The sequence below is a fragment of the Oligella sp. HMSC09E12 genome (assembly GCF_001808505.1).
GTDB classification, from domain to species: domain Bacteria; phylum Pseudomonadota; class Gammaproteobacteria; order Burkholderiales; family Burkholderiaceae_B; genus Oligella; species Oligella urethralis.
The window spans coordinates 1-57,671 of sequence record NZ_KV793559.1 but is presented as its reverse complement, the minus strand read 5'-3'; the positions used below and the strand labels follow the sequence as shown (position 1 = coordinate 57,671).

At 40.4% G+C, this 57,671-nt stretch carries 61 protein-coding genes (1 of these 61 running past the window's edge); 25 read left to right on the top strand and 36 right to left on the bottom strand.

Annotation, left to right across the window (positions count from 1 at the left end):
• Positions 1-763, top strand: the 3' portion of a protein-coding gene (locus tag HMPREF3179_RS03800; RefSeq protein WP_070469783.1) for a tyrosine-type recombinase/integrase. Its footprint begins 464 nt before the window's first position; the window shows 763 of its 1,227 coding nt (coding positions 465-1,227); the start codon falls outside the window, past its left edge; it ends in the stop codon at positions 761-763.
• On the opposite strand, the gene HMPREF3179_RS12650 is transcribed toward HMPREF3179_RS03800, so the two are convergent.
• The 36 genes from HMPREF3179_RS12650 to HMPREF3179_RS03620 all read right to left on the bottom strand — a co-directional run bounded on the left by HMPREF3179_RS12650 (position 681) and on the right by HMPREF3179_RS03620 (position 29,713).
• Positions 681-869 (bottom strand): helix-turn-helix transcriptional regulator, encoded by a 189-nt coding sequence (locus HMPREF3179_RS12650; protein ID WP_161797545.1) that lies wholly within the window; start codon positions 867-869, stop codon positions 681-683. The two genes, HMPREF3179_RS03800 and HMPREF3179_RS12650, sit on opposite strands and share 83 nt — an antisense overlap.
• A gap of 31 nt (positions 870-900) precedes the next feature.
• Positions 901-1,746 carry an FAD-dependent thymidylate synthase gene (locus HMPREF3179_RS03795; protein ID WP_070469782.1) on the bottom strand — a complete coding sequence of 282 codons (846 nt, stop codon included), beginning with the start codon at positions 1,744-1,746 and terminating at the stop codon, positions 901-903.
• 317 nt (positions 1,747-2,063) lie between these two features.
• Entirely contained in the window at positions 2,064-2,561 is a 498-nt protein-coding gene (locus HMPREF3179_RS03790; RefSeq protein WP_070469781.1) for a deaminase, read from the bottom strand.
• Positions 2,551-2,922, bottom strand: coding sequence for a hypothetical protein (locus tag HMPREF3179_RS03785; protein ID WP_070469780.1), 372 nt, complete (start codon positions 2,920-2,922; stop codon positions 2,551-2,553). Before HMPREF3179_RS03785 ends, HMPREF3179_RS03790 begins: the two co-directional genes overlap by 11 nt.
• 11 nt (positions 2,923-2,933) lie before the next feature.
• Positions 2,934-3,380, bottom strand: coding sequence for a hypothetical protein (locus tag HMPREF3179_RS03780; RefSeq protein ID WP_070469779.1), 447 nt, complete (start codon positions 3,378-3,380; stop codon positions 2,934-2,936).
• Positions 3,381-3,605: 225 nt separating this feature from the next.
• Positions 3,606-5,750: an AAA family ATPase gene (locus tag HMPREF3179_RS03770; RefSeq protein ID WP_070469777.1), complete on the bottom strand. Its 2,145-nt coding sequence runs from the start codon at positions 5,748-5,750 to the stop codon at positions 3,606-3,608.
• Positions 5,740-6,858: a metallophosphoesterase gene (locus HMPREF3179_RS03765; RefSeq protein WP_168160350.1), complete on the bottom strand. Its 1,119-nt coding sequence runs from the start codon at positions 6,856-6,858 to the stop codon at positions 5,740-5,742. Before HMPREF3179_RS03765 ends, HMPREF3179_RS03770 begins: the two co-directional genes overlap by 11 nt.
• Before the next feature lie 52 nt (positions 6,859-6,910).
• Positions 6,911-7,177 carry a hypothetical protein gene (locus tag HMPREF3179_RS03760; protein ID WP_048769069.1) on the bottom strand — a complete coding sequence of 89 codons (267 nt, stop codon included), beginning with the start codon at positions 7,175-7,177 and terminating at the stop codon, positions 6,911-6,913.
• Positions 7,178-7,221: 44 nt separating this feature from the next.
• Complete coding sequence (locus HMPREF3179_RS03755) at positions 7,222-7,512, bottom strand: hypothetical protein (protein WP_141743436.1); 291 nt, start codon at positions 7,510-7,512, stop codon at positions 7,222-7,224.
• Positions 7,513-7,652: 140 nt separating this feature from the next.
• Positions 7,653-11,024 (bottom strand): DNA polymerase, encoded by a 3,372-nt coding sequence (locus HMPREF3179_RS03750; protein WP_070469775.1) that lies wholly within the window; start codon positions 11,022-11,024, stop codon positions 7,653-7,655.
• A 2-nt stretch (positions 11,025-11,026) separates the two neighbouring features.
• Positions 11,027-11,278 (bottom strand): TraR/DksA C4-type zinc finger protein, encoded by a 252-nt coding sequence (locus HMPREF3179_RS12645; protein WP_048769076.1) that lies wholly within the window; start codon positions 11,276-11,278, stop codon positions 11,027-11,029.
• Positions 11,271-11,810, bottom strand: a complete 540-nt coding sequence (locus HMPREF3179_RS03740; RefSeq protein WP_070469774.1) for a deoxynucleotide monophosphate kinase family protein — start codon at positions 11,808-11,810, stop codon at positions 11,271-11,273. The genes HMPREF3179_RS12645 and HMPREF3179_RS03740 overlap by 8 nt, the downstream gene beginning before the upstream one ends.
• Positions 11,773-12,807, bottom strand: a complete 1,035-nt coding sequence (locus tag HMPREF3179_RS03735) for a hypothetical protein (protein ID WP_070469773.1) — start codon at positions 12,805-12,807, stop codon at positions 11,773-11,775. The genes HMPREF3179_RS03740 and HMPREF3179_RS03735 overlap by 38 nt, the downstream gene beginning before the upstream one ends.
• Positions 12,800-13,189 (bottom strand): nucleoside triphosphate pyrophosphohydrolase family protein, encoded by a 390-nt coding sequence (locus HMPREF3179_RS03730; protein WP_048769081.1) that lies wholly within the window; start codon positions 13,187-13,189, stop codon positions 12,800-12,802. Before HMPREF3179_RS03730 ends, HMPREF3179_RS03735 begins: the two co-directional genes overlap by 8 nt.
• Positions 13,182-13,439: a hypothetical protein gene (locus HMPREF3179_RS03725; RefSeq protein ID WP_070469772.1), complete on the bottom strand. Its 258-nt coding sequence runs from the start codon at positions 13,437-13,439 to the stop codon at positions 13,182-13,184. The genes HMPREF3179_RS03730 and HMPREF3179_RS03725 overlap by 8 nt, the downstream gene beginning before the upstream one ends.
• A gap of 80 nt (positions 13,440-13,519) precedes the next feature.
• Entirely contained in the window at positions 13,520-14,233 is a 714-nt protein-coding gene (locus HMPREF3179_RS03720) for a 3'-5' exonuclease (RefSeq protein WP_070469771.1), read from the bottom strand.
• The gene (locus tag HMPREF3179_RS03715) at positions 14,233-14,628 is read right to left on the bottom strand and encodes a hypothetical protein (protein ID WP_070469770.1); all 396 of its coding nucleotides are present in this window, start codon (positions 14,626-14,628) and stop codon (positions 14,233-14,235) included. The genes HMPREF3179_RS03720 and HMPREF3179_RS03715 overlap by 1 nt, the downstream gene beginning before the upstream one ends.
• A gap of 46 nt (positions 14,629-14,674) precedes the next feature.
• The gene (locus tag HMPREF3179_RS03710) at positions 14,675-15,400 is read right to left on the bottom strand and encodes a hypothetical protein (RefSeq protein WP_070469769.1); all 726 of its coding nucleotides are present in this window, start codon (positions 15,398-15,400) and stop codon (positions 14,675-14,677) included.
• A 185-nt stretch (positions 15,401-15,585) separates the two neighbouring features.
• Complete coding sequence (locus HMPREF3179_RS03705; RefSeq protein ID WP_070469768.1) at positions 15,586-18,492, bottom strand: hypothetical protein; 2,907 nt, start codon at positions 18,490-18,492, stop codon at positions 15,586-15,588.
• Between the two features lie 124 nt (positions 18,493-18,616).
• The gene (locus HMPREF3179_RS03700) at positions 18,617-20,125 is read right to left on the bottom strand and encodes an SNF2-related protein (protein WP_070469767.1); all 1,509 of its coding nucleotides are present in this window, start codon (positions 20,123-20,125) and stop codon (positions 18,617-18,619) included.
• A gap of 9 nt (positions 20,126-20,134) precedes the next feature.
• Positions 20,135-20,572, bottom strand: a complete 438-nt coding sequence (locus HMPREF3179_RS03695; RefSeq protein ID WP_070469766.1) for a hypothetical protein — start codon at positions 20,570-20,572, stop codon at positions 20,135-20,137.
• Positions 20,573-20,637: 65 nt separating this feature from the next.
• On the bottom strand, positions 20,638-20,967 hold the full coding sequence (locus HMPREF3179_RS03690) for a hypothetical protein (RefSeq protein WP_070469765.1): 330 nt from the start codon (positions 20,965-20,967) through the stop codon (positions 20,638-20,640).
• A gap of 101 nt (positions 20,968-21,068) precedes the next feature.
• Complete coding sequence (locus HMPREF3179_RS03685; protein ID WP_070469764.1) at positions 21,069-21,386, bottom strand: hypothetical protein; 318 nt, start codon at positions 21,384-21,386, stop codon at positions 21,069-21,071.
• The gene (locus HMPREF3179_RS03680) at positions 21,370-21,906 is read right to left on the bottom strand and encodes a hypothetical protein (RefSeq protein ID WP_070469763.1); all 537 of its coding nucleotides are present in this window, start codon (positions 21,904-21,906) and stop codon (positions 21,370-21,372) included. Before HMPREF3179_RS03680 ends, HMPREF3179_RS03685 begins: the two co-directional genes overlap by 17 nt.
• A 77-nt stretch (positions 21,907-21,983) precedes the next feature.
• The gene (locus tag HMPREF3179_RS03675) at positions 21,984-22,418 is read right to left on the bottom strand and encodes a hypothetical protein (RefSeq protein ID WP_070469762.1); all 435 of its coding nucleotides are present in this window, start codon (positions 22,416-22,418) and stop codon (positions 21,984-21,986) included.
• A gap of 15 nt (positions 22,419-22,433) precedes the next feature.
• Positions 22,434-22,826: a hypothetical protein gene (locus tag HMPREF3179_RS03670; RefSeq protein WP_070469761.1), complete on the bottom strand. Its 393-nt coding sequence runs from the start codon at positions 22,824-22,826 to the stop codon at positions 22,434-22,436.
• A 29-nt stretch (positions 22,827-22,855) separates the two neighbouring features.
• Entirely contained in the window at positions 22,856-23,317 is a 462-nt protein-coding gene (locus tag HMPREF3179_RS03665) for a DNA N-6-adenine-methyltransferase (RefSeq protein WP_070469760.1), read from the bottom strand.
• Between the two features lie 175 nt (positions 23,318-23,492).
• A complete protein-coding gene (locus HMPREF3179_RS03660) occupies positions 23,493-23,939 on the bottom strand; it encodes a Sec-independent protein translocase family protein (RefSeq protein WP_070469759.1) in 447 nt (148 codons plus the stop codon).
• 1 nt (position 23,940) lies between these two features.
• Positions 23,941-24,117, bottom strand: coding sequence for a hypothetical protein (locus tag HMPREF3179_RS12215; RefSeq protein WP_161797547.1), 177 nt, complete (start codon positions 24,115-24,117; stop codon positions 23,941-23,943).
• A 2-nt stretch (positions 24,118-24,119) separates the two neighbouring features.
• Positions 24,120-24,566, bottom strand: a complete 447-nt coding sequence (locus HMPREF3179_RS03655) for a hypothetical protein (RefSeq protein ID WP_070469758.1) — start codon at positions 24,564-24,566, stop codon at positions 24,120-24,122.
• Positions 24,567-24,625: 59 nt separating this feature from the next.
• On the bottom strand, positions 24,626-25,153 hold the full coding sequence (locus HMPREF3179_RS03650; RefSeq protein WP_070469757.1) for a hypothetical protein: 528 nt from the start codon (positions 25,151-25,153) through the stop codon (positions 24,626-24,628).
• Positions 25,154-25,162: 9 nt separating this feature from the next.
• On the bottom strand, positions 25,163-25,480 hold the full coding sequence (locus HMPREF3179_RS03645) for a hypothetical protein (protein ID WP_048769124.1): 318 nt from the start codon (positions 25,478-25,480) through the stop codon (positions 25,163-25,165).
• A gap of 264 nt (positions 25,481-25,744) precedes the next feature.
• Positions 25,745-26,608: a hypothetical protein gene (locus HMPREF3179_RS03635; RefSeq protein WP_141743435.1), complete on the bottom strand. Its 864-nt coding sequence runs from the start codon at positions 26,606-26,608 to the stop codon at positions 25,745-25,747.
• A 36-nt stretch (positions 26,609-26,644) separates the two neighbouring features.
• Entirely contained in the window at positions 26,645-27,133 is a 489-nt protein-coding gene (locus HMPREF3179_RS03630) for an antirestriction protein ArdA (RefSeq protein ID WP_070469754.1), read from the bottom strand.
• Between the two features lie 42 nt (positions 27,134-27,175).
• A complete protein-coding gene (locus HMPREF3179_RS03625) occupies positions 27,176-27,415 on the bottom strand; it encodes a hypothetical protein (RefSeq protein ID WP_070469753.1) in 240 nt (79 codons plus the stop codon).
• Positions 27,416-29,143: 1,728 nt separating this feature from the next.
• On the bottom strand, positions 29,144-29,713 hold the full coding sequence (locus HMPREF3179_RS03620) for a hypothetical protein (protein WP_070469752.1): 570 nt from the start codon (positions 29,711-29,713) through the stop codon (positions 29,144-29,146).
• A gap of 923 nt (positions 29,714-30,636) precedes the next feature.
• Between HMPREF3179_RS03620 and HMPREF3179_RS03615 the strand changes: the two genes are divergently transcribed.
• From HMPREF3179_RS03615 to HMPREF3179_RS03495, 24 genes are all read left to right on the top strand, one after another.
• On the top strand, positions 30,637-31,329 hold the full coding sequence (locus HMPREF3179_RS03615) for a S24 family peptidase (protein ID WP_070469751.1): 693 nt from the start codon (positions 30,637-30,639) through the stop codon (positions 31,327-31,329).
• Positions 31,330-31,570: 241 nt separating this feature from the next.
• The gene (locus HMPREF3179_RS03610; RefSeq protein ID WP_141743434.1) at positions 31,571-32,188 is read left to right on the top strand and encodes a hypothetical protein; all 618 of its coding nucleotides are present in this window, start codon (positions 31,571-31,573) and stop codon (positions 32,186-32,188) included.
• 32 nt (positions 32,189-32,220) lie between these two features.
• On the top strand, positions 32,221-32,643 hold the full coding sequence (locus HMPREF3179_RS03605; RefSeq protein ID WP_048769144.1) for a hypothetical protein: 423 nt from the start codon (positions 32,221-32,223) through the stop codon (positions 32,641-32,643).
• A complete protein-coding gene (locus HMPREF3179_RS03600; RefSeq protein ID WP_070469749.1) occupies positions 32,643-34,334 on the top strand; it encodes a phage terminase large subunit family protein in 1,692 nt (563 codons plus the stop codon). The genes HMPREF3179_RS03605 and HMPREF3179_RS03600 overlap by 1 nt, the downstream gene beginning before the upstream one ends.
• A 76-nt stretch (positions 34,335-34,410) precedes the next feature.
• Positions 34,411-35,943 carry a PDDEXK family nuclease gene (locus tag HMPREF3179_RS03595; protein ID WP_070469748.1) on the top strand — a complete coding sequence of 511 codons (1,533 nt, stop codon included), beginning with the start codon at positions 34,411-34,413 and terminating at the stop codon, positions 35,941-35,943.
• A gap of 82 nt (positions 35,944-36,025) precedes the next feature.
• Positions 36,026-37,579 carry a hypothetical protein gene (locus HMPREF3179_RS03590; protein WP_070469747.1) on the top strand — a complete coding sequence of 518 codons (1,554 nt, stop codon included), beginning with the start codon at positions 36,026-36,028 and terminating at the stop codon, positions 37,577-37,579.
• Position 37,580: 1 nt separating this feature from the next.
• Positions 37,581-39,233 carry a signal peptide peptidase SppA gene (sppA, locus tag HMPREF3179_RS03585; RefSeq protein WP_070469746.1) on the top strand — a complete coding sequence of 551 codons (1,653 nt, stop codon included), beginning with the start codon at positions 37,581-37,583 and terminating at the stop codon, positions 39,231-39,233.
• Between the two features lie 29 nt (positions 39,234-39,262).
• Positions 39,263-39,655 carry a hypothetical protein gene (locus HMPREF3179_RS03580; protein ID WP_048769155.1) on the top strand — a complete coding sequence of 131 codons (393 nt, stop codon included), beginning with the start codon at positions 39,263-39,265 and terminating at the stop codon, positions 39,653-39,655.
• Positions 39,656-39,694: 39 nt separating this feature from the next.
• Positions 39,695-40,864: a hypothetical protein gene (locus HMPREF3179_RS03575; protein WP_048769158.1), complete on the top strand. Its 1,170-nt coding sequence runs from the start codon at positions 39,695-39,697 to the stop codon at positions 40,862-40,864.
• 44 nt (positions 40,865-40,908) lie between these two features.
• On the top strand, positions 40,909-41,196 hold the full coding sequence (locus HMPREF3179_RS03570; RefSeq protein ID WP_048769161.1) for a hypothetical protein: 288 nt from the start codon (positions 40,909-40,911) through the stop codon (positions 41,194-41,196).
• A complete protein-coding gene (locus HMPREF3179_RS03565; protein WP_048769163.1) occupies positions 41,197-41,688 on the top strand; it encodes a hypothetical protein in 492 nt (163 codons plus the stop codon). It begins immediately after the preceding gene.
• Complete coding sequence (locus HMPREF3179_RS03560) at positions 41,689-42,513, top strand: hypothetical protein (protein WP_048769166.1); 825 nt, start codon at positions 41,689-41,691, stop codon at positions 42,511-42,513.
• A gap of 1 nt (position 42,514) precedes the next feature.
• Complete coding sequence (locus HMPREF3179_RS03555) at positions 42,515-43,033, top strand: hypothetical protein (protein WP_048769168.1); 519 nt, start codon at positions 42,515-42,517, stop codon at positions 43,031-43,033.
• Positions 43,034-43,480, top strand: coding sequence for a hypothetical protein (locus tag HMPREF3179_RS03550; protein WP_048769170.1), 447 nt, complete (start codon positions 43,034-43,036; stop codon positions 43,478-43,480).
• A 90-nt stretch (positions 43,481-43,570) separates the two neighbouring features.
• Entirely contained in the window at positions 43,571-44,494 is a 924-nt protein-coding gene (locus tag HMPREF3179_RS03545; protein WP_070469745.1) for a phage tail tube protein, read from the top strand.
• 42 nt (positions 44,495-44,536) lie between these two features.
• A complete protein-coding gene (locus HMPREF3179_RS03540; protein ID WP_070469744.1) occupies positions 44,537-44,935 on the top strand; it encodes a hypothetical protein in 399 nt (132 codons plus the stop codon).
• Between the two features lie 359 nt (positions 44,936-45,294).
• The gene (locus HMPREF3179_RS03530; protein ID WP_070469742.1) at positions 45,295-50,355 is read left to right on the top strand and encodes a phage tail tape measure protein; all 5,061 of its coding nucleotides are present in this window, start codon (positions 45,295-45,297) and stop codon (positions 50,353-50,355) included.
• A complete protein-coding gene (locus HMPREF3179_RS03525) occupies positions 50,355-50,684 on the top strand; it encodes a phage tail protein (protein ID WP_048769181.1) in 330 nt (109 codons plus the stop codon). The genes HMPREF3179_RS03530 and HMPREF3179_RS03525 overlap by 1 nt, the downstream gene beginning before the upstream one ends.
• On the top strand, positions 50,684-51,019 hold the full coding sequence (locus tag HMPREF3179_RS03520) for a phage tail protein (RefSeq protein ID WP_048769184.1): 336 nt from the start codon (positions 50,684-50,686) through the stop codon (positions 51,017-51,019). Before HMPREF3179_RS03525 ends, HMPREF3179_RS03520 begins: the two co-directional genes overlap by 1 nt.
• 92 nt (positions 51,020-51,111) lie before the next feature.
• A complete protein-coding gene (locus tag HMPREF3179_RS03515) occupies positions 51,112-51,813 on the top strand; it encodes a phage minor tail protein L (RefSeq protein WP_070469741.1) in 702 nt (233 codons plus the stop codon).
• 1 nt (position 51,814) lies between these two features.
• Entirely contained in the window at positions 51,815-52,567 is a 753-nt protein-coding gene (locus tag HMPREF3179_RS03510; protein WP_070469740.1) for a C40 family peptidase, read from the top strand.
• Positions 52,560-53,162, top strand: coding sequence for a tail assembly protein (locus HMPREF3179_RS03505; RefSeq protein ID WP_070469739.1), 603 nt, complete (start codon positions 52,560-52,562; stop codon positions 53,160-53,162). The genes HMPREF3179_RS03510 and HMPREF3179_RS03505 overlap by 8 nt, the downstream gene beginning before the upstream one ends.
• 34 nt (positions 53,163-53,196) lie before the next feature.
• Positions 53,197-56,811 carry a TipJ family phage tail tip protein gene (locus HMPREF3179_RS03500; RefSeq protein ID WP_070469738.1) on the top strand — a complete coding sequence of 1,205 codons (3,615 nt, stop codon included), beginning with the start codon at positions 53,197-53,199 and terminating at the stop codon, positions 56,809-56,811.
• The coding region (locus HMPREF3179_RS03495) for a hypothetical protein (protein ID WP_210398751.1) at positions 56,792-57,671 on the top strand (880 nt) is incomplete at its 3' end. The genes HMPREF3179_RS03500 and HMPREF3179_RS03495, both read left to right, overlap by 20 nt.

Genomic DNA, 57,671 nt, shown 5'->3' with positions numbered 1-57,671 from the left:
AAAGTGGGGTTATACACGAGAATTCATTACCCATCTACCTCTTTATGGATTAACACTTAAGGATTTAGGCGTAAAACGGAGTGAAGGTGAGCGGTTTCTGTCGCCTAATGAAGTACCTGTAGTCATTCAATCGATGATTATGGCTGTAAATGCACGCAAACATTGGACAACTCACGCTGTAGCTTGCTTATTTGCCTTGGCTACGGGGGCAAGAACGATTGAAGTGGTTAAAGCAAGAAAAGAGGATATTGATCTGGAGTCAGGGACTTGGAAAATTCATGGCTCAATATCAAAGAACGGATTAGAGCATATCGTTCACTTGAATGCTCTCTCAAGACACTTGCTAAAAGGTATTCAACATGTAACTTCGGCTGGTGGATACCTGTTTTATAATAGAAACAAAAAAGATCCTAATAGCTTACACTTGGATAGTCCGGGGTTGTTGCGTTTTATCAAGCGTTTGTTCTCTGAGCATTTACTGCCTGAAGGGTTTGAACGCTTTACAGCTCACGACTTACGAAGAACGGTGGGTACGTTGATGGGCGAGCTTGGGATTGAAGGTGAAGTTATTGATTTGTGCTTGAACCACAGAGAGAAAAATAAAGTAAAGCGTACATACCAAAAGCAATTAAGGCTTGACGATAGACGCCAAGCCTTTGAACGTTACGGGGATTACATTGTTAGTCTCCTTGGTAACTTAGACTCTCTACCCACACTTGAATCTCTGAGATATCCCACAACGAACGTCGACCAACACGTTTAGGTTGGGGAAATTCTCCTTTCTTTATCAAGTCGTAAATAGTCGTCTTGCCAAGCTTGACAATCTTTTGTAAATCCTTGATATCAGCTAATAAAGGTTGAGTTGTCAATGCTTCTCCTTTAATTACTCTTATTCAAGCGTTAAAGATCATTGTTGAGTAACTCTCGTTCAACAATGCGTCTAAATTGCAAGAAGTTTTTAAAGTTGGTCGGAAGGTAGTTTCTAGTATCAGAAAAAACAGCAGATCGGCAAGGGTGTTCCAGTGCGCTTGCGTGGATAGGGTTACTTCCTGCAAGTTTTTCAAATAACTCCAAGTCTTTTTCTACGTTTGCGCTTGTGCCATCAAAATTGTTATAGGAGACTCTTGCGCAACGTGCGGAACTTAACTTACAAAGTATTTCAGGATCCTCTATAAATCTCTCTCGCTCCTCCTGAGTTACATAAGGCAAATGCCACTCTCCATGCAACAACAATTTTGGCTTAGAAGCGTTCAAAGCCTCTTTAATAGCTTTAGCTAATAACTGAATCTCATATTGCGCATCTTCGTGATCTCTTAAGTGGAAAAAATTACCCCACTCCGTGGACGTGACAAGCACTTTGATGTGTTGATAGGGTTCAGTTAAGCGATTAGCCCATTGTTTGTGTACGCCAAGCTTTGCCATTTCTCTTGATTGCTTGACTGCAAACGCCATTGCCTCCTTCCACACAGCGGTTGCTTTGGCTTGTGTTTTATCATCAAGGGGTTCGTCTGGTTGCATACCTGACTTATTTTTACCCCAAACCTCGGGGATAACAGGATTCTCCTCCACTTTAGAAATCATGCGCTCCACAGGAATAGCTCTTGAGCTTGACGCATTTCTTGAAAATACTCGGTGGGTTAAAAATTGTTCATGTAAAAAACGAGGATAAGTAAGCTCTAATGTGGTTACCCTTGTACCTTCGTAAGCGTGCTTTGAATCTTCAATTACTTTTGCCTTGATTAGCATATTTATTCCTTGGTTTAAATGGTTTAATCGTTATTAATATAGGATTTTCACTTTTTGTTGAAAATTTAAACGACTTAATATTTCCAGTAATTATCAAGTCGTTGATGACAACGGGTGAAACATTCACTTGATGAGTGTTAGTGCGATCCCCACGCTCAACAGTGACGGAGAATGTCGTAGGCGAACTAGATTCAGATAAAATAACAAATGAATTATAATCTGTCAATTTAACTTCGTAAAAAAGTTCGCTGTTGTTTGTTAAGTTTCCTTTCAGGTAAGTGGTCATACGTTTTGTTATTGTTATTGAAGAAATAAAACTAAATTATAACCTGCACTTCCTTTGGATTCAAAGGATTATACCCATAAACCCTTACCTTAGCCTCCTTGCAAAGTTGCTTTGAAATTTCCCATTCATGACGCCAAACGTCACCCATTTTGACGTTAGGGGCAAGTATCCTACGTATACCTGCTTGAATCAAAATCTTGGCGCAAGTTGAACACGGAAACAAAGATGTCAAAAGCAAGGTACAACCATTGATGGAAACACCCGTTCGTGCAGCTTGAGCCACCACGTTCATTTCCGCATGAGAGATTCGCTTGTACTTTGTTTCTCTATCCGCATAGTATGCCTCGTTATCATCAACCCCTCTTGGAAACCCGTTATAGCCTACAGATCGAACATTAAAGTCATCATCAAGGGCGATTGCACCTACCTTTGTACTTGGGTCTTTTGATTGTTCAGCTAAACCTTCGGCGGTAGGTATAAATTTAAGAAATTTTCTAACTTTGTTTAATTCTCTGGTATCAGTTGCCATTTACATCCCCCTTCTTACTTCTACTTGCCAATTTTTCTGGGTGGGAGTTGAAGAAATTTTTGTTTCTCTCTTCATATCTATCTAAGCTTTCCTTTCTCCACTTTCTACGATAGAAAGTAAGGATAGGTACACTAATTGGCAATAAAACAATAAGACCGAGACAAAGGATTAAAGCACAAAAGATTTGTACTATTTTAAAAAAGGATTCCACAAGGTCGTCAGCCATTTCGTGTGCGTTCTCTGGTAAAAATGTAAACAAGTCCTTGGTTACAAGTAAGCTTTCTTTAAAAAAGGTTCGATTGGATAGCTCAACATACTTTGAATATTGATTTGGTTCAGTAATTTTATTTTTATCTTCCATCTTGGTATTCCCTAATTAATTAACCTTTGTCGATTAAACTCACGTTTAATCTTGGTTGTCATTAAAAAATCCACCCCTTTTTCTGGGGGTAAATTATTAAGCATCATCTTGATGGCTTTGGTTACTTTTGTTGCTCGGTTAAGCGTATCTAAAGTCAACCCTCCTTCAACTCCTAGACCTTGCCTTAATTCCGTTAGAGCGGAAATATCAAGTAGGTCGCCTGATGTATGTTTGACCAAGTCTTCGATCACATGAATGTAAGCTTTTGCAGGGATTACATCACCATCGGCACTCACAATAACGACTTCGTCATCTTGCGTATCAAACTCACTAAAGTGCGTCAAGTTAAACAAAAGCTTTTCAAGCGGTTCTAAAATCACTGAACCTGCGACCAACATGTTTCCTCTAACGTGTTTTGGTTTATATGTTTTATTCCTTCTTTTAGGTTTTCTTGCCATGCATAAGCTCCTTGTCTTTCGTTACTGCAACCATCAACTCAAACGACTCCTCTGACGTTAACTTCCAGTAATGTTGTATGCGTTTTAGGTTGCAAGTGGCTGGAATTTGGACTCCCTCTTCGTATTTCTCTAGGGTTACCCACGAGAGGTTGGCAATGTTTGCCGCTTCTCTAACACTCCAACCCCTTGCAACCCTCAATTTAATTAGCGTCTCTGCGGTAACCATCAAATTTCAATTAAATTACTAGCTAAGGTTTCGCTTAAATCCTCGTGCGTAATCAGCAATATTTGAGGAAAATCCAATGATGAAATAAACCCCATCATGGACGCTGTACGATCAATGTCCATGGCGGCGGCTGGTTCATCTAAAATCAAGAAAGGACAATTAGGTATAAACAACTTGATTAAGCTACAGCGAATGGCTAAACCAAGTAAATCCAACGTTGAACCTGAGAGTCCATCAACAGATTCCCCATTAACCAAAAACCCTTCCTTAGATTTAGTTACCGTTGACTTTACACCTCGAACCTTACTAAACATCGTCGACACACTTGACAACACCAAATTCCAAAGTTGATTGGCAACCATCGGGCGTGCTTCACGAACCTTTTTAAGTAAGGCATTGTTAAAGGCAAGGTCGTTAACTTCTTTTTCAAAACTATCAACTTGACGCTGTAACTCAAGGGTTCGAGCTTTGAACGCCTCTTGTTCACTCTTGATAACTGAAATAATCTCCTTATTTGTCGTAATTGTGTGCTCCAACGTCGCTTTCTCCATGTCCACCGCAAGGTAGTCGTACTCTACATCTTCAAAGGCTTTCTTCAACGCTTCGCCTGTATCTACAAATGAGCTATCAGCTAAGGTTTTGGTTGCTTTAGCTAAAGCTTGCTCCAAAGGTAATGCTGTTTCTGTTAAAACCTCTAGCCGAGTTTTAGCTTCTTCTACCAATTTCACTTGACGCTCAATCTCTTTTACTTGCTCTTTGATTTCGTCTACATTTTCGTTGGCATTTGGTACTTCCCCTTTCCATTTAACTTCGTAGGGGACGACACTATAATTAACGTCAACGTAACTGCTATCCGTACGTAAATAAAGCTCCACAGGTTGATTGGATTTCTTAATATCTTGAAGGTTTTTAAGCTCCAAACGAGCTTCCTCAAGCGATTTCTCAAGTGTTGATAGGTTGTTTGATTCATCTTCTACTTCTGATTCAAACTTTTTGTTATTAGCAAGTACTTCCTCCACATTCTTAATAGGTTGTCCACAATGACTGCAAGTTGTGTCCTTGATGATTCTCCGTTTTAATTCGTTAATTTGACTTACTTTTTTAGTAATTAGGTTGTCAATATCTTTAACTTTCAATTGGCTCTTTTCAATCGCCGCCTCTAAAGCGTCCATTGAGCCTTGGAAGGTCGTTGGTCGTTTGTCAAAAGACTCTGAAAAGTTAGTGAATTTAACGTAGGCTAAGTATCGAACTTTAGCTTCATCGGCTTTTTGAATACGTTCTTTCAAGTAATCAAGGTTGGACGTGTCAACGTCAACAATGCAAGAGCGAGCTTGATCAATGGCAAGTAATCGATTATTGTATGCTTCGGTTGCTGATTCCACCGCTTCTTTGGCATTCGTATATTGCACTTTTCTTTCTTCATATAACTCTAAGTCAAGTTGTGCTTTATCGTATTTCAGCTTTAATTCGCCAAGGTTGGCACTCACACCCGTTAGCTTTCCTTCCGCTTCACTTACTTGACTCATAGCACTCTTGAGTTGGTCGTCCTTGTTTTCTTGTGAGGAAAGCAACGCTTCTAGGTTAGCCTTGGACTCCTCTAAACGAGATTTAGCAATAACGTTTGAACCTAATACAAGTTTTTGACTCATTGCTTCTAACAAATCTTCAAAGAACGAGAAATCAGAAAGTTCTTCGACCATTTCAGCGGTTGCTTTAGGTCCTGCTTCAAGCGTTCCTCGCATATTCCCTTGATTTGCAAACATCAACTTACGTGCAGTTACAGCGTCCGCTCCAATCAACTTAGAGGCGTAATCTGAGACTTCGGTTTGCCCCGTAATAAAAGGAACGTTGTCATCGCCTTTGTAAATTTCCGCCCCACCTTTACTACGAACAAACTTAAACAGTACATCTTGAATCAGTAAACAAACCTCAACCTTCAACGTAGTTGTAGGCTTTCCCCAAGTAACCACATCATCAAATCGTCCACGTAAACTTTTTGAACCATATAAAACATAAAGCAAAGCTTCACCTACCGTGCTTTTACCTTTTTCGTTGGAGCCTCGGATAACATTTAACGATGGAGTAAATGCAATTTCTGTGTTTTCATGCTTACGGAAATTTGTCATTGAGATTTTAGTTATCATCTCCCATTACCTCCTTTAATACCGCCTGTTCTTCCTCTGTAAATAACTTCAAAAACTCACCTTTAACATCAAACGCCTTGATACTCTCTAAAGAAATATCAAGCGTATCTTCTTCATTCTGAGTTAAACCCTCAACTTTCACTGCATTGGTAACAATAAATGCGTTGGATTTGTTTCTGAACTTAGCAATTCGTGAAAACACATCTTCCACTTCAGCCTGAGAAACTTGCCCCTCCACACGTATAAACTTTTCTTGACCAACCTTGTCAAGCTCTTGCCAATCCACGCTAATAAAGTTTCCCTTGTTATCCCATGTCTCAATACGAGAAATCGTGTTGTCTGGGTGAATTACATGAGCATATTTCTTACCGTCCTTTTGAGCATACCCACTTGATAAACAATCAGAAATTGAGCTTGGCGTTTGATTTCCAAGTACGAGCAAGTCGGCGGTTACGTCAAAGTTTGGGTTTGTGATAAACGTTCCATTTCGTAACATCAAGCTTCGAGATAAATGCTCATGAGAACCTAGGACTTGATAGCCATGGTCGATAAGTGCGGCCAATTGTTCTTCGTTTATGGTCAAACTGTGGTCGGAATGAGCACTAAAAGGGTTCAAGTAATTAACATGAAGCAACAACTTAGACCCCTTGGTAATAGGTTCTTCAAGTGCTTTTTCAAGTTCCGCATTGAATAAAAACTGGTTAAAGCAATGAGGGATTACATACACGCCATCACGAACCTTGGTAAATTTAGATTCAAACGTGATAACGTTATCAGGGTAAATGAACTTCAAGACGTTAGCTAACAAGTCAAAACTTGATAACTTGTCCCCTTTTGCCGACTTATCGTGATTACCAAAACAAAGGTACAACAGATTGCCTGATTCTTTAATCCACTTAATAAATAAATTCAACGTGGCTTCAACCGTGAAGTTTTCTTCAGTAAACTTATCAAATAAATCACCGTTAATAAAAACATCTTTGTCTGTATTCTCGTTTAATATTCGTTCCAATTCATCAAGTAAGAACATATAGAGTTCAGCAGCGGAACTAGGCGTTACCCCTGCCGTTCGTGATGTTCCCACATGACAATCGGAAATAACTAACATAGATTTCATCTCTTATCTCCGTTTTCGGTTTAAGTTATGGACTTAAAAATCCTCAATGAAGGTATTCCTCTTCAGGTAATTCACTTAGGTCGTTACACCCTATCATCACCTCTAACGCCTTGATATCAAGGTAGTGTTGTTTGTTCATTTGTCTGATTTGTAGGGAGTTGTATGAGCACTCGTCTTTTAAAATAATTAACTCAAGTTCAACACTAAAAAGCTCCTCTTTTAACTTTCTTAAAGAGAGTAAACTCCAAATGAGCATTAAAAGTAAAAAGACAATTGCTACAAGTTGAGAAACAACAATTAAATCATTCATTTGTTCACCTTTAAAGCAAGGGTTGCCCCTTGCTGTTTGTTATCTTATTTGTCCTTAACAATCTCAATGTCAGAAACCTTGCTAAACGTAGGCATCTCCCTGAGATCCCAAGAACCCCGTTCGATTAAAGGTAGCTTAGCTGCGTCTAAGCATCTCCACACATTGGCGGTGGAATGGTAAACGAGGATTAAGCACGTGCCACCTGCTAAAACTCGCTTCTTCAATCTTGCAAGTTGGGGGAGTTTGTCTTTGGCAAGTCGATAATCATGTTGGGTTTCTTTTACCTCAATCACGCCATGTCGCCCCGGATAAAACCAAGCAAAATCCCCTACCATAGATTTAAACCTTCCCATCGCCGATCGAGCATCAGGCAACCTTTCATAGTCAAATTCAGCTACCCTTTCGCTTAAACTTTGAAGATAGTTATGAACCATCTTCTCAGCTCGCTTACCTCTGTCTTGTCTTCTAACGGTCATTAGTAACCTCTCTTTTCAATAATGGTTTCCTTGTGCTTGTTAAATACAGCTTCATCAACATACTCTCCGACTTCATATTGATCGGCAAAATTAGGTCCAAACGAAACTTCCGCTACAACTGGGACTATCTTCCAAAACGGTTGAACCATGCTTTCGTGCATCACCTTGGTAAATTCAAGTGCGTCTTCCTGACTCACTGAACACACTAATTCATCGTGAATGGGTGCGATAAATTGAGCATCAAACTTAAACAACGCCCCTGAATCCCACAGGTTTGCCATCGCAAGTTTGGTTTGGAGTGCGCATGAACTTTGAATGTGGAAGTTTGACGCTTGACGTCTTGCTCTTTCTCGTTCCCAAGAATTGTCGGATAGCACCGCTTCTTGCAAGTGTCTTCTGCCACCATATTCCAACTCAACATAACCGTTAACCGAAGCAATAAATTCGACTTCATCCTTCCATTCTTCATATCTAGGGAAAGTTTTGTGCTTGGCATCTAAAAACGTCTTTGCATCTGAGATTGAACACAAAAGACTCTTAGACAATCCTTGCTCAGTGCCTCCGTAGGCGGATAGGAAGTTAACGACTTTCGCTTGGTTTCTAAGCTTTGAAGCCTCTCCTCGTTCCTCTTTGTCCTCGGACTTACGTAACGCCATAAACAAAAAGTAAGGATCGTTGATACCATGCTTAGCCTCCAATTGGTCGACTCGTTCATCGCCCCATAACTTTCGCATGAGCGAGGCGGCGGTCATGGAGTGAATATCTCGCTTGTTGTCGCCAATATAACAAGCTAAGAAGTTCCCATCTCTTGACAACTCCGCTTGAGCCCTTAACTCCTGTGCGTTATAGTCAATGGATACAATAAACCCGTTCTTTCTGTGAGGTACAAAAACCTCACGGAAAGAACCTTGCTTAGGCAACTGCTGTAAGTTAGGGTTTGAGCTTGTGGTTCTTCGTGTTACCGTACTAGACAACCTAACGTTGGCGTGTAACTTGCCCGTCTTCCAGTGAGAAATATTTTTGTACTTGGTATAGAACATGTTAAAACGTGTACCAATCTCCTTTAACTCCACAAAAGCATTTAAAAACTCTCTTGTTTCATCGTCCAAATCCTCTAATAAAGCAAAGGAAATCGCCGTGTCATCTGTACTTGCCTTGGCTTTTAACAGCTCTCGCTCTCGGCTGGTTAACGCTGTTGCTTTACTAGAACCCATTTCTATTTCGTTAAAACGAGATACCGCCGATGCAAGCTCTGGTTGATTTGCTCTCTGCAAGGGGGTTAACGGGTTAATAACTCTGATTGGCAGGTCTAGCTCGTTATAAAGTAGATTGCTTACTTGTTTTGGAGAACGAATATCAAAGTTAGGTCGACCATCAAACCGTGATTTAATGATTTCATTGATACTGCTAATATCACCTCTCAAACAAAAAGTGGCAAACTCTTGACACAATAAATCAAAGTCTTCTTTAGAACCACTGAAATCCTCTGGAACATCAAGCCCTGCTTCCACTAAAGCGATAATCTTGGAAGGTGTTCTAACCATTGTTTTTAAGGGAACACCTACCATGTGCAAGAATATTTCTTTTAACTTTTTAGCTTCATCAAGATCTTCCGCTTTAAATAAAGGGCAAACAGTACCTTCCCAACCCAACTTGATTAAGTAATCGTCAATGATTTTCTGCAACTCTTTTGAACGTTCTTCGTCTTGCTTTTGAAGTTGAGCCATTCTAGGTAAATCAAGGTTTGCCCCTTGAACAAATGCCAAAGCAGTTACATAAGCAGGTTTCACCTCGAACTTCAAGTAAGTGTCCCAACTGTGTTCAGTTTCACAGATTATCTTAAAGAAGTCGTAAAGCGAGGAAGTCATGATGGTGTCATCAGCACCGTAACTTAAAACGTCAACGGCGGTTAACTCATTCATTCGTCTACCCTGCGTTACCGTAGCATAATCCACTTGATCATAGTCAAAGTAACGCTTGGACAATCCCTTTAAACCTGTTGATTTGTTTTCATCAACGTAATTAGCAAGTACGGAAGTATCATGGACACTTGGCAAGAACCCATGCCAACCGTTGTCAGATAATTTATCTCCCCACGTGTTATAAAGTACAGGTTGCTCAAATCCTGAGTTATGAACAACAATCGGCATACCTTCAGGAATCCTCTTAATAAACTCAAGAACTTGATCGGAGCTTAAATTACTAATTCCATCTTGCTCTTTGTGGTCTACGGTAAAGTAATAGGTATGACGTTGATTAAAACCAAACGTCATTGATAACCCAGTTAATTTCGATCCCATCACGTCAACGCCAAGCTTGCTCTCATCGTCAGTGTCTTTCACATCTTTTAACCAATCAATCGATTCATCTGGTACAGATGTTTCAATATCTAGAGCTACATGACGACCTTGATAAATATACTTCTCAAAGGCTTTTAATGCGGAGTCTACATTACCTTGATGAATTAGCTTGATAGAACCACCAAAAGGTTGCAAGCGCTCATCAGAGATATCTTTTGCTTGGTGTAAGTAACCGGGAAACCATTTAATTTGATATCTGATATCGTAAACAAGATTTGGATATAGTTTTCCACAAGAATAGGAGGAAATCACTTCCTCTTTATTTTCAACGATATTTTTAATCGCTTTCAGGTCCTCAATGTTACCTTCAAGGGGGCTTAAGTCTCGCTTCTTAATCATTTCTTCAATGGCGTAGACTCCTTCCTCTCCAAACATTGATAGTACGTTAAGGAAAGCTTTGACGCCAAAACCCTTAGCACCGGGAATCTTATCGCTGCTATCGCCAACAAGTGCTTTGTAGACTGGGATTAGTTTTACATCAAAGGGTCCGTAGGGATTCTCTTCTAGAAGTTCTCCGTTACGCCACAATGAAACCTCATCACTAAGTAATACCGACAAATCGCCATCACTTGTCCAAATCACCTTTTCACCTTGTAGATTTTCTACAAGGTAGGCTATCATATCGTCCGCTTCCGTGTTTGGACGGTTGACTGTAGTTCCCCCAAGCTTGAAAATCGCAAACTTTAATTCATCAACTAATTTTCTGTACTCTTTAAAGTACTCTTCAGGGCGGTTGTCAGAACGACCAGCTTTATAAGTAGGAATGAATCGCTTACGAAAGGCTAACGTGTTACCTGTTTCTTCCACAAGAATGGTATCTTTTGGTTGAATACCTAGTTTTAACCAAGCGGATACAAGCGAATTGATGGCATTTTCGTATCCGTGCTTGTAGGAATTAACGTAAACCGTACGCCCTGTGGGCATAGTAACTTCATAACCAAATTCTTCGTCTTTACCTGCAAACAAGCAGGTCCAAGAGATACTTGGTAAATCAACAATCAGTCGCTTCATAATCACATTCCCCCAAATCGTTGCCTCTTCTCTAAAGCCTCTTGACAATAAACACATCTCACCTTGCCTAACTCAAGGCGAGCTAACGGTATCTCGTCTCCACAGTCAATACATTCCGTCTCTTGCCAAGTTCCATCTTCGTTTTTAACTTGTTCTGGTTTGTTTCTTTCTCTAACCTGCGCTATAAAAAGCTCAGTACTAGCCAACTCATTTTCACTGGCTTGGTCTAAAAAATCTGCGTGCTTACTACTCATTTTTGTATTTTCTGTGTAATTTGATTACTTCAACCTCTAAGTCAGCTAGAGTTCTATTGTTGGGAATTGTGTGAGAAATCAAGTGTCTTGAAAGCCCTTGTTCAGAACTGTGGGTGTCTTTATCGTTTACACCTTCTCGAACAATTTCAATGATTTTTCCACCTAAAGCTAAAATAGCTTCCGCCTCTGCATCAAATCGAACATCGGTGACAGAGATATTTTCAAATCCTTGTTCCTTTAATTCGTTATAAGTGCTTACCCAACGCTTGCACCAAAAATCCTCTCCCCAAAATGACTTAGTGCATTCCGTCCCCTCTTTTTGCAAGATTTCCCTAACCGTCAACCCCCACTCAGGTACAAAACGTTTCTTTCCTTCTTGCGTATAAACGTCGTTGTGAGACAAGTTAAATTTAAAAATGCAACTCTCTTTTAAAGGATCGGCAAAAGCTGTTTTTACATACTTAAATTGCCTAAGAAAACTTTCAGCGGTATCCTTACCACTCCCAGCTTTCCCTGAAAAACCCAATAACATAATTATTCTCCTTTCTTTTACTAGGGCAAACAAACGCATTTAACCTCGACATCACACCTAATTTATTGTGTAGATGAACTTTAGGTCCTAGGTTGTTTGTGAAATAGACGATCTGTGTATTCATCTTATCTAAACTTAAGTCGGTAAAATCTACGTTATCCAGTAAAGCTTGACCAAATCTTTCAGCTCTCAATAACTTACTCACCACTTGCCAATCGAACACAGGCTTATCGTCTTCCTCTTGAAATCGCTCCGGCGTGTACTTCAACAAGTCGTCAAGTAATTTTTTAGGTGCTACATTTAGTACAGTATCGGCAACTCGTTGAAGTGTTTTATCTTCGGTCAGAAAACCTCGCTCGCAAGCTTGGTGGATTGCGTAGGCGGTTGGGTTTTCTGAATAATGATTACGACGACGACAAGTTAGAAACTCTTTCCAATTAAAATTCTCAAGCATGGTTAGTTTTATTTCTCCTTGCTCTGTAAGCTTATAAATCTTGTTGCCTTTAAGCTTGTAATAGATTCCTCCAACGTCAAATAAAATATCTTCTTCATTTATTTGGTAGTTAGAGGCAAGACTGTATAAGCAGGCAAGTAGGATTTCTGTATACATCAGAGGATCAGAGTTAGGTAACGACTTTAAAATAGAAACATCACTGCCAAATCGGTTTGACAAAGCCTTATCAGGTCTAGCCGAAGCTCTCAAGTTTTTTTGGTAGGCGATAAAACGTTCAAATCTCACCGCTTTATCGCTGTTAGATCGAAATACATTCGCCCTTCCATGATCTCCTTGCCAAACTAACTTCTTTGCAGTGCTTCTAGGGCGCAAAACCAAGTCTAAGTTCCAATCGTTCCAATTCTCGCCGAGTAAAGCAGGTTTAGGGATTGGTTTAGTATCTTTACTTTTCTCGCCCATTAATTCTTTACCATCGTGAGTAATAAAGTAGCGCATGAAATCCCAAGCCAAACCCTTGATGTACATCTCTTTTACTTTATTCACGAGATGCCTCACTAAACACTGCAGACTTTAAAGCTTCCATCTCTTTTGCTTTGTCACGAACCAAAGCTCCTTCGGTATTAAACTCGCTACCGTAGCGAACCTCTAACTTAGCCTTGTTACCCTCAATGACTTGCTCGATATCAATGTTTAATTGGTAAAGCATCAAGGTAAGGAAAAATAGCAAATCCCCTGCTTCTTCCACCAAATTCACAAGGTCAAGTTCTTTGCCATAGAACAAGTGGGCTTTGATTTGGTCTGTAATTTCCCCTGCCTCACTTGATAAACCCATGGCTGCATGAATAAGATGGTGGTTAGCTTGTCGCATTTTAGGACTTGCCAAACGGTTTACAATTTCAGGGTATTCAGTTAAATGCTTACTCATAATCAATTTCTCCTGTAACTAAAATCTTGAATGGGGCTTCATCATTAAAAGGTAGCTTCATTCTCGTAGCTGAATCCAAAAAATAACCTAAGTCAAAAAGCCAATCTGGAAACCAATTTCTAACAACAACGTTTGGTCCTTCGCTATCTAAATCCCCTAAGTAAACAGGGCAAAACCCAAACATAATTCCTTTATGGGTTAGCCCTTGTTCTTTCATTTCTTCCTTGGTCATTCGCTTAAAAATTGCCATGTTTTTCCTACAAGAAAATGACCTTAAAGGTCTTGAGTTGTTAAGGGGCTTGTAAGCCCCTTTTATTAAGTAGTTTGGTTCTATTTATTCTTTAACGCTCGCTCAAATGCTTCTTGGTACTCTGCGGATAGGTGCGTAAGGTTCTTCAAGCACCAATCCAAGTAGTCAGGGTAATCCTTTGCTACATCAGCAATCTTTCTACCTGAGTGCTTACCAAATTTAATGGTTGTAGGTAAAGGACCTTTCTTTTGAGCCTCAATACACAGCTCATCAAGTGTTTTACCTGTGTCTTGAGATAATCGGCGCATAAAATTAAGCAAAGTTTCTACATCGCCATCTGCGCTATGCGCATCTCTAATATCAAACGGCAAATCTAAAATAACTCGCAAAACCTGTAGCTTATGACTCTCTGCGTCAGGGTAAAACTGTCTTGCTAACTTCAAGCTGTCGACCAACACGTAATCACAAAAGATATAATCCTTTAACCACTTTTCATCAAACTTGGCATTGTGAGCAATGAAGGCAAATTCCGATTCACCCTCACCCCATGGGTTGTTGTCAAGACTTAAAAAATACTCTGCTAAGGTAGGGGCATTTATTACGTCTGACGCTTTTATTCCATGAGTGGCTGTAGCTCCTGCTGAGATTGGGGCTTCTGGGTTGATGATGGAGTGGTAAGTTTTAATCGTATTTAACTCGTCATCAACCTCAAAAGCGCAAAACTCAACTACGCCTGAACCCTCGTCAGGAACATGTAAACCCACGGTTTCAACGTCAAGAATAAAATACCTCACTACTTGCGTCCCCCGTAGAAACGAAACTTAACAGGCAAGAAAGGATCTAATTCCCACCAATGTTCTTCCCTTTTAGGGTTTGACGTTTTTTTTGTCTCGTTAAGTTCTTGCAGATACTTTTCAGCTAACTTGCTGTAAATAGATTTAATATCATCAAGACTGTCATTAGTGACGCTTTCTTCTTCAACTCCTTCCTCGTCTTCATCTAGTTCATCAACATCATTTAAGTCATCTTCTTTCAAAAGAAAACCGAAAGAACTTAAATCAAGGTCTGTGTTGTCAAATAAAAAGTTATAAATAAAGATGTTTTTCTGATAATCATTGTTAAAGCTTAGATTTTCAATCACAGAACAAAGAAGCAGTGTGGAATCTAACTCTTTCTCACTTTTAACCATATCAACCCTCAAAAATAGATGGAGGGCTTTTACACCCCCCGTGTTATTACTTAACTAAATCAAACTTGATTGCAGCAAATTTGTTGCCGTTAAATTCTCGTTTATCAATCTTCAAGTTCAAGAAAGGTTTGATTTCTGCGCCAAGGCGACCCATCTTGACACTTGTTTGAAGCAAGAATTTGTTCCACTCACGAACAGAGCTAGGTGATAATTGAACTTGAACTAGCTCTCGCTCATCCTCTGGGATTTCTCCTTCAAGTTGTGAGCGTGTAGGCATTACCCACAAGTCAATGTACTTCTTGCTTTCAGCTCGATGGAAACCTGCTTCTTTTAAATCAGAAATGTAAGAAGCAACGGTTACATCAGGCTCACCTGAAATCGTTTGACCATCATAAGAGTAACGTAGCAACTGCTTGGCTTCTTCACCCTCCACACCCGGAGTGATAACCACTCGCTCGTTGAATGAAACTAACTCAACGTCAAGTTCATCGCCATACTCCTTACTATCCGCCGAGAATCCACCACGGTCGGCTACGATTTTAGGCATCGTACCTTGTCCAATATCTTCAACTGTTTCAAGGTCTATGGCGTGGTGTTGAGCCTTAAATGCAGATAAGGTTTTACCCCCTACGGTAGATAACGCTTTTGTTTTCGTTGGGACCAAAGCCGCTTGGGCTGTTTCCGTTTCAGGTTGAGATTCAACATGAATCTCATCAACTGCTTCAATTTCTTCATATACAGGGGCTTCATTTACTTTAGTAAGCTTATTCATAACTTATCTCCAAAATTAAAATAAAAAACAACTTCTAAATTAAAACAACACTTAAAAGTTTAATTGTCAAATTGACTTGAAAAGAAAATCAAACGGGAAATTACCGTTGATTTGTCGATAAAAGTTAAAACGATGTATCGTATTATTACCTCCTAAATAGTTTATGTCAAGTGTTTTTCAAAAATTCACATGCCTGAAAAATCAAACGTATCAATCTGAAACTCTTCGTACAACATTTGCAAATCTAACCTCACTATATACTTTGAAGAACCTAAATTAGAAGCAGATCCTCCTCTGATTCTTGCCTCATGCTCTAACATCGCTGTAATAAAAGAACTTTCAGAATCAAACAAAAGCTCACCTCCTTGCGCTCTGCGATACTTAGCATATTTATCCCAACAACTCCTTAACTCAAGATCGACACACTCTTTACCTGTTGCTTCATCAATACAATACATGTAGTCTTCATATTCTTCTAAAGAGATAACTATATCTTTACTGTTTGAAAGGTAAGCTAAGGTTTCAATAACTTTTGTTGCCTCCGACTTATTGATAGGTATCGACGTCTCAATGTTGTCTAATATCTCGTTGATGTAAGACTGAAACTTAGGTGAATACCAACCTCCAAACACTGTCTCTAACACTTTCATGCCAAACTCAAGTCCGGTAAGAATCACGGCGTTATTGTAGATTGGACGCTCAGATGTCAAGCCTTCACATCTCTCTGATAACTCAACAATGTACTTATTAACGGTATCCGCAAAGTCTTCGTGAGGAGTTGATATCGCTGCTTTAACACAAAGGAGTCCCCACATACCTAAGAATCCCTCGTTAAGCCCCTGCTTTACTCTATAAAACCTTGATCTCTCTGCGAAAGTTAATTTTCTATTCTTCGCCCCACCTACATTAGTGTTGACCAAGATGGTTCGATCTATGATGGCGGTTTGATCTTCAATCTGCTCACCAATAAATACAAGCGGTGCGGAGTTCTTGTTTTTGTCGACAAACAAGGTTGAACTTCCACTTCCCGATCTAATGTTCCCTCTTGCTCCCTCGTTACCTGTGTAGTTATTTCGTGCTACTTGAAGGAACTCGTTGGTTCGTTTAGGACCTAACTCCCTTGCCTTGTACTCATCAAAAATCACAGGAACACTTGCCGAACCCTCTAAGTAACAGCGTAGCGCAAAGCTAGTTGTTGATCCTGCACTCAAAATAGGGATCGTATTGGTGTATGTATGCAACTGGGAAACAATGCTTGCAACTTCCGTTTTACCTGAACCTGCCTGACCATAAATCTGCATTGAAGGAAATTTCCTGAAGTGGTATCTAAAAATTTGATTTAGAAAACACGCTAAGAAATAACCCAACACTCTCGCCATAATTTCTTTTGGAAACAAATCAAAGAAATCATCATAGAATTTGCGGATTCGCTCGGTATCCTCAAGTTCTTTGGCTTTTAGAAGATTAACTCTAAATTCTCCTTCAGGATTCCACATACCTTGGAATTTAAAGTTATAATCTTTGTTCTTAGGTATAACGCCGTTTTTTCCTGCACTTACATACATGGTAAGCAGGGAGTACCCTGATTCGCTGTTTTTATCGGGTACTTCAACCACATCTAAGCCCTCTCTTGGCAAGGAAATAACTACATTTCCTCCTAAAATAGACTTTCTTCTAAATATATCTAACATCGCTCTAGCCTCTGAATCTGTGCAATCTACCCCTGCGGAGTACTTAGCACCTAACGTTTGATGTAGCATGTTTGATGTATTAAAGGCATTATCCTGAATCGTTCCAATGCCTTTAAATTCGCCATCAACGTAGGCTTCAAATTCAAAACCTTGAGATTCAAATTGCCTAGTACCCTCGTTAATACTCTCAACTTTCGTTATATTCTCAATCCCCACGCAAGAAATACGTGTAACTTTCCACCGCTCTTCCTTGTTGTCAAACTTCTCTCTGAAGATTCCTGACTTGTTAAAAAACACACCTTTGGTTGTTTCTTCATCAAGTCCTAAATCTTCATCTTTGCCCTCCAAGCTTGCGCCCTCTGGGACTTCAACCTCCGGTTCCAAGTCTGTGGCTAACGTTTTGTCATCTAACAAAGAAATCAAACCTCCAGCACTAAACTCATAACAAGGATTGTCTAGCATGTAGTGGTACATGCGACTTAACTCTTTGTAGCGTTTGCTCTCCGTGTTATATCTGTGTCCGTCGGATTGATGATTGGCAACAAGGTTTTTGCAAGCCTCAAGTAGTTCTTGTTCAGTTTTGCCAAAAGCAACAGTGGTAATCGCTAATTGTGTGGCTATCATCTGGAAGCCAACGTCTTTTAGCAAGTTTTCGCCGTTAGCAATAGACAAGAACGTTGGAGGAAACTCATTGTTGAATCTTGCAATAAGTTCCTCGTCTAATTTACTGCGATTACGGTTACGGTTACGGTTTACCTTTTCAGAACATGTAGTAAATAACGTTCCAAGCGAAGAATTGAATTCAGGGGTTGTTGGTTCAATCATGCCTCTGGGTGTTGACGTTATGTCATCATAAAGCTCAGGCGTCATTATCCTTGCTTCTGAAGCTGTGATTGGAACTTTAAACTTGCCGTTCGTTCGCTTTACATTTGACACCCTAAACATGCGTCCACGTCTTGAGGAATACACTCGCATGTCCATTGTATCCACCGCTAAATCCCACGCCATTTCCTTATAAATAGCAGGTAGGTTTTTAAAGCCTCGACCTGTTACTTTTGGAATGAAAACTTCCATTGGAATAGTTACGTGAAAACCTCGACCCCCTGTAGCATACAGGCTACATTGCTCTAAGCTAACCCCTCGTTCCTCAAGGGATTTTAGGAATTTTTTAAAGGGAGGAATCACATAAGCGATATCTTCAGAATCAAAGTCAAAATACAATGGTCCTCGATAACTAACTTGACTTAATTCCTCTCGTGTCATTCCCTCGCTAACCTCTTGATTCAATTCAAGGGCGGTGATAAAAGGCGGTTGTAGTTTTAGCACTTCCGCCTTGTATTTAACCTCTGAAACTTTCCACTCAGATTCAGGGGTTGACTGATAATAAAAAATCCAAGCCACGTTCAACCCCTAACTTCAAGGAAATTGATCGTGGCTTTACTTGTTCTTTCAAACATAGCAATTTCTCCACAATTGACTTAATTCTACCTCCAAAATTTTAAATGTCAACTGGAAGTAAAAATTTTTATTTACCAAACAGGGCGTCTCTCAAGTCCTCCGCATTTCTAATAACCTTGTTAACAAGCGTGTCGTTGTTGATTAGGTTTTCAGTTTGTCGAACTTGAAGCGTATTTAACGCTACCGCAATTCTCACGTTCACCCCTTGCTTTTGACCCGTCCTATGCAACCTTGCCACCGATTGATGAAAAAGTGTCAAAGTCGGAACCTCCAAAAACAAAATGTTTCGGCAAACGTCTTGCAAGCCATTAACGCCAACACCAATACTTGAAGGTTGACCAATCAAGATTTTACATTCAGGATCGTCAATAAACGTTTGAATGTTTTTGTTGTTGACAGCCACAGAGTTATCACCGAAAGCGGTTACTACGTTGTGCCTTTGCAGGTGTCGCTCAAGGCTTCGATTGGTTAAGCGATAGTTAGAGAATATCACTAATTTTTCATCACCAATTTCACTCAAGACTTGATCCAACAACTCATAGCAAGTTGATTTTGCATTTTCTTTTCCACTAAAATAATCATAATTACAAATAATTTGACCAAGCTTGTGGTATAATGCGCTTGCCGTTGTAGCATCAATCTTGCCTCCGTCCTCCAACACCAACATTTCTTCCAACGCTAGTTTTGTATACAAGGTGTAGTGTTGCTTATTCAACTCATAATAAAGTGGTGTATACGTTACCTCGGGTAACTCGTGAAGTACGTCCTGCTTTAAAATGCGAACGGAATTGATTTGCAACGCCTCGTTGAGTTCCTCAAGGTTTCGCCAACTAACAACGTTACCAAAGAAATCCCTTGAGCCTTCATATCTTCCGCAAAATACGCTGTAGTTTCGATAAAGCCCCGGTGCTGTAAACGTCATGTAAGCATAACCGTCCGTGGGCTTTGAAAGCGGTGTTCCTGTTAACAACATGGTTGATTTTCCAAGTGCAAATTCTCGAAAATAACGGTAGTTTTGACTTGAAATATTCTTGATAGCAGCCGCTTCATCAAAAATCACCGCCGTTTTATCTCCAAACACTTTATCAAATCGCTCAAAATCCGCTTTGAAAATCTGAATACCAACCAGTGTAATTAATGTACTGCCTAGGTTAATCTTTTTACGTTGTGTGGGTGTGCCTCGATATATCGTAACCTTGCCTTTCAAGTCTGGGTACGTTTCAAAGGTTTTATACCACCCGTCAATTAAGACGGGAGGCATAATCACCACCAATTTGTCCACAGCCCCTACTGCTAACTTGTAGAGAAAGGAGGCAATGGAAGTTGCGGTTTTACCTGCGCCAACGTCCAAGTAATACCCTGCGTGTGGCAAGTGGGCAAGTTTGTTTACTGTGTCCTCTTGGAACTTGTATAACTCAAATGGTAGTTGGAAATTTTCTTTTACAACCTCATAAGGCGTTGGACTCACAACGGTTTCAACGGGAGTCTGGTTCGCCATATAGTTTTTATAATGATTGTCAAAATTAACGAGCATCTTGTAATTCTCAAGTGCTACGCTTGTAACCTCTTGATTCATAGCAAACCCTTACTTGTTTTTATTTTTTAAAAGCTTAGCTAATACATCTTTATCTTGAATTAAGCTCTCAACATGTTCTTCTACATCGCCAAAGGTGTCGTAAGTTACTTCGTCGCCTTTCAAATGTAAAAAGGCAATGTCAGTTGGGGTTTTGCCTGATTCAGAATCAAACCACATACCCAATCGATCATCATACTCTAGGTCTCTGAAACCATAAGAAATTTCCATAAACTGATCAAACCAATCGTCCATGATTGGCAACAAAGGGGCTGTTTGGACCTTAAAGAATTCACATATTTGGTGCAACTCGCCGATAAAGTAGGAGGAATGAATTTCAGGGTTTTTTAGCAGAATTTCTTTTGCATACCCTAATACCTTGTTTGAACCCTCTCCTGATTGATCACGAATTACCCAAGAACCTTGTTTGAAATATACTTTAACTAACATAAATACTCCTATTGCTCAAATAAATTAATAATTAAAAATTGCTTAAATAAGTTTAAACTTCCATTCTACATTAGATACCAATCTGTACGCCCTAAAAACGCCATCATATCTCCAAAACTGGATTCAAAGCTTTCCGCTAATTTCCATTTTGGCGTTTCCTCAAGTACCTCACAAAACTCTTGAAATTCATTATCATAAAAACTACGAATGTCTTCAATCGTCCAACAAATGTCATCAATCGTGTCAGAACTACGTTCTGATGGCATGTCTCTTGTTGCTGGGTAATATGTATAATCCCCAACATCTTCCATATAAAAAGGCATAAACAAGACCTCCTGAATCAAGTTTTCATATTCACCTATCATTTTCTCTGCGTTTTCAATTGTAATATTCATTTCATTCCCCAAAAATAAAGGAGCTAAATAGCTCCTTACAACCAACAAAACTGCCCCTTAAATAAAAACTGTCAAATTTATTTTAAATAAAGCACGTAAAGTTAGCGTTTGTCAAGCTGTTCAATACTTTCTTTCGCTCTCCTGATTTTTTCTCGCTCATTTTCAGCGACGTAACTAGCAAGTGTGATTGAAAACCACGAAATAAAAATCCACAGCTCAACCCCAACCACCATTAGATTAATTATTGTCAACTTAGCTCCAAGTGATTTGTCGATTAATGAGATAAAAAAACTAAAAAAGGCAATAAAAATATGAACGCTACATAGAAAGGCAACACCATACCTAAGCCTTGCCTTCCAAAGTTCCTTTCTTGCCTCCTTAGCTCTATCGTCCAAGTTTGCGTCAGGAAAAATACTCATCTTTCATTTCCTCCAAAATTTCAATTAAGTTTGGTCCAAGCGTACACCCAAAAACATTAACTAACTCTTCGTACTCTTTTGCAAGCTCTTTTATTTTGGCTTTGTCGGTGTCTTTGTCCATGTCATCGTGCACTAAATAATAAAGGCGATCCCAAATTTTTTCTGTACACATGGGCATGTACTTGCCCGGCTTAAAAATCGCTACTTGAAAATCAAACTCAGGTTCAAATTTGTCTCCAAACTCGTCCTTACTTCTAACCGCCCCAAACTTCGCTTTGATTGCCGATCTAGCCTCTCTTACAGTCTCGTACTGTCCATGAGCATACAACGCCCAATCGTTTCTAGTCCAACAACAACCCTCAATACATAAACCCGTCCCTGTCAAGTTTTCGTGGGGCAAGGTTGTGATTTCGATTCTATCGGCATCAATGTTTTGAGGCGTGTCTTTATTTGGTCCTATGTATTTAAATTCATAAACATAGTACGTACCTTGATCATCAAGTTTAATTCTGTTTTTCATTTCGTTTTCCTTTAAGTTTAAGGTTTGAGTGCAAGGGGTTTAGTTAATAAGTAAACCCCTTGCCAAAGCTCATTCACTTACTCAATCTCAACACGCTTAAGCATTGCCTTTGCGTGCTTAACTGCTTTTTGTTTGCAATTGTAGAGTAAGCCGTTTTTAAGGTAGTGCTTATCTATATCTTCGTCTAAACCCCAAAAATGCCCGGTATAAAGTTCGGGAGTAGTTAAAGCAGGTACGTAATAAAAACGACTTTTTGGGTTATACTCGCAAATATCAAGCTCTACACCATTGCAACTGTATTTTGGGTAGAAGTCCTCTTTGACTCGATAACCGTTAACTGCCACGTCTAGGTTTTCTGTCAAAATACCCAAAACAGAATATAAGTCTACCCAACTGCCATCATCGCATTCCGCTTGAACTGTCTTGCCATCAAGCTGGGAATTAATTAATTCTCGCCACGTATATGTTCTAGACTTCTTGTTAGCCTCTAATTCAAAATCAAATTTATCCATTTTCATTCACCCAAACTAAATCTCAAAATAATCATAATCAATTACACTGAACTCATAGGGCAAGCAATCAGCTAGGCGTTTTGCGTTCACTTCCTCGCCGTCCTCGTCAAGCACTTTAACGCCCTGAATATCCCAAACCTCGTCCATGCCTTCAACCCCAAATCGCAAACTATCAGGGTCGTTTTCCTCGTAGTTAAAACTTTCGCTGTAAGTAACAGTAATGCCATCAAGAGTTGAGACTAATTTAGCTAAACCATAAATCTTGTTAACGTCTACAAACTCAATTTCATCTCCAAATAGCCGTAGTTTTGATACTTTCATTGAGCTATTAACTTCAAATCGTTGTTCACGTTCCCATTCTTCACATAAAATTAAGTTGTCAAATTCATCTAATGAAATAGTTTTCATTTTTTAATCCTCTAAAATAATTAAATAAATTAATTCAAGCTTGCAAGCTTGTTGATGTTTGAAATTTTGTTGCCATTAAACACAATGACAGCGGAAGGAAATGGAGCGGCGTTTTGATGTCCGCCAAACTTCAATCTTCCTTTCACAAAATAGATATCGCCGTGCATTGCGTAGTCATGCCACCAAACCGTATCCGTCCTTGCAGGGACTAAACAAACAATCGTTAACCCCTGCAAGCTTGTTTCATAGGCTTTTTTAAGCCACTTTGAAATTTGTCTTCCGTACGGTGGGTTTAACCAAATTACGTCCTCTTTGTTTTTCGCCCAATCTTGTGCTAATCCGTCCATTTCAGGCGTAAAATAGCGTTCACACTTGGCGTTATCAGGCAATGCGCAAACGTCTAGTGTGAAATTAAATTGCTGGTGTAATTGGTTAAAAAAATCTTGCGGTGTTTCCCACCGATCGGTTTTGCTTGAAAAATGTACGTTCATAAATTACCTTTCAAGTGTGAGAATTTGAGTAAGTAGGTTGAAATTAAAATCAAGGTCTCTTCTAATATGTCCATTTAAAATAAATACCTCCATGTCTCCTCCTCTTCGCAAGAAACAATAAGTAATTAAATAAATAAATAAACTCAAATAAGTTAAAACCGCTTGCTATTTCCTCCTATGGTTTCAAGTTGATGTAAGCCCAAGGATTGTCCTTAGGGTTGAATCGTTGTATTGGTTTTTGTTTGGGTTTTGGAAGTTTTACGGGTTTTTGTTTTGGTTGCGCTTTAGCCTTTTCCTTTCGATCATCAAACTTATACCCACGTTTAATATCAAGTCTTTTAACTCGATCGTAGATATCGCCAATGGTTCGCCCAAGCTCCATCGCCATGTCATCTATGTCTTTATAAGGGTCTGGGTAATTAATAGCTAAATACTCGTCCTCGTCCTTAGTCCAACCCCCGGTAAAGCGTAAATCTAAGGTTATCAAGTGGTTATCCTGCCAAGCGGTTAGCAAATCCAAAACCTCTTGGTAACCCAAACCGCTTGCGCTCACCAAGTCATCAAACGTTTGGAATTGAGATCGCAACCTCACCTTCCTAACTCGCTTTAATCTCTTATTCACGCTAAAATCCTCGATTGATTTGCCCTAGTGTCGGCCACTCTGCCAAGCCTCTTGGTGTGGGCGTATCAATAAAGTACATAACTCGTTCTTTAATCTGCCCATAACTTTGAGGTTTATATTTGCCATTGCCAAAATAAAATTGCTTATATAGTCGATATTCCTTAGCACTAATTTTCATTTTCAAGATCCATATGTAATTGTTTCAAAAGCTCTCAATAAATCGCTACCCCCACCGCTCAACCTATCCATGGCATTTAGTAACTCGCTGTACTCGTAAGTAATGCGCTCCAACCGCATTTCCAAATATCCTGCCTCTTTCTGCGTTTCTGTCAAAATTTTTTCAATTTTTTTGATGTCTGGATTAACGCTTTGGATTTCAGCAACAGCATCGGTTAGGTTTTCAAGGATTTGCGGGATTTGATCTAATCCAAAATCTCGATCTTTACTCTCCGCAATCCTACATAAATCAAGTGTTTCACTAACAAAGTGTTCGGACTCCTGCAAGACCTCAACCCCTAGTTCCTCGTTTTCTATCAAGTTCTCAAGTCGCTCGGTTGGCAATTGTCCATATAATTTGTAAAGTGTTTTATTGCTTTGTGTTGTACCTGTTAATGCATCAATATTCATTATAGTTACCTCTTAATGTAAAAGTGTCAATTTGTGGGCAAATAAATGCCCACAATCCATTATTTACCCAAACCATCAGTGTCAATTAAATCCGCTCTGCGGAAATAGTTCCAACCATAATTAACATATAAATGTTCATATTCGATTTGCGCCTTGCGATAATTAATATAAGAACAAACTTCGTAATAAGCTTCATCACCAAGCCTACGCTCAATAATATCCGCCAATAAATAATGAGGGTGTTCATAAGTTCCTAGGTGCAAGGTGTTGAGAATGAAATCAAGTTCTTGTTTAAAGTCTTCAAGGGTCTCGCTCTCTTTACCAAGCGTTAACTCCCAGTAATCAAAAACAACCTCTTGCTCATATTCACTTAGTTTCAAAAACTCAAAAATTAAGGGATCAAGGTCCTCTGTGTTTTCGTCTACAAATTCCTCAAACCAAGGGGAAGGTAGAAAATCTACAATTAAGTTTTCTGTGTCAAATTGATCCTTAATATAAGCCCTTAATTCAGCATAACTACCAATATTGCTTAAATCAACTCGCTTCAAGCCTTTAGGCGTTCTAATATCCATTATAAAGTCTTTCATAATTAACTCCTACAATACTCTAATATCCGATTTTCTTGCGTGCTTTAAAATAAAATCCAATACGTGTTCTTTGCCAAAAACACCTAATGCCCACGCATTTTCTTCACCACATATACCGTGATCAAATCCACAATTTTTAGGATCAATGATCCTAGAATAATCAGGGTTTTCGTAAACATATTCAAACATGCTGTATTCCTCATGCACTAACTCGCATTGCAAGTATCTTCCATTACCAAATTCAATAATAAAAAATCCTAAGTACTCGTCTACATCAGTGCAAACGAAATCTAAGTAATCAAGCCTTAATTTTGGGTATTTGTTCATTTCAAAGTGTCCTTTCTAAAAGGGTTTAAAAGGGTTTAAAAGGGTTTGCAAGGGGTATAACCCCTTGCCTCTTACTTCACCCACTCAATCAAAAACTTTCGTGGTAACTCGCTACAATCGCCCTCAGGCAATACCTTTACACACTCCTTTGTAGCGTAACTTATTTGGACGATTGGGGTTTCAAGGTAGGTGATCATTAACATCACCAACATTAACCCCAAGCCCAAAATACCCAGTAGGACTACAAGCCATTCAAGTTTTAATTTAAAAATCATTGGAATCCTCCAATGAAAACCCAAATTGCTTAACTCTTGCTTCCTTTTCGTCCTCAAGGGTTTGTAGACGGTCTATGATTAACGGAATCAACGCCTGTTTACACAACTCAAACGCATATTCACGCCCAATTAAGTTGTAACCGGTATCTAAATACCCCGATTCCCCATCTTCCAATCTATCATCGTAAATATAGTATTTATACACCTCACCATTAACATACTCAGAATATTCCGCAACTTCAAATTTTAACTGTTCAACAATTGCCTGATAATTATCAGTTTCCGGATTCCAACGAGTATAAATAACACCAAGTTTACCTGAATCCCATGGGAAATTTGGATCCCCTATATAGATAGTAATATTGGAATGTTCGTACATCGACAATGGCAACACAATAAAATTAGCCTCAATCCAATCGGTTAATGGTTGGAAATGCGCCAATTCTTCAGCCTGCCAAGCTTCAAAATCTTGAGGATCGAGATCAATTTCATGATCATAATCCTCACTTGAATAACGCTCACGAAGATCTTTGCCCAAATAAGCCCAAAATTCTTCAAGGTGTTCATGGTAGATTGTGCGCTCAACTTCTTCAGTCATTGATCGATATTTACCCGTTAATTGCAAGTCGCCAAGTGTGTATCTTCTATGCCCACACAACATCACTGATCCATAATCCATCATCTTGCGTGGGTTTTCGGGGAAATCATCATAAGCAACTTCAGCATCAAGTCCTAGTTTTTGAGCATATTTCACCAAAGAATCAAAATCCATTGTGTATAAATCAAGAGTGTTCATTAATAAATCCTTAAATAAATAAATTTGGGTTTGGGTTAGGCTTGATGTTGGTTTCATCAAGCCTTTGCAAGTGGGTTTGGGTTTGGGTTTGAATTAGTGGGCGTAGAATAAATGCCCGTCTTGATAAAATCTATCGTGCAACAAATCTTCACCTAATTTCTTAAAATCAATGTAGTGCCAAAGAAAGTTTGAAATTGTTTCGTGAAAATCAATTTCTTGTACGCAATCTTCAGCATATTCTTCCATTGAATAGTAGTACCCTATGTAGTTATCAAGGGCGTGCTCTAAGGCATATTCCAAGTCAACGTTTGCTACCTCCATATAAGCTACTACGATCTCTTGTTCCCGTTCTTCAAGTTCTGCAAGTTCCCACAAGTGTTCATCTACGAAAACCTCGCTGATAGATCTTTCGGGAATACCTTCCCAATCTTGAAACATAAGCTCAGGATCTTTTTCGTCGCTGTGTAACTCCCTGCAAGCTTCTAAGAAATCATCAAGATTGATGTAGTCCCCAAGGGTTAGCCATCTTCCTTCTGAAGTTCCGTTGTTGTATTTAGCGAAAGTAGATACATAAATTTGCATAATAATCACCTTTAAATAAATAAATGTCAATTTGAAATCAAATTAAGGTTGGAGTTGATCAAGTATGGAAGATAAACGCTCCTTCTTATCTTCCATGGGATCAAAGTAATAACTAAATCCATATTGCTGCAAGCAAGCAGTTAAGCTATTCTTTATTTGCTTTGGTGCTAAACCGTAAATGGTTGTATTTATCTTGTCTTTCAAGAATCTTTCAGCCTTGGGTGTCAAAGCTTCGTACATAATAAAACCATCTTCGGTTAGTACAAGTCTAAAGTCCTTCATAGTTTTCCTTTTAGTTTAGGTTTAAGGGTTATGGCAAGCGTGCTGTGGGGCAAGCGTGCTTGGAAAGCTGTTATGCAAGCCAAGGGGCAAGCGTGCTGTAAGGTTGTTGTAAGTTTTATTACAGAATTAGAGTGATTTTCAAATTTAAAACCATTTTGCAAGTGGGTAATGTTGCTGCTAAATATCAGAATCAAACATCAGCACAAAATCAAAATCAATTTTAAAGCCAATTTTAGGCTGTTTTGGCGGTTTTGATTGTGGTTGAGGTTAAGGTTTAGGCTCAGCCTCAAAATGCACTGTAGAGTCTATAAACGCTTTTAAGCGCACTTTGCAAGTGTTTAGCTGTTTCAAGTGGGGTTTTTCCTTTTTGCAAGGTGTTTTTAACTTTGGATTATTTGGGAAATTGAGAAATACCCACCCCCGGTAATTTAAAATCATTTTGCAAAAAAATTGAAAGATAAAAAACCATTTTCCACGACCCCCTTTTTTTTAAAAATATGGAATAATCCAAAGTACTAATAATATATATATAAATTTATATTAAATATTATTAGTATTGTTAAACCACTTGAAGCGGCTTGTATACAGCCTCTTGAGAGAGATCGAGCCAAAAATTAGTTTAAGTCTAAACCTTTTTTTCGCTTTTTCTCGTGATTTTTGACTTCAAAAACCTTGAAAATCGTGTCATAATTTGTTACACAATTTAACACTTCGTTACTTGACAAAGACTATAACTTAGTATCTAAAATCTTAAAATTTACAGTTTCAAGTCTAAAAAATAACCTGAAAATCGTTTCTAATTTCTGCTAAAAGCTCTTATTTACGTTTAATTGTTGCTAAAAGCTTTTATTTTCTCTTAACTCCGAAATTTAAGCTTTTAACATGTTGTTACCTAACTTAAGAAATTACTTTAAGTTTGATGCTACTTAAAGTAATTTCTTAAGATTGGTGCATAAGCCATTGATTCATGTTTTCCACCTTGCTTTTGATTGAATTTTGAATAAAACCCTAGTCAAAAGCGGTGATACCGGGTATGAACCATGTTTTAAATTGTGCTAAAGGTGTTAAACACTTGCTAAAGGTGCTAAATAATTGCTAGCTGCGCTAGATTCTTGCTAAAGGTGCTTAATGATTGCTTTAACCTTAATCTTAGCTTATGGTTTAGGCTTAGTCTTAGCTTATGGTTTATGCTTAGTCTTAGATTAACTTTAGTTTTAGCTTATGGTTTAGCTTAAACCTTAACTTCAGCCTTAAACCTATCCTAAACCGTTGTTTTAGGTTATGGTTTAGATTATGGTTAAGGTTATGGTTACTACCACATCACACAACCTTGCAAACCTTGCAAACCTTGCCTACATACCTATATACATAGTCGCAAAAAAAGCCCTAATTTAGGGCTTTAAAGGCGTTTAAACGCTAGATATAATACTAACCTAAGCCTATGATTAAGGCTTAGGTTAAGACTATATGTTAAAGCCTAGCTACAGCTAGGCTTTGGTTTTATCTATTACGATGAGCATCGAAGATCACTTGCTCTATTTCTTCAGCTAAGAGACTATCTAGATCTTCAATAGTTAGATAGTCTCTGCGAAAGTCAAAAGTTTTGCCTTTAAAATTATAAACTTCTCATGTCTTCACCTTAAATAAATAAATAAGTTTTTTCTAATCTAAAAACACTCATTGAATGTTTTTAGATTAGCCCCGTGCTTAACTGCACGGGGTTTAATTTTATTCTGCTAAGTCGCTTAAAGCGTTAAAACTTTGGATCAGTAAGTTAAAAGTCTTTAAGTCTCTATCATCAAGATCTTTTGCTTCAGCTTTAGCTAGATTTGACTTATAGAAAGCCAAAGCTAATTCATATAGAGACTTTTTAGGTTTCATTTCTTTCGGCATTTTCCAATCACGCAATAACTCTAGCCCTTTTAACAGCTTGTCTAGATCTTGCAAACTGCACTGTTCACCTTGCTTAACACCTGAATTTACAAGCGTAGGATACTTTTGCATTGTATCCTTATCGGTGTTTACGGATAAAAATCCCGTATGAAAAGCTAAGTAGTGTTTTAATTTATTAAGCATGTGATTGCTTAGTAAAGGCTGCTGCTTGCCATTGATGCGCCTTTCCGTCGTTGCAAGCTTTACAATCACGTTGTTAACGACTGAATTTGATCCTGTAAGCATGGCATGTTCGATCGCCATACTTAGGACGCTATGCAAGCTATTTTCGTAGCTTACAGTTTTATCGGAAAGATTGATGATGTTTTTTTCAATTGCTTGTTCAATTTTTTTGGCTTTAGTCATAATAACCACCTTTAAATAATTAAATTAATAAATAAATCAAAGTTTAGCTATTGCTAGCTAATATAAATGCACTGCAACAATGCACTTATATTAGCACCCGTGCTTGCAAGCACGGGCATTGATGCTCATAGTCTCACCTTATAAATAAATAAATAGATAGATAAATAAATAAATAAATAAATAAATAAATAAATAAATTTTAGCATTAGCTAACATAAAAACACTTTTAAAAGTATTTTTATGTAAGCTAAGCTAAGCTTAGCTTACAGTACTAAATTTTGATAGATGATCAAAATCCTAGCACCCTATGCCTTGAATAAAAAAATTTCTTTTTATTCAAGCGTTTATATAAAAATTTATATAAACGGGTAAAAATTTTTAAAGAACGCCGACATAAAAATTAGCTCTAGGTAGTGTACGCTTAAGATATATGTATACTTTGAGTTGCAAAGGTCCATGACGGTTATCTTTGCAGTGTCATATACATACAGCGCTTAAGCATCGCATCTAAGCGATCTTTATGTCGCTAGGGCTTTCCCTGTTTATTTAATTGTTAAGTTTATTATAAGCTATTAACTTTTCTTTGTCAACACTTTTTATAAACTTTTGTAGTTTTTTAACTACTATGAATAAGTAATTTTTATTCATTAAGTTTATTATAAGCTATTAACTTTTCTTTGTCAACACTTTTTATAAACTTATTTATCTTATAGCTTGCAAAGTTTATAAAGGTGTGGGCTGTGTGATACATGCAGTTGTACCAGTAACCTTATATTAGTTACATCTAAATTAGATATGACTATATAAACAAAGTGTGCCAGGGAAAATAAAAATCGCCCATACCTTCTTAAAAAAATTTTTGACTTTTTAAAACTTTTCGTTTATAATAGTAACAAATTTAATAAATAAGGTTAGAGGTTTAAATGAAAGATACATTAACGCCCACTGCAAAATTAACTTCAAAGTGGCTAAAAGAGAAAATGCACACACACCGAGTTCGAGGTGTAGACCTTGTTGAAAAGTTGAATGAGGCAGGGATAACTGCGTCTCCTGCCTACGTCTCTAACTTACGTCGATTTGGAATGTCCATTAAAAGAGCAGGTGAAATTGCTAAAGTGATGGACTGGGAAGCACCTTCTATCTTTTTATCCGAAGATAGTTCAAGCTCCACCCCCACAGAAAACTCCACCACCCGCATAACCATCTCGTCCCTTACGCCACGAGCTGGTGTTGACGTGTCAGCAAATGACAGTGAAGTAATCGACCTTGTTAGAGTATCTCGTGCTTGGTTACGTGGGCAATTCCCCAACCTTACCAACTTGCAATCCCTTGCCCTATGCAACATCGTCGGAGACTCCATGGAACCCACCTTTGATGGCGATGACACTATCTTGGTAGATTGTTCTACGAAGCAGTTTGACTTTGACGGTGTGTATGTATTTACGTATTACGACACCTTGCTAATTAAGCGTATCCAGAGGAGACCGGGCGTTGGGTATATGGTGATTTCGGATAACAGGGACTTGTATGAACCTTACAAGATTAACCTAGAGGACCTTGCAAACGTAACCGTCCACGGAAGAGTAATTGGCAAGTTTGGGTTTGACCGAATGTAACAAGCTTCCTGCTTGCAACTAACAAACACACACTTGCAAGTCTTGCCCCTGCTGACCGTGTTACCATATAAAAAAGAAAGACCTCACATAGTGAGGTCTTTAAGCTTGAGAAGAATACACCTTCTTGATGGGTGTTTAGGTGATTAGGAGATAAGTGGGGCAAGAGCGATAAGGAATGACGATAAGGAATGAAAGCTCCGCCCACGCTTGTCATTATAAGATCTTATTGGATAAATTGCAAATGAGTGTTAAAATGACAAACAATATATTTGAATTGCTTGAGCAATATGAGACAGATAAAGACGTATTTAAGCGTATTGGGTTGTCAAAGTATGCGCAAGCAAGCTTGATAAAGCACCCAGAAACTTGGCAAGTGTATGTGAATCGTCGAACGCAGTATGCGCCAGCTCACCGAAGCGATATTGCTGCACTTGACCGATGGTTTGCTGAACATTCTGGATTGTCTGTTCATCAGGTACGTTCGGTTACACGAGCAATGAAGTTGCAACCAAAACGTCCAAAGAAGGTGACGAATCGAGAGCAGGATTTAGTTGATTACTACACGTATCGTAAAAAACTTGCTGAACATTTGTACACCTTGATAAGTGGGCGTAAAGCAGTAAACGAGATTGTTCGAGAGACTGGATTAAACGAGCGTACAGTTTATCGTCGAATGATGGCGGCCGTGCAAGAAGTACGTCCACAGGTAGAAACAAAGTACGACTTGAACAACATGACGGAAGCAGGTCGTTTGGCATTAGCAGAAAAAGTGCGAGCCAACGAGCTTGATAAATGGGACGAGAAAAAATTAGCTTTACTTTCTGACGCAGAGAAAGAGGAAATTTGGAAAAAAAGATGAGCCTCAATCATAAGCGTCAACGATGAGGACGTATGAGAATAACGATTGACGAGCATCTTTTAGGGCTTGAAAATAATCAAGGTATTAACCTTGATGGCTTAGAGAACTTGACGGAAGAAGAGCTATTGGACTTGCACAATGCGGTTCTTAGCTTTCTTCCTACATCTCACTTAAATGACTTAGACCTTGAGCAAGAGCTTGTGCTTCAATTTAGACGAGCGCAACACTTGCAGGATTCGGTTTTGAATCGCCCAGATATTCCAGCGAATCAACAGGCGCAAGTACTTAACTCCGTTGCCTCCACCTTGCAACAACTTGTCAAAATGCAATCCGAGTATTACACGTTTGAGCGATTTAAAAAGATTGAAGGGTTGTTGGTTAACATGGTAAATCAATTACCTGACGAACAAGCAAGAGAGTTTATCAGAAAGTATGAGGAGGAGTTAGTTAAATAATGGACACACTAACTCGTCTCCACTTGCAACGCTTGAAGAACCAAACAATCAACAAGTTCTCGCTTGCTACCATTCCAGAGTGGATTTCACAGAATACTAGAGTCAACGGCAACCCCTTTAGTTATCAAGGTCACGAGTATCAGGAAACGATTTTGCGTGACACATCGCAGGAAGTGGTGGTCATTAAGTCGTCCCAGATGGGGATTACAGAGATTTCAATACGCTTGGCGTTGGCGTTGTGTGCGGTAATACCAAATTACACATTGATTTACACATTGCCTACAGCGTCTTTTGCCTCAAACGTAATGGGGACTCGTGTTGATCCTGTGATTACAGAATCAGAAACCTTGAAGGCGTTGGTGAGTACGCAGATTAACAATAACGAGATTAAGCAGATTGGAAGCTCGTTTTTGTACATGAAAGGTTCGGCATCGGGGAACGCTCCAATCTCAATCCCAGCCCACCATTTAATACATGATGAAATCGACTTCTCCGACCAAGGTATTATTGAACAGTATCAATCTCGCTTGACACACTCCCCTTATAAGCGCAAACACAAATTCAGTACGCCGACTGTACCCGGTTATGGAATTCACGAGGCGTTTATGCAGAGTCGGCGTTTTTATGAGTTTTTGAAGTGTAACCACTGCAACCATCAGTTTGTGCCTGACTATTATGAACACGTGACGATACCGAGTTGGGATAGAGGACTTGAGGAAATCACAAAAGCAAACTTGCATACAACGAAGTGGCGAGAGGCGTACATTCGCTGTCCAAAATGTGGAAAAGCGCCTAGCAGAGATTTAGTACATCGAGAATGGGTGCTTGAGAACCCTGATGATGACTACATTGCCGCTGGGTATTATCTCTCCCCTTTTAGTGCAACGTTTATTTCCCCTTCCGACTTGATTCAGGCGTCTACTAACTACAAACGCCGTTCTCAGTTTGTGAACTTTGCGCTGGGTAAGCCGATGATGGATAGTGAATCATCAATCACAAGAGAGGACTTGCTCAGCAACTTGATTAATAGTGTTGACGGAGTTACGGGTGTTACGGTGATGGGGGTTGACGTTGGGTCAATGAGTTACGTGACGGTGATGAAGCTATCGCCAGATGGGTTTAGATATATTATTAAAACGGCGGAAATCCCTGTCCACCAACTTGAAAAAGAGATCAACAACTTGCGAGTTAAGTATCTCCCTAGAATGATGGTGATTGATGCGCTTCCGTATACAGAAACCGTTCTTAGAATGCAACACACGAACCCTAACCTTTTTGCCGCTTTTTATGTGGAGCGAAAAACATTAGAGCTTCAGTATACGATTAGCAAGGAGGAAAATAGGGAGGAAGGCAAGATGGAGCTTAACCAAGTTAATATCAACCGCAGTAAGGCGTTTGACGTGTTAATGGACGATATCAAACTTGGTAACATCAAAAAAGTACGTGAGGACCATGACGAAACTTGGATTTCCCACTTGCAAGATATGAAGCGAGTGCAGAAATTTACTACAACCAAAGACCTAGAATACGTGTGGCAGAAAAGTGCTAAAGGAGACGATCACTTCCACCATAGCTTGCTGTATGCTGAAACGGCGGCAAGGATAGTTGGGGTATCTAGTTCAACACTTATTCTGCTTTCCTATTTGTCTACGTTTAAAGTGATGAAAGAATCTAACATTCATTACGCATGAACAATTAATTGACAAAACAACCTTGCACCAATAAAATATCCCTACCAATCATTTGATTAACATATAAGGAGTGAGTATGGCGTTGGGTAAGGAACAAGGGGAAATGTTGTGGCGAGAGCGGTTTGATAATTGGGTTGATGCTTGTCACCAAAAGCACAACTACAAATACAGTTACCCTTCAAAAGAAAGAGTTAAGGACGACAATGGAAGGTGGAAGATTGAAATTGTATGTCCTACTCACGGGTCTTTCTTTCAGGCACCAGAAAAGCACAAGTTTGGTAGAGGTTGTCCTTATTGCTCAAACAACAAGAAAAAGGAAACAGGGATTGAGTTCGCAGCTAAGCATTGGCCGGAAATTACTTGGGTTGAGGAATTTAGTGACGCTTACCAAAACAAGCGAGTAAAAGGCATTTGCCCTCACCACGGGGAATTTAATAAACTTGTTACACAGTTAAGAGGGATAGTAAAAAGTGGCAAAGGTCACGCTTGCCCTAGGTGCGCTAAGATGAAGACAGGGAGAGAGGCACGAGTTCCCGTGTCTGTTTGGTTACAAAGGATTAAGGCGAATTTTCCTGAGTATGAGGTTAATGAATCTACGATTAGGAAGGCTTCAGATAAGGTTGATGTGACTTGCCCATCTCACGGAACTTGGTATCCAGTCTTGCAAGATGTTGCTGAAGGTCATGGTTGTGGTCAATGTTGGAAGGAAAGCAAAACATCTAAAGGAGAAAAAGAACTTAGCGAGTTCATTCAGTCTTTGGGTTTGGAAGTATTCGAGAATTTCTTTTTAGAAAAACAATCCGTGTTGCACGATGGTTGGGTTAAAGATTTAGGGGAGTTTGACGTTGTTGCCCAGCGAAAGGACGGAAGTTTTGTTTTTATTGATTACCACGGAATGTATTACCACGGAGACAAAGTCAAACGAAACCCTAACGCTCATGTAGAAAAGTTAGAAAAGCTTGATAACACAGAGTTTCAGTACATTCAAGTGTTTGAAGACGAATGGAAGCTACAGAATACCAAAGTTAAGAATAGACTTGCTCACATACTAGGCGAGAGTACTTCGGTTCACTACGCAAGAAAGTTGTCGCTTGAGGTTATTCCTTGGAAGAAAGCGGAAGCATTTTACCATGCCCACCACTTGCAGGGATCGGGTACTAAGACAAGTGAGAATTACGCCTTGATGGAAGGTGACGAAGTTATCTCTTGCATGTCTTTTGCTAAACCTAGATTTGACAAAGAGGTTGACAAAGAGCTTCTTAGATTTGCAAGCAAGGGTTCTGTTGTTGGTGGATTTAGTCGCCTTTTAAAAGCGTTCAAAGCCAACAACCCCAACTGTAAAAAGTTGCTTAGCTATGCAGATAGGCGATGGTCGGAAGGTAAAATTTACAGTAGTTCTGGGTTTGAGTTTGTTGGGGTTACTAAACCAAACTATGCTTGGTACAAGAACTTGAAGAAAGTTACACGATATGACGCTCAACGACACAAACTAAATGATTTATTTTGTAAAGAGTTTCCCGATAGTTGGAGCGAATCGGATATCATGCGTTCCGAGGGCTATTGGAAGGTTTACGATGCTGGTAACTCTAAGTGGTTGTTAACAATATAAGTATTTCAACAAATAATTAACAAAACTTGACACTTTATATTTCATGTGTAATAATTAGGCAAAATAACAATAATAAGGTTAAATGCTTAATAACGTAAAGCGATTTTTCAGTTGGCGTAGCAATACTGAGGGTAAATCAGGTGTTGCATCGGGTCTACAGGTGAAATCTCAACTTTCACCTGTAGAATCCCCTACCCGCTTGAAAAAAGGGTATCAAGCCATACCCAGCTATTTACGTTCGGCTAAGCCTGACAAATCAAACAAGTTAACACTAACAGACAGAAACCTTGCCACAACGGATCTTTCTCGGACGTCACGAGGGGTGCCAACGAGAGAGCTGTTAAGAACGTTAACACATGCCTCACCAGATTTGTCAGCGGCTCGTAACGCATACTTGCGTACGGGCATTACGGGGTCATACACGGTGGTTGCCCGTAATATGGACGGGACAGTGAATCCAGAAGCGACAAGACTTGCTAACGAGTTAGCTAACCGCTTTGACGTATTGCCGGACTACTCCAACGGTTTTTCTGGAACACTGTCCATTCAGTCCGTCTCTGAATCACTTGCCAGTGAATTATTTACATACGGGGCGATGGCAGGTGAACTTGTATTAGGCAAGGATTTACTGCCTCAGCGAATTCAACCTGTGTCGGTTACTACTATTGAGTTTTACCCTGACGCTGATGGGTATTCCCCAGTTCAACGTATTGGCGACAGCGAAGTCAACCTAAACATTCCCACGTTCTTTTACATTGCTTTAGACCAAGATTTGCTAGAGGCTTATTCGAGTTCCTTGGTAGAGAGTGCAATTCAACCTACCCTTTTCTCTGAACAATTTCTATCGGATATACGCCGAGTGGTTCGCAAGGCGGTACACCCTAGAATGAAAGTGTCGATTGATGAGGAAAGCTTCCGAAAGAATATGCCGCTTGAGGCTCAAGTGTCATCGGAGGAACAGGAAAAATACTATGGCTCGGTTATTTCTGACATTGAAAGCAAAATTAACAACTTGGAGCCTGAAGACGCTCTCGTATATTTTGACACGTTAAAGATTGAGCTAGAAAACAACGGTAATATTTCATTGTCAAGTGAGTATCGCACACTTGAAGACATGGCGAACGCCAAGATGTCAACAGGGGCTAAGGTGATGCCAGCTATGCTTGGGCATAGTTCAGGCACATCTAACGTAGCTTCCACTGAAACCTTAATTTTTATGAAATCCGCCGAGGGAGCTATCCGCTCTAAATTGAATGAGTTTTACTCAAAAGTGATGACGTTGGCGGTCCGTTTGTTTGGGTTGGACGTTACGGTTGAGTTTAAGTATGCTAGCATTGACTTGCGTCCTGAATCAGAGCTTGAAGCATTTAAGTCAATGAAGCAATCTCGTATTTTGGAGCTATTGTCTTTAGGCTTGATGTCGGACGAGGAAGCAAGTATCGAGTTAACTGGTCATCTTCCGCCTACAGACTATGTACCTAAAGCTGGCACGATGTTTAAGTCCAGCAAGCCGTCTGATATTAACCCCTACAATGGCGAGACCAATGACGGGTCGGCATTTAATAAATCCTTGAAGCCAGATACGCCTACAGGTGTTAAGGGCGAGAATAAGAAAAAGAATAATCTGAAGGAATAACATGCAGAAGAATTTACTTTGGGCTGGTACAGAAGACTCGTTAGTGTCAATGATAGAACGAGTTAAAGGCGTAGCCGACTTGAAGACTTATGCCGAAGGTGCTGTAGATGTTGGAGGTTCATCTATTCTTTCCGTCCATGGAAACGTAGGTGTAATCAGTATCCGAGGATCTCTTGTTAATACGGACCTTTGGTACAACGAATTAATTGGAGCGGTTAGCTACAACCAAATTAGTAATGCTTTGGTTGAAGCTGCCGAACTTCCTGAAGTTCACAGCATTGTGTTGGATATTGACTCACCCGGCGGATATGTGAGTGGCGTTTCAGATACAGCCGACTTGATTAAATACATCGATTCATCAATTAAGCCTGTGTATGCCTATACAAGTGGGACGATGTGTTCAGGGGCATATTGGCTTGGCTCTAGTGCTCGTGAAATTTATGCGGCTCGCATTGCTAACATTGGTTCGATTGGGGTAATTACGACTTCCATTGATATTTCTAAACAGCTTGATGAAGCAGGAATTAAAGCAACTGTGATTCGAGCTGGCAAATACAAGCAAATGGGCAACATGTATGAGGAGTTGACGGAAGAAGGTAAACGCCAAATACAAGCGATGGTTGACGATGTTTACAAGATTTTTGTAGGTGATGTGGCTTCCAACCGAAATAAGAGCTACGCCTACACTGATGAATACATGGCTCAAGGGCGAGTTATGTTGTCGGAGTCTGCTAAGACTGTAGGGTTGATTGACGGCATTATGTCGTTTGACCAAGCCCTAATTAATATTTCAAAGAGAACCTTAGACAAACGTAATTTGTCGTTTGAACACACTAATAATAATTTAGGAGCAACCATGAAACAGAAGAAAAGCTTAGTGGGTGCCGTGTATCAGGATTTATTTCAGGTATCGGCAGGAAAGATCACAGCCTCTATTGATACAGGCAAGATTGAAAAAACTGTCGATACGGGAAAGATTGAAAAAACTATTGATACAGGAAAGATCACAAGACCTATTGATACAGTAAGCCTTACCTCTAAAGAACCAAAAGGTGAAACCGTTCAGGCTCAAGAAACTATGGCTGAGGAAACAGTTACGCAAGTGGGCGAAGACTTGGAGCAACCTAGCGTTGACGAGACTCAAAATAACAACCTAGTTATCCTTGATGACGGAACGGTGGTTGATGTTGAGGCACAAGAAGCAGTGAGCTTGGAATCTAATACGCAAGAGGAAGTTGAGGTTAAAGTGTCAGAAGACAAAGCTCAAGTAAATGAAAGTGTATCAGAAATGTTTAAGTTACTTTCTGCTAAGGACGACCAAATTGTCGACTTACGTATCTCACTTGAAAAAGTGAAAGCAGAGCTTGAAGAGTTCAAGGCAATGGAAGCATCTCTAAAAGAGATTATCGCTAAGTCTGCTCAAGGTATGCAAGTAGCCCTTGGACAGCCTCGTTCTGATTACTCACAATCCAGCTTGAAGTCAGTACTTGAAGCCCACGCTTCAGTTTCTGCAACCTTTAATAAGTCCTTTAAGGCTGGTCAGCGTAGTGTTACAAACGTTAACACTGACGAATCACCTAACAAGGACCAAGACAAACCTAAATCATTTAAAGATCTAACTGCCTTGCAACGAGCAAGCGCAACGGTTCTGTAAATCCACTTTAGCTAAATATGGAGAAAAATATGGCTAAATTTAAAGTAGGACCTTTGGTCCAAGAAGTAGCGGAAACTTTCCGTGTAGGCACTAAAGCTGCTCCACTTGTGGACGCAGATAAAGGAAAATTAGTAACTGTAGGCAGTGAAGGTAGCCAAGTTGTGCTAGGTGAGGCTGACGGTGAAATCTTCGGATTCTTAACTTCCGTTGAACCTTCCACTCAAGACGGCTACAAAATCGGAGGTGTAATCACCAAAGGTTATGCGCTAGTAGATACTGGCGATGTAGCGGTTGGCGAGTACGTAGTGATTGAATCTAACCCTGCCTCTGGTACTGCTGGAAAAACGAAAGTTAAAAAAGCAACAGGAACACCAAAGTACTTGTGGCAAGTTGTTGATACTGGCGTAATCCGCAAAGTATAAGCTTTCTCACGATAACAAGAATAATAAGAGGAAATAAACATGGCTCATTATATTGATGCTCAAGGCGCAAGCCAACAGGTAAAGATTGAACCTTCCATTTACTTGGAAGCAAAAGAGGCTAACGTATCCGTTGAGACCTTGATTAATAAGCGTCACCCTGTACAAGAGGGTGCTCCTTCCGCATTCCGCCAAATGGCATCTTCTTTGGGTTTATACCTTAAAGAGGACCGAGAGTTAGGAATCCGCCCTACCCTATTACAGGACGTACTTGATGGCTCTTGCATGAATGTTAGTGCCAATACTCGCAACGATGTACCAGAGTCTCGTATCCTGTTCCCTGCCACTATCTTGTCAACTATCGAAGACAAATTGGCTCGCGACTTGAATACAGCTGCTGCTGCATTTGACCGCTTAGTTGCTTCTACTGAAACCATTGAGGGTTCTGAGTTCAAGCGTGTCATCATCAATTACGACCGTCCTAGCGAATACCGTAGCCAAGTGGTTGCCCAGCTTGCACGTCCTACTAACATGACGACTCTGACTGTAAGTGAGCGTAGCCAAAGCATTCCTACCACTGCACAAGGTATTGAGTGGTCTGATAAATTTGAGCGTGCAGCAGGTTTAGATGTCATCGCACTTTCTGTTGCCCGTAAAGTTGCTGTAGAGTTAGACGCACGAGCTAACCAAAACATCTTGGCACTATTAAACGGTGACGAAGACTTAGGTATGGAGCCTTTAAATACTGTTCAACCTTACTTTACGTCTAGCCAATTTGACGCAGAGTCTAAGGACGGAATCCTTACCCAAAAAGCATGGGTTAAGTGGCTTTACCAAGGTCGCAGCTACCGCTCTATTGACTGGGTGGTTACCGATATTGACGGAGCGTTAGCGATTGAGAACCGCTTAGGTAAGCCTACTGTTCAAATTGATGATGGCACATCTCCTCGCATTAACTCTCAAGCGGTGATTGCTAACCCATTAATCCCTGCTCAAGTACAGGTATTTGTTACTGAAAATCCTGACTGGCCAGTTGGAACAATCATGGGCTTAGACAGCCGTTATGCTGTAAAACGCATTAACAGCTTGAGTGCAGACTACTCAGCTACAGCTGAAGACGTGATTAAACGTAGCAAAACAATGCGTTGGGATACAGGATCTGCCGCTTTCCGTTTATTCGACGAAGCGTTCTCAGTATTAGAGCTTAAGTAGTTTAGATAAGAGGCTTCTTCGGAAGCCTCGTTAAGGAGTACCAAATGACACAAGCACGTAAAACAGCAACTAAAGCTAAAGATGGTTTAGTAGAAGGCGTTTCTTTGGATCAGATCCGAGATGTTCCAACTGACGAAGAACACAAAGCCAAAGCAGCTCAAGAAAAGAAGAATTACGACTTATCTGATGCAGTTAAAGTTCAAACCACTTCAGGCGGAAACATGTATGACCCTGAAGGTGATCAGTGGATCACAGGCCGCTTAAACCTTGCAGCTAATACGGACTGGCTAAAGCGACAAATTGCCGCTGGAAAGATTGAATTGGTGAAGTAAATGTTGACAGACTACACAACCCACGAAGATATTCGAGCTGTCTTGGGTGTTGAAGAAGATGAAATCAACAACTCAACAATTGAATTAGATGTGTTTATCACTGGGTTGGAGTCTGATTTGCATGAACTAAATCCAACCCTTGATAGCACGTTTAAGGTGATTAAAAGCAAACAACCAGAAGATGTTACACCGCTTGAGAGGCGTGTTGTGAACCTAACAAAAGCATTTGCCACTTACAGTGTTGCCAAACAACTTGCTAATGCATTACCGATGTTTGCTCCACGGATTATTTCAGACGGAAAATCTTCGTTGACAAGGTTTTCTGGCGAGCCTTTTAAAGAGGTTATTGAGGGGATTGATTCTCAGTATAAGTTAGCAAGAAGTCGCTTGCTTGCGGTACTTGATGAATTACAATCTGAATCAAAAATAATTAGCACTCGGTCAATCCTTTTTGTTTCAAGCCCCTCTTACGACCCTGTGACAGGAGAGTAAATGAAGCTTTCAAACGTCGTTAAGTACTTTAACAATACCCCCTATTATTGCGCCTACACAGGTGATCTTATGGGGTATGGTCAGTTGGACGTTTGGGACGATTCAAAGCGAGACGGTCTTACCGTTCAGAGGCGTATATTCGAGGTTGATGTAGGGTCACCTATGCCTTCTCGTGGGGTGATTACTTTTGAGGGCGACCATTGGCTCGTAGGTTTTCTTAACAAAGACTTGTTCCAAGGTAGAGTTCACCGTGAGAAATACGTCTTACATCAAGCGGAAGAAGAAGTTGACTATCGAAGCATCAAGGAACATCTTGAAGACGCTGAGGGAGTTGGCATCTTTGCGGCAAGAGTTTGGATTAAGACAACGTCGCAAGTTGAGATTAGCAGTGAAAAGTTCAACCAAATGCAGGTATTTACATCACGTTCTGAGCCTGTCGAGGTTGGCGATGTGTTTACTTTCTCGTCAAAACAATACATCGTGACAGAGGTCTACCCCTCCACCGCCGGACACCAAGTGTCAATATGTGAAGAACTTGATAAAGGCGCATTAGAAGTTGGGGTTGTTTCAGATGAGGTTTATGACCCTATTACTGAGACGATGCAGACTACAGATAAACCTATAAAAGTGTTTAAGTTGCGTTGGCAATCTCACTTTGACTATTTAAGTCTTGCTACTCCTAACTTTGAGCGTGGAGATATACAAGGAGCGACCTTAACCCAACTTGAGACGGGCACTGTATTGACGCTGTCTAATGTTCGATGGAGGGTTAATCACGTACAGCAACGAGAAGGGGTTTATTTCCACCACTTGCGGAGAGCGTAACATGATTAAACTAAAAGCAGCAAACTTGCGTAAGTTTGAACATGAGATGAACAAGTGGATTAAGGAATCCGAGCTTGAGGCGACTGAGGTCGCTAGAGGGTTAGCTGTAACAGGGTTTAATCAAATTCTTGAGCGATCTGCACAGCGTTCAGGGGATTTCGCAGCTAACTGGCAGTTTAGTATCAATGCGGTTAATTATACTTTTAAGAACCTAAAGTTATTGCCTGAAGGTGCAAGCCCCGATGATTGGTTTATTATGGGCGATAAACCAGCTATCAACTACGCCAAACAGAATAATAAAGGTCGAGATAGAGGGTATAAGCTTGGCGATACATTTTATGTTTCTAACTCTGCAACAAATGCAGGTAATGACTACGCTGTTTGGATTGAAGAAGGGTCTATTAACTTTCGTGAAGGAAACTTGGGTATGCCTGTGGCATCAGCAATGATTTATATTGGATCGTTGTATGGTCATATTGGGAAAGTGCAAGTTCAACAGTTAATAGCGGAGAGGTTGTAAATGGTATTTGGTGATGTAGATGCAAGAAACGAGCTTGTGAAAGCCATTGTGGCTTTGTGGAAGAATTCCCCATTTAAAGATGTTTCTATTTACCATGAGAACGGTCCTACCCCAAACCTTGACCAACTATCTTATTTTGTTTCTTACGAAATACAGATGGTAACTTCAAAGCAGATGACGCTTGGTGAAAAACCAATTGACAGAACATCAGGGTTTGTACAGTTTTACTTTGCTGGTAAAGCAGGTACAGGAACACTTAAGTTGCTTACCATGCGAGATTTCGTAAAGCAAGCACTAAAAGCTAAAGTATTTAAATCGCTGAAAACAACAATCCCTAGTCCGGGACGAAGTGATAAAGATAGAGGTTGGCATATTGAAACCTTAATTGTTCCTTTCTATTTCGATGGAATGCCAATTGCTATGAATCACTCAGACGAAACACCTTGATAACCACTTTAAAATAGGATAAAATTGACACATTAAATATAATTTGTCAAATAATAAGCCTAAACTATAACCATAATAAAGGGCAAACAAATGACCGCTACAGCATCTAGTAATCTCGCACGCTTGCGAGTAATTGAAGAAGAAACCTTTGGGGTAATTCCTTCCGCAGGTTCTTCTAAAGATTTACGATTCACAGGAGAATCCCTTAACTTTTCCCTGCAAACAGAAGAATCTCAAGAGATTCGGGCTGACCGTTTAACCGCAGACTTAATTCAAGTGGGAGCTGAAGCCTCTGGAGACGTTCAGTTTGAATTGTCTTACGGAACGTTTGACGACTTAATGGCAGCCGCTTTAGGTGGCGAATGGAAGACCAACGAGTTGACCACAGGTTTAAACGTTAAAACCTTTACAATTGAGCAAGGGTTTACGGATATTAAACAATACATTACCTATACAGGAATGGCAGTTAGTAGTATGAACCTTGAGTTTGCTATTGACTCGCTTTTAACTGGTTCTTTTGGGTTCTTAGGAAAAGACGCAAAACGCACTGAAACAACTACTGTCCCTGCGGCCGCTGAGGTTCCAATGACTGAGGTAATGAACTCCGCAGCCAACTTTGCCAACTTGACAGTTGCAGGTCAAGAATACCCTTGTGGAATTAGCTCTATCACTTTAAATGTTGAGAGTGGTGTACGTGCCCGTAAAGGTCTTGGACACTTAGGAGCTTGTTCTATTCAACCGGGTAAATTCAACATCACGGGGGATTTAAGCGTTTACTTCTCTGATGGTACGGTTTATGACAAGTACATCAAGAATGAGGCATTCTCATTATCTTGGACAGTAGCTGATGCCGCAGGAAATAAGTATGAGTTCACCCTACCTCATATCAAAATCACAGAGTCTTCAGTTAACGCTGAGGGACTTGACAATGACGTTGCATTAAGTATTAGTTTTAGTGCTTTAGTTGACCCTGTAACTAAAAAGGCAATTACGATTAAACGTACCAACGCTTAAATATGGCAAGCCTTAGTAAGCTAGGGCTTTACGAGAGGATATATGTTAGATTTATTTAAAGAATTTGCTGTAAACCTAGACGCAGAAGTAAACGGACGTTGGGTTGACTTTATGGGTGTTAAGTTTTTGATTGCCCGTATTAATAACACTGAATACAATAAGCAAGTTGTTGAGTTATTAAACCGCCACAAGGACGATAAACTAGAGGACGATCCTCAGCTATTTAATAACGAGTTAGCTCGCATTATGTCTAAGACAATCTTGTTAGGTTGGGAGGGCAAAGTTGGCTTTAAAGGTAAAGAGTTGCAGTATTCTCACGAGAACGCCTATAAGCTATTATCTGATCCTGCTATGCGAGATTTCCGAGACTTTATTAGCGAGGAAGCGAGTAAAGCTGAAGCTTATAAGTTAAAGCTTGAGGACGAACAAGAAAAAAACTAACTGAGGTTCTTAGTTGGGAACTGACTTGGGGGGACACAGTCCCTGCCATGATAGCATTAGAGAAGCAAACAGGGAAACCTAACCCACGTCTTGCTTCTCGACCAAAACTAAGAGCCGAGTTAACCCCCTACTTTCAAGCGTTTAACTCGCTTAGTAGAGCAAGACAATTTACAGATTCAAGCATACTTCCGTTACAGATAACGGAGATAGAAGCCTACTTGAGGATATTAGGTGTACCACAAGGTCAAGCACAGCTTAGGTGGCTCAGGTTTATACAAGCCATGGACGGGGTACACATGAAATGGTACTCAGATAGGCAAAGTAGAAAGACCAAGAACAAATAAATAATAAGGTCACCTATGGCAGATGCAGGAAGCACCTTAATTTTTCAGGTGCAAACAAAACAGGCAGTAGAAAACGTTAATACGTTAAAAGCTGCTCTTAGTTCTCTACAAAAAGAAGCCGCTACATTAAATGCGGCTCTTGGCGTATCTAAAACCACGCAATCCATTGACAAAGCTGCCTCCTCATTTATTCAGTTGGGTGCAGTCACCAAGCACGTAGATAGTGCTACATCTTCAATTAATCACATTGGGAAAGCAGCAGATAAAGCTAAAAACGTCATTGTTCGGTTTAACCGAAGCTTAAATGGAGTGAGTCTTGGAACTAAAGAACTATTAGACGGTAGCGCAACTAATGGGAAGAAGTTCCTCAATACGTGGAACAGTGTACTGAAAGACGCTTCAGTCCAAGAGGTTATTAGAGCCAAAGAGCAAGAGGTATTTAATCAGAAGATTCAGCAAGAACGCTTGAAACAAGCTGTTCAAAGCAACAAGCAACGCTTAAAAGACGACAAAACACTTGCCAACTTAAGAGCAAAACAAGCGAGAGCTGATTCTAAACATGCGTTTGAGGAGATGCTTCGTCTTGAAAGTCTTAAAGTTAAGCAATCTGAAGCTTCAAATAAACAGCTCCTAAAAGATCAAGAACGACTAGCACAAGCTGAACGCTTGAGAAATAGAGAGCGAATCAAAGACGTATTTAAAACTCAAGACTTCCTTGAAAGACAAGAAGTAAAGCGTCAAAAACGTAGAGAAGCAAATCGTGATAAAAACTTACGTTTTATCCGAGCCGACGCTGACGCACAGTTAAAAATATTGGAGGAAGTTGAGTATCGACGCTCTCAAGGTCAAAGCAGAGCTTCTTTAGCTAGACGTTTCGGTAGTCAAGCAGTTGTAGATAATACAGCTCAAAATGTTGCAAATCTAAGAAAAGCTTCAAGAGATTCACAGCTTGCTAAGGACGAGCAGAGAGTGCTTGCCTCTCGTGAAAAAGCAATGGCTAAAAGCCTTAGCCGAGAGCATCTAGCAAGTCTTCAAGATCGTCATCGGAACAATCTTTTAAAGGAAGAAATACAACTAAGAAAAGAACGTACCAGAGCTTACTTAGCGTATGAAAAAGAGCTTGAACGAGCAAGAATAAAGCGCAATCAAACAGATAAAAGGATTGCTGACACCCGAGTTTCTCAAGCAACGAAAAACGCTCGGTATGATCTTTTAACGCCTGAAGGAAAGCTCAGAAAAATACAAGAAGCTCACGAGATGGCTAACCGAGGGGTTCGCTCCTCCTTAATTGCTCGTGCAGTAGGTTCACAAGCTTTCATAGATAGTCAAACACCTAGAGCGATTCAAGACCTATATAGAGCTTTAGAAAACACAAACGCAGCCTCCAACAGAGCTTCTGAAGGAATGCGAAAGTTTGGCACGCTTTCTAATGATGCTCACGGATTTGTCAGAGGTTTGTCAGGTGCCTTGAACCAATTGTGGATGACTTATGGCGCATTAGCTCCGTTGTTGACTGGTGCGGCTATCGGGTCAATCGCTAGAAGTACATTTAACGTTGGTAAAGACCTTGAGTATCGTTTGAAGTTTGTTGAGGCTTTAGGTAATGCACCTATTAAAGTAGACCAAATCATGCCAGCGGTGATGGGGTCTATGAAAACGCCTTTAGAGGCAGCGGAAGCATTACAAGCCTTAGCACAAGCAGGATTCACATCAAAGCAATCCCTTGAAGCCTTACAGGCTACCATGCAGTTGTCTACGCTTGGTGAACTTGGCATGACAGAAGCAGCGATTGCGATGACAGGTACAATCTCCGCCTTTGGTTTATCTGCGCAAGAAGCATCTAAAGTGGGTGATGTATTTGCTAAAGCAGCGGCATCATCTAATACGTCCGTAGAGCAGATTAGCCAGTCAATGCGGCAAGCTTCAACCGCCGCTGCACAATACGGCATCTCAGTAGAAGAAGCCTCCGCCGCCCTTGCTGTTATGGCAAAACGTAATATTACAGGTTCGATGGCTGGTACGTCCTACCGTAATATGTTGAAAGAGCTTTATACGCCGATTGCCAGAGGAGCTAAGGCGATGAAGACGCTTGGGTTATCTGCTTATGATACAGAAGGTAACATGAAGGGTCTGACGCAAATTCTGCAAGAGTTAGATTTGCGCTTGGCTGGGTTAACTGAACAATCAAGAAACGAAGCCCTTGAAGCTATTTTCGGAGAGCGAGGCGGACGGGCTATTCGTCCAATCCTTGATGACTTAGACGCTTACGTGGACATGATCAAGGAGATGGAGGGTTCCATTGGATTCCTTGAAGAAGCTAGTGCCAAGCTTTTAAATACGACCGAAGGTAGAATTAACATTTTCCAGTCTACCTTGCAGCAGTCTTTTGCTAAGGCGTTCGCAGGTGTTCAAAAAGATGTAAACGCAGTCATCAGTGAGCTAACAAAACTAGTCCGATCCGAAGGATTTATTTCAACAATTGAGTTAATCACAAGGTCTTTTGCGTCACTTGCAACGACTTTGATGGACAATAAAACACTCATCAGAAACGCCATCATTGCATGGGGTTCACTAAAGCTTACCGTAACAGCGTTATCCTCTTTACAGAATGCCGCTAACGCTGTATCCAAGGCAGGACTTGCAATAGAAGAACAGCGAAATAGAAAGTCTATCGAACTGCGAGAGAACAAAATGTTAGAAGCGGCGGCTCGCAATCGAAATACGGCTAGCATTATCGCTGAGACAAATGCTCAACGTTCTTCTGCTTTGGCTGATAGATTCCCTAGTGCCAAACGAGGATTGGACGGAGGAGTAGGTAAAAATTCTTCAAAACAAACGGCAGCTAATGTTGGAATGTTATCTGCTGCCACTGCGGCTGTTGCTTCTTCTGCTCAAACAGCAAGTAAAGGGTTGGGCTTAGTGGTAGGTGCTGCTAGTCGTTTATTACCTGTTGTTTCGTTGTTGTCTCTTGGTTACATGGGCGTGTCTTGGGCAATGGAGACCTTTGGTTCTAAGACTGACGAAAGTACTAGAGCACTAGAGAATCAAAATGCGTTTGTTGAGGACTTAATTGAGCGTCTAAAAGAGCGCAACAGATATCTATCAGAATCAAACACGGCTTCGTTCTTGCAAGAAGAACAAGCACAGTTAAATCAACTTGAAACTCTCACACAACTTAAGTTTGAAGTTGAGGCGATTGAGGAAGCTCAAAAGAACCTTGGCAGTTTCATTGACAGCAACAATGATAAATATCAAGAAGCGGTACAAATTGTTGGCACTCAAGATGAAATATCTAACCGATTGATTGATACGCTAGCAGGTATTAATACTGGGATAACTGCTAATAATGAAAAGCAGAAGTTCTTCAAAGAAACGGGTCAGCAAACAGAAGAAGTAATTCACGGACAAAATATAGCGTTAGAGTATCAAGATCAATTAAACGACTTAAGAGCCTCTAAAGCAAATCAAATTCTAGCCATTGAACAACAAATTGCTCAGGTGATGGCACGTAATGAGGCAGCCGCACTTCGTCGAGCATCTTCCTCTGTTGTAGGCGGTTTTGAATCCCTTGCCAACCAAGCGAGATCTTCAAGTGCTAAAGCTGAAGCTTTAAGAAATCATGGAAAGGTTGAGGAAGCCAAACGCCTAGAGAAAATGGCGGCTAAAGAATCTGTTTATCGCAATACAACTGAGACTTTAAACGCCAAGTACATGTCTTTTTCTCTAGCCCTTGACAACGCCATTAAATCGGGTGATACAGAAGCCGCTAGTAGAATTAAAAAAGCAACCGAAGAAGCACAGCGACGAGATGAAGTATTACTTGAAGAAGCTCGATTATATGAGAACTCCTTGAAAGAAACGGTGGACTTTGGAAACACTAAAGGAGGTGGTGGGGGTTCTGGTAAGGGAGCAAGAACTCCACGATACAAACCCACGCAAGATGAAAGATCGTATGACCGCATCGTTCGCTCAGCTAACGATATGCGACTCAAGACTGATGCCCACCTTGGCTCTGCTTATCGTCAAACCCTTGAGCATCAATCAAAACTTCTTGACGATGTTAGCAAGAAATACATGTCTGAAAAGGATATTTATGTACTTGAGTACAGAAATAGAATTGAAGATGAGTACAACAAATTAATTAAAGATCGTCAAACCAAAATTGAAGAACTTGAGGCTGTTGTAAGAGAAGGTGCAGGAGGATCTTCAGATTATACAAAAACTCAAGTGGAAGATGCTAAGGCTCAGATATTAAGCCTTAAGGAAAACATCGACTTAGTTGAATCACATAAAGTGAAGGCTTCCGCTCTTGCCGCTCAATTTGCTGATAACGAGTACACAAAGCAGTCGGGCGCACTTTCAAGATTGAGAGAAGAACATTCAAAGTTACAAACTGATATGGACAAAACATGGTACACCGTTACTGATGCCATGATTAGCCACTGGGATAGAGCGGTTGATTCCTTAGCTAATTTTGTAGCAACAGGCGAGATGAACATCAAGCAATTTACTGCAAACACGCTTGCAGAGTTGTCAAAGATGGCGTTTAAGATTGCTGCTAACCGAATCTTACACTCTATTATTGGCATGGTGTTTGGAAGCGGAGGCGGAGGTGGAGGTTTTCAAGGTGGCTGGGGAGGTTCAAGCCTAGGTAGTTTACCTATTAACTTCGCTAAAGGAGGTGCTTTCGATGGAGGATCAAGATTAACAAGGTTTGCTAGTGGAGGTGTTTTTACAAACTCCATTGCAAGACGTTCACATGTAGCACCAATGGCAATGTTTGGGGAAGCAGGACCAGAAGCCATCATGCCCCTAACTCGAATGCCCGGTGGCGACTTGGGTATTAGAGCAATTCCAACTGGGGCACCAGATGGAGGCGCAAGTGTCAACAACGTGTCCGTTGTTACGAACGTCGTTGTTAACAGCGATGGCTCGGTAACAAGTGAAACATCAACAGGAAGTGGTGACGCCATGTACAAACAACTGGGGGATATGATTACCAACCAGACCAAAGCTATTATCGTAAAAGAGATTGGACAAGGTGGGTTGATTAGACGAGCTATTCAGGAGCGATAATGGATTACTTCGAAGAAATTGTGGACGTTGGAGCTTCTCAATCCTTGCTGTTTGCAACCAGCAGTGTGAAATTTGGAGACGGATACTCTCAAGTTGCAGAGCTGGGATTAAAACCAACACAGCAATCATGGAATATATCCATGACTGATACCAAAGCTAGGACTCATCAAGCGTTGAGGTTTTTTAATGATCACCGAGGGGTTAAACCTTTTTACTGGGTTAACCCTTTTGGGGAGACACTAAAGGTAACTGTAGATAATGTACGTTTAACTGGTCCTGACGAAGGAGGCATTTATGTCCTAGAAGCTACATTTACGGAGGAGGTTTAATGCAAACTTTTCAAACGGTGATTGATTTTAACCCAGAGGTTGAATTCGCTTATAATGACTTAAGCCAAAGTTTTTCTGACAAAACAGCTAAAGTAACTATTCAAACAGGCATTAATGCCGTCTCTCAACGATGGAATATTACAGTCTCTGGGCGGATTTCCAAAGTAAAAGAGGCTCAAAACTTTGTTCTAAGCCACCTTGGAAGTCGCCGTTTTAGGTGGAGAACCCCCGTAGGCGAAGATCTTTATTTCAGATGCATAGAATCCACACTTAACTTTCATTCTCCTGTTACTGCCAAGTTATCACTTGTACTTGAGCAAGTGTTTGTTCCTTAGAAATAATCAATAATTGCCTTTGATAGCTTAATTGACAATTTTTTTGATTGAGGGTATACTACGAGTATTCATTAATAATAAGAATAATAAAAATGACAATTAACTCTCAGGCTCAACTTCTTGAACCGGGCGCAGAAATTGAACTATACGAATTAGACGCTACTGGTATTGGTGGCGAGATCTTACGTTTCCACGGTTATTTGTCAACTAAGTCTATTTGGTGGCAAGGTAAAGAGTATAGAGCGTGGCCGATTCAAGCAGAGGGTTTTGGTTTGTCAGGAGAGGGTCAACAACCCACTCCTACACTTTCCGTGGCTAACTTAGACCAGTCTCTCTCCCCTCTCCTAGCATTTCTTGATGACCTTGTAGGAGCTAAAGTTACCAGATATAAAACCCTTGGAAAGTTTTTGGACGCTAAAAACTTTCCAAACGGTAACCCTCATGCCGATCCTACAGAGCAGTTTAGACCCGAGATTTATTATGTTTATCAAAAGAAAGGAGAGGACCATCAAGCGATTGAATTGTCTTTGCGTACAACCCTTGACTTAGACGGGGTTTTTCTTCCACAGCGACAAGTAACTTCAAATCTTTGTTCTTGGGTGATGATTGGCGGTTACCGAGGACCTTATTGTGGGTATACAGGTTCTGTATTTACTAATGAACGAGGTGAACGAATCTCTAACCCTAATCAAGACACTTGCGATGGCAAATTATCCACTTGCAGATTAAAGCACGGGCTTAAAGCCAACTTGCCCTACGGAGGATTTCCTGCGGCTTCCCTAGTGAGGACTTAATATGCGTAAAAAAACAATTGAGGATATCAAGCAACACGCATTAGAAGCTTACCCGAAGGAAGCTTGCGGACTTATTGTCAAGGACGGTCGCAAAGAGCTTTACATTCCCCTTGAAAATACATCAGAAAACCCTGAAGAACATTTTAGAATTTGCCCTGAAGCGTACGCTGAAGTTGAAGAAAAATATCAAGTGATGGCTATATTTCATAGTCACCCAGAGGCAACGTCTAAACCTAGTGAAGCGGATCGGGTTCTATGTGAAGGTACACAGCTTCCTTGGGTTATTGTAGGTCTTTACAAAGACAATGTGACAGGGGAAATGGTTGTTTTAGATCCCTTTCAATTTTTACCTGAAGGCTACGAAGCCCCCCTTGAAGGACGTATTTTTCACCATGGTGTATTAGATTGTTATTCTCTTATTCGAGATTATTACCGTCAAAAGCTTGGCATTGAAATCATGGATTTTGAGCGCAAGGACAATTGGTGGGAAGACCCTAACGCAAGTAGCATGTACGAAGACCATTTTGAAGAAGCTGGATTTGTCAAAGTTACTGATGGATCCCTTAAAGAGCATGATGTAATCATTATGGAAATATGTTCTTCCGCAGGTCCAAACCACGCCGCCATTTATCTAGGGGATAACTTAATGCTCCATCACATGGCAGCTCAACCGTCCACTAAAGCTGTGTATGGGGGCTCATGGCAATATGCCACACGGTTTGTCGTGAGATATAAGGATTTTATAGATGAGTAAATTACGTACAGTGCGTCTTTACGGGTACTTGGGTTCTAAGTATGGTCGAGTTCATCAACTATATGTGGACAATACAGCGGAAGCTATTCGTGCATTATGCACCCAGCTTGAAGGTTTTTTTGAAGACTTGAGGGATAGTGAGGAAAAAGGTATTGGATTTGCGACGTTTGTTGGCAAGCAAAACCTTGAAAAAGACGACTTAGAGAACCCTGTCGGTGATGAAGATATTCGCATTGCACCTGTCATTCTTGGTTCTAAGAGGGGTGGGATCTTTAGTGTGATTTTAGGTGTGGTGTTAATTGCCGCTTCCTTTATTGTTCCTGGGGCTGGGGCTTTCACAGTACTTGGGTTTGCTGCTAATGGTACGTTATTTATGATGGGGGCTTCCCTACTTTTAGGTGGTATTGCCCAAATGCTTGCCCCTCAACCAAAACTTGATATTGACGAGCAAGCGGTGTCACCTAATAAATCATTCAACGGTCCTGTCAATACAACAGCTAATGGAGGGATCGTTCCATTAGCAATCGGTAAAGTAATGTGTGGGTCTGCGGTTATTTCAGCTTCCATACGTGCTGCTCAATTAGCCAATAAGTAAATAACTGTTTGAAGTTTAAGAAGTGCAGGGTTAAATGAACAACAATAATAAAAACCTTAACAAAGTTCAAGCTATTGAAGGTTACGGCGGAAAAAGCAAATCCAAGTCAAGAACGCCAAGAGAAGCTAAGGATACTCTTTTTAGTGAAGAATATGCCCGAATTATTGATTTAATTTCTGAAGGAGAAATTAAAGGGTTAGTTAATGGCTTGAAGTCCATTTATTTGGACGAAACGCCTTTACAAAACAAAGACGGGTCATTTAACTTTGAAGACGTAACTGTTTCCACACGACTTGGGACGCAAGCCCAAGAACCGATCAAAGATTTCCCTGCCTCTGAGAACGAAATTACACTTAACTTGCAAGTTAAGTACGGACAACCTGTTGTTAGAACTTTTACAAATGAAGACCTAACTTCTTTAGTTGTCAGAGTGTCTACGCCTGCATTGATGAACACCAATAAATCAAACGGCGACATTAATGGACACTCAATTCCTTTTAATATTGAGTTAAAGACGGACGATGGGCTTTTCCGTGTTGTTCACAGTGATTCCTTTAAGGGAAAGACTTCGGCTAAATATTCTCGCTCAATTGAGATTAGTTTACCAAGGAACGAAAAATCTTGGACGGTTCGCATTAACCGCTTGAGTAAGGACGCAACAACTACTAATATTCAAGACAAGTTTTATGTTGATGCTATTACAGAAGTTATTGACGCTAACCTATCCTACCCTAACAGTGCCCTTGTAGGTATCCACGTTCTTGCTGAACAATTCCCCTCAATACCTAAACGTGGGTATGAGATTTACGGGATTAAAGTAAAAATACCTAGTAACTATAATCCTTATACAAGGATTTATTCTGGTGCTTGGGACGGGTCATTTAAAATTGATTGGACGGATAACCCAGCGTGGATTTTCTACGCCTTAGCCACCCATCCTCTTTATGGTCTAGGACAAAGAATCAAAGAACCTCAACTTGACAAGTGGGGGCTTTACCAAATTGCAAGGCATTGCGACCAAATGGTGCCAAATGGTAAAGGAGGTACAGAGCCTCGGTTTACTATTAACACGTACATTCAAAATAGAACGCAAGCCTATGAGTTACTTCAAAACATTGCGTCCGTGTTTAGAGGTATGGTGTACTATGCCGCTGGTTCTGTATTCGCTGCGTCCGATCGCCCTTCCATCGAATCCCCTTACATTTTCTCTCCTTCCAACGTCGTTGACGGAAAATTTATTTATGAGGGAACACCAAGAAGTAATCGTTATTCTGTGGCGGTAGTTGGTTGGAACGATCCTGATGACATGTACCGTCAAAAGTACGAGTACGTGGAAGACCGTAAAGCTATGTTGCGATATGGTTACGTACCCACCGAATTCAATGCCTTTGGCTGTACATCTCAAGGTCAAGCACAGAGAGCTGGACGATGGGCGTTATTAACGTCAAACCTTGAAACACAGGTAGTTACGTTTACGGTTGGATTGGAAGCTTTAAAGGTAATCCCCGGCAGTATTTGTGCAATTCAAGACCCTAGTAAGTCCAATATGGAAAAAGTGTCTGGTCGAATTGCTTCTAGTTCACGTACTACGGTTACTGTGGATAGAGACCTTAACCCTTCCGTACGTGTTGGACACAAACTACTTGTTACACTTCCTAGTGGAGTAACTGAAGAAAGAACGATTTCAAACATTAATGAACGTACCCTTACCGTTGGACGGGCGTTTTCAGTACCCCCACAACAAGAAGGTCAGTGGGCGATTGAAACAAACATTAAGTTGCCATTGTACCGTGTTCTTTCTGTGGTTGATAAAGGAGACTTGCAATACGAGATCCGAGCAACACAGCATGAACCGTCTAAATATGATGCGATTGAGTCAAAGACTCGCATTGACCCTAGACCAACCGTAAACTGGGGTGTTCATGGAGCGACCCCTAAATCCCCCTCAGAACTTGATATCAGAGCCTCAGCGCAAGGCATCGAGGGTCAAGCATCAATTGTTGTTGGTGAAATTACTTGGTCTAGTGAGGTTGCAAGGCACGAAGTACGTTACCGTGTTGACGATGGAGTGTGGGTAAAACAATTTGTTGTAGGAACGTCCCTTGAAATACCTAACTTTAAGTTTGGCACATACACCGTTGAAGTAACAGCGGTTAATATTCAAGGGTTAAGATCAACAACGTCAACTTTGACTAAAAGTGTCACTGGTGTTGAGTTTGCACTCAGCACCCCAACAGGCTTGCGACTTGAAGGTGCTTACACATCAAGTTGGTTAAAAGTTGTTTGGAATGCAGTTAGAGGGGCTACCAGTTACACCGTTAGATTGTCATCACTTGGTGTTGTTAGACGTACCGTGGTTGTAGGTAATACGTTGCGTTATGACTATAGTGCGGCGGACATGAAAGACGACGGAGGACCGTGGCGACACGTTACGGTTGAAGTCATGGCAAATGGTCCTTTTAGTGCCAAGTCGGATTGGGCAAGTCTTGCTGTAAGTAATCCTCAAATTGGACCTTTACAAGGGATTGAGGTATTGCCTAATACTCGCTCCATTGTCTTTAACTGTATTAAACCTTCAGAATCCGATTTCGCTGGTTATTTGTATTGGATTAGTGATGATCCAAACTTCAAGCCAAACGAAAGTAATGCGACAAATGACGCTGACTTTAACCAGATTTTCTTTGAGCTTTATAAAGGCAAACCCTTAGAGCAAAAAGACTACTATATTTGGGCAGCTGGGTACGATACGTTTGGTAAAGATAGCTTAAACATTAGCCCGTCTTACAAGGTTAGACCACTTGTCTTAAAGCTTGATCCTCAATCAATCGCTGAGGATATGATTAAGGACGGGGCGTTTACTATCACAAAGTTTGCGGATAGTATTAAGCCACCAGTGGTGGTTGACAAACTTCCAACTGACGCCAAAGAAAACGACCAAGCGATACATGCGAGCACAGGTAAACTCTACCGCTATATTGGTGGCGTGTGGAAGCCTGTAATCCAAGAAGTGGGCGATATCGACAGCTTACCTGCTGATAAGATTGACGGCACCTTGGAATTAAGTCAGGTTCCTGCTATCCCGACGACGAAGCTGACTGGACAGGTGCAAGCTAATCAAATTGCTGCGAACGCAGTGGGGGCTAACCACATCGCTGCAAATGCTATCGATGCAGGGCACGTTAAGGCTCGATCTTTAACGGGCGATAAGCTTGTAGCTAACAGTGTGACAGCAAACGAATTGGCGGCAAACAGCGTTACTGTCGGCAAAATCGCAGCAGGCGCAGTGGGCGCTGACCAGATTTCTGCTGGTGCGATTACATCAGAGAAGATGACGATTAGAGGGCACAATTTAATACCTAACAGCGATTTCTCAATGGGTGACTTTACTGATTGGAGTGTGTGGACTGGAAATGTTCAGATTGTCAAGGTAAAAGATGTTGTGCCTCCGTCAGACACCAGAGCAATTAATTCCCCTTCTCAATTCGTCGCATATCTTGTACACTCTGCTGAAGCAAAGGAACAAGCAACAGGTATGTTTGCCTTTAGCCGTAGCTACACAAAATCTGATGCAAAGGAGATTCCTGTCAAAGCAGGAGAAACATATTATTTTTCCGTGGATCTTACCAGAGGTGGAACAGGAAAACCCTGAATCAGCCTTTTATGTTTACGTGTACTTCTTTGACAAAGACAACAACAATTTAAGGAGATATACTGCAATTGGAGGTGTGCCGATCACTTCTCTTCCTTATAAATGGGTTACTAGAGAAGGTAAAGTAGTTGTTCCTTCCGGAGCAGCAAGGATGAGTATTTATTTTTATTACTATTCCCCTGCCTCCGACAATACAGGTTCAGCGTTGTTTTTTACCAATCCCAGATGTATTCGCATGATGGACTCCTCACTCATCGTCGATGGATCAATCAAAACCCAACACATGACTGCTAACTCAATTCATGGTGACCGAATCGCTGCAAACACTCTGAATGGTGACCGTGTGATTGCAAATACGCTTCATGGGAATAGGTTAATTGCTAATACCATTCATGGTAACAGGATTCAAGCAAATACAATCACAGCAGACAGACTTGCTGCTAACACGATCACAGCCACATCCGGTAAGATTGCTAATGCAGCTATAACAAACGCCATGATTGCTAATGGTGCGATTACGGAAGCAAAGATCGGTAACGCAGCGATTACTAGTGCAAAGATTGCTAATGCTGCCATATCGAGTGCGAAGATTGGTGATTTACAGGTTGATAGGATTAAGATTGCTAATGGTGCGGTGTCAACATTAGCTGTTTTGAATGTAACTAGGACAAATAATCAATCATGGAGTATTACCTTTCCTCCTGGTAATTACCTATTTGAATACACCTTTTCAACAGGAAGATACAACTACTCATATTACGAGTTTTATATTGGAGGCAAATTCGTGGGCCCATTTGACGTAGACAACCTACATATTAAAGGAACGTATTCAGCCACATTCAACTCAAACTTTGTTGTGG

Bases quoted from the DNA above. Each gene is read 5' to 3' on its own strand.
- HMPREF3179_RS03795 (WP_070469782.1), bottom strand. From the start codon at position 1,746: ATGCTAATCAAGGCAAAAGTAATTGAAGATTCAAAGCACGCTTACGAA.
- HMPREF3179_RS03790 (WP_070469781.1), bottom strand. From the start codon at position 2,561: ATGGCAACTGATACCAGAGAATTAAACAAAGTTAGAAAATTTCTTAAA.
- HMPREF3179_RS03785 (WP_070469780.1), bottom strand. From the start codon at position 2,922: ATGGAAGATAAAAATAAAATTACTGAACCAAATCAATATTCAAAGTAT.
- HMPREF3179_RS03780 (WP_070469779.1), bottom strand. From the start codon at position 3,380: ATGGCAAGAAAACCTAAAAGAAGGAATAAAACATATAAACCAAAACAC.
- HMPREF3179_RS03770 (WP_070469777.1), bottom strand. From the start codon at position 5,750: ATGATAACTAAAATCTCAATGACAAATTTCCGTAAGCATGAAAACACA.
- HMPREF3179_RS03765 (WP_168160350.1), bottom strand. From the start codon at position 6,858: ATGTTAGTTATTTCCGATTGTCATGTGGGAACATCACGAACGGCAGGG.
- HMPREF3179_RS03760 (WP_048769069.1), bottom strand. From the start codon at position 7,177: ATGAATGATTTAATTGTTGTTTCTCAACTTGTAGCAATTGTCTTTTTA.
- HMPREF3179_RS03755 (WP_141743436.1), bottom strand. From the start codon at position 7,512: ATGGTAGGGGATTTTGCTTGGTTTTATCCGGGGCGACATGGCGTGATT.
- HMPREF3179_RS03750 (WP_070469775.1), bottom strand. From the start codon at position 11,024: ATGAAGCGACTGATTGTTGATTTACCAAGTATCTCTTGGACCTGCTTG.
- HMPREF3179_RS12645 (WP_048769076.1), bottom strand. From the start codon at position 11,278: ATGAGTAGTAAGCACGCAGATTTTTTAGACCAAGCCAGTGAAAATGAG.
- HMPREF3179_RS03740 (WP_070469774.1), bottom strand. From the start codon at position 11,810: ATGTTATTGGGTTTTTCAGGGAAAGCTGGGAGTGGTAAGGATACCGCT.
- HMPREF3179_RS03730 (WP_048769081.1), bottom strand. From the start codon at position 13,189: ATGAGTAAGCATTTAACTGAATACCCTGAAATTGTAAACCGTTTGGCA.
- HMPREF3179_RS03725 (WP_070469772.1), bottom strand. From the start codon at position 13,439: ATGGCAATTTTTAAGCGAATGACCAAGGAAGAAATGAAAGAACAAGGG.
- HMPREF3179_RS03715 (WP_070469770.1), bottom strand. From the start codon at position 14,628: ATGGTTAAAAGTGAGAAAGAGTTAGATTCCACACTGCTTCTTTGTTCT.
- HMPREF3179_RS03710 (WP_070469769.1), bottom strand. From the start codon at position 15,400: ATGAATAAGCTTACTAAAGTAAATGAAGCCCCTGTATATGAAGAAATT.
- HMPREF3179_RS03700 (WP_070469767.1), bottom strand. From the start codon at position 20,125: ATGAATCAAGAGGTTACAAGCGTAGCACTTGAGAATTACAAGATGCTC.
- HMPREF3179_RS03695 (WP_070469766.1), bottom strand. From the start codon at position 20,572: ATGTTAGTTAAAGTATATTTCAAACAAGGTTCTTGGGTAATTCGTGAT.
- HMPREF3179_RS03690 (WP_070469765.1), bottom strand. From the start codon at position 20,967: ATGAATATTACAATTGAAAACGCAGAGAAAATGATAGGTGAATATGAA.
- HMPREF3179_RS03685 (WP_070469764.1), bottom strand. From the start codon at position 21,386: ATGAGTATTTTTCCTGACGCAAACTTGGACGATAGAGCTAAGGAGGCA.
- HMPREF3179_RS03680 (WP_070469763.1), bottom strand. From the start codon at position 21,906: ATGAAAAACAGAATTAAACTTGATGATCAAGGTACGTACTATGTTTAT.
- HMPREF3179_RS03675 (WP_070469762.1), bottom strand. From the start codon at position 22,418: ATGGATAAATTTGATTTTGAATTAGAGGCTAACAAGAAGTCTAGAACA.
- HMPREF3179_RS03670 (WP_070469761.1), bottom strand. From the start codon at position 22,826: ATGAAAACTATTTCATTAGATGAATTTGACAACTTAATTTTATGTGAA.
- HMPREF3179_RS03665 (WP_070469760.1), bottom strand. From the start codon at position 23,317: ATGAACGTACATTTTTCAAGCAAAACCGATCGGTGGGAAACACCGCAA.
- HMPREF3179_RS12215 (WP_161797547.1), bottom strand. From the start codon at position 24,117: ATGAAAATTAGTGCTAAGGAATATCGACTATATAAGCAATTTTATTTT.
- HMPREF3179_RS03655 (WP_070469758.1), bottom strand. From the start codon at position 24,566: ATGAATATTGATGCATTAACAGGTACAACACAAAGCAATAAAACACTT.
- HMPREF3179_RS03650 (WP_070469757.1), bottom strand. From the start codon at position 25,153: ATGAAAGACTTTATAATGGATATTAGAACGCCTAAAGGCTTGAAGCGA.
- HMPREF3179_RS03645 (WP_048769124.1), bottom strand. From the start codon at position 25,480: ATGAACAAATACCCAAAATTAAGGCTTGATTACTTAGATTTCGTTTGC.
- HMPREF3179_RS03635 (WP_141743435.1), bottom strand. From the start codon at position 26,608: ATGAAACCAACATCAAGCCTAACCCAAACCCAAATTTATTTATTTAAG.
- HMPREF3179_RS03630 (WP_070469754.1), bottom strand. From the start codon at position 27,133: ATGCAAATTTATGTATCTACTTTCGCTAAATACAACAACGGAACTTCA.
- HMPREF3179_RS03625 (WP_070469753.1), bottom strand. From the start codon at position 27,415: ATGAAGGACTTTAGACTTGTACTAACCGAAGATGGTTTTATTATGTAC.
- HMPREF3179_RS03620 (WP_070469752.1), bottom strand. From the start codon at position 29,713: ATGACTAAAGCCAAAAAAATTGAACAAGCAATTGAAAAAAACATCATC.
- HMPREF3179_RS03615 (WP_070469751.1), top strand. From the start codon at position 30,637: ATGAAAGATACATTAACGCCCACTGCAAAATTAACTTCAAAGTGGCTA.
- HMPREF3179_RS03610 (WP_141743434.1), top strand. From the start codon at position 31,571: ATGAGTGTTAAAATGACAAACAATATATTTGAATTGCTTGAGCAATAT.
- HMPREF3179_RS03605 (WP_048769144.1), top strand. From the start codon at position 32,221: ATGAGAATAACGATTGACGAGCATCTTTTAGGGCTTGAAAATAATCAA.
- HMPREF3179_RS03600 (WP_070469749.1), top strand. From the start codon at position 32,643: ATGGACACACTAACTCGTCTCCACTTGCAACGCTTGAAGAACCAAACA.
- HMPREF3179_RS03595 (WP_070469748.1), top strand. From the start codon at position 34,411: ATGGCGTTGGGTAAGGAACAAGGGGAAATGTTGTGGCGAGAGCGGTTT.
- HMPREF3179_RS03590 (WP_070469747.1), top strand. From the start codon at position 36,026: ATGCTTAATAACGTAAAGCGATTTTTCAGTTGGCGTAGCAATACTGAG.
- sppA (WP_070469746.1), top strand. From the start codon at position 37,581: ATGCAGAAGAATTTACTTTGGGCTGGTACAGAAGACTCGTTAGTGTCA.
- HMPREF3179_RS03580 (WP_048769155.1), top strand. From the start codon at position 39,263: ATGGCTAAATTTAAAGTAGGACCTTTGGTCCAAGAAGTAGCGGAAACT.
- HMPREF3179_RS03575 (WP_048769158.1), top strand. From the start codon at position 39,695: ATGGCTCATTATATTGATGCTCAAGGCGCAAGCCAACAGGTAAAGATT.
- HMPREF3179_RS03570 (WP_048769161.1), top strand. From the start codon at position 40,909: ATGACACAAGCACGTAAAACAGCAACTAAAGCTAAAGATGGTTTAGTA.
- HMPREF3179_RS03565 (WP_048769163.1), top strand. From the start codon at position 41,197: ATGTTGACAGACTACACAACCCACGAAGATATTCGAGCTGTCTTGGGT.
- HMPREF3179_RS03560 (WP_048769166.1), top strand. From the start codon at position 41,689: ATGAAGCTTTCAAACGTCGTTAAGTACTTTAACAATACCCCCTATTAT.
- HMPREF3179_RS03555 (WP_048769168.1), top strand. From the start codon at position 42,515: ATGATTAAACTAAAAGCAGCAAACTTGCGTAAGTTTGAACATGAGATG.
- HMPREF3179_RS03550 (WP_048769170.1), top strand. From the start codon at position 43,034: ATGGTATTTGGTGATGTAGATGCAAGAAACGAGCTTGTGAAAGCCATT.
- HMPREF3179_RS03545 (WP_070469745.1), top strand. From the start codon at position 43,571: ATGACCGCTACAGCATCTAGTAATCTCGCACGCTTGCGAGTAATTGAA.
- HMPREF3179_RS03540 (WP_070469744.1), top strand. From the start codon at position 44,537: ATGTTAGATTTATTTAAAGAATTTGCTGTAAACCTAGACGCAGAAGTA.
- HMPREF3179_RS03530 (WP_070469742.1), top strand. From the start codon at position 45,295: ATGGCAGATGCAGGAAGCACCTTAATTTTTCAGGTGCAAACAAAACAG.
- HMPREF3179_RS03525 (WP_048769181.1), top strand. From the start codon at position 50,355: ATGGATTACTTCGAAGAAATTGTGGACGTTGGAGCTTCTCAATCCTTG.
- HMPREF3179_RS03520 (WP_048769184.1), top strand. From the start codon at position 50,684: ATGCAAACTTTTCAAACGGTGATTGATTTTAACCCAGAGGTTGAATTC.
- HMPREF3179_RS03515 (WP_070469741.1), top strand. From the start codon at position 51,112: ATGACAATTAACTCTCAGGCTCAACTTCTTGAACCGGGCGCAGAAATT.
- HMPREF3179_RS03510 (WP_070469740.1), top strand. From the start codon at position 51,815: ATGCGTAAAAAAACAATTGAGGATATCAAGCAACACGCATTAGAAGCT.
- HMPREF3179_RS03505 (WP_070469739.1), top strand. From the start codon at position 52,560: ATGAGTAAATTACGTACAGTGCGTCTTTACGGGTACTTGGGTTCTAAG.
- HMPREF3179_RS03500 (WP_070469738.1), top strand. From the start codon at position 53,197: ATGAACAACAATAATAAAAACCTTAACAAAGTTCAAGCTATTGAAGGT.